This window comes from Streptomyces sp. NPDC018019 (assembly GCF_044327805.1).
Lineage (GTDB): Bacteria > Actinomycetota > Actinomycetes > Streptomycetales > Streptomycetaceae > Streptomyces.
In genome coordinates, this window is record NZ_JBIRGD010000001.1 from 281895 (window position 1) to 338775 (window position 56881).

The following is a 56881-nucleotide window of genomic DNA, read 5'->3' on the forward strand; positions in this document are numbered from 1 at the left end:
CGGAGCGCCTCCTTGGCGGCTTCCCGCACCGCCGGGCCCCCGATGCTGAGGATCTGCATCGTGCGCAGACGGTTGTCCGCGAACCGAACCCGGGGCAGATCCTCCTTCAGGAACCGCTCCCGGTCCTCCGGCGACCCGTCGAGCACCTTGTTGACGGCCCTCTCCATGACCGAACCGGTCTTCTTGTCCGCCAGAATCCGCAGAAGCGCCACGCGATTGTCCTCGTCCCGCGCCACGTACTGCCCCGTCTCCAGGAACCGGCGCACGTCCTCCGCCGTACCGTCGAGCGCTTCCTCGGCCGCCTCGCGGAGACCGCGGCCGGCATTCTTGTCGGAGGCGATCTGCGAGACCTTGATCCGGTCCTCGACCACGGACCGGTCGTCCTGCTTCTTCGCGGCCCCGTCCGGCTTCGCCTCCACGCCCTGGTCCGGCACCGACTTGGCCGCGGCCGGCGCCTCAGCGGCAACCGCCGGAGACGAGAACAACACAGTCGGCGCAACAGCGGCAGCCGCGAGGAAGGCCGTGAGACGGGCCTGCTTCTTCATACGCTCACACTCAATTTCCGATAATGACCAAATAACAACCGCTACAGGGTAGGACGCGTTGATCTGGTCTTTACGTTCGGGGTTTGCTGGGCCCGCCCCTCGAAAATTCCGGGCGGTGGCCGCCCCCGGCCGTAACTAGCGTGACCGTCATGAAAATGCCTCCAACACCACCGCCCCACCCCCGCTCCCAGCTCTCCCTCGGTGGGCGTCGTCTGTCCTTCCTTGACTTCGGGCCTGCTGATGGGCGGCCCCTTCTTGCTCTGCATGGGCATTTCTCCGAAGGGGGCGGGTTCGCCGCGCTGGCTGCCGTGCTTGGCCCGGAGTGGCGGGTGATCGCGCCCGATCAGCGTGGGCACGGTGAGTCCGGGCGCGCCGCGGAGTACTCCCGCGAGGGGTATGTCGCCGATGCCGTGGCGTTGCTCGATCACCTCGGACTGCCGTCCGCCGTCGTCCTCGGGCACTCCATGGGCGGCAAGAACGCGTACCACCTCGCCGCCCGGCACCCCGGCCGGGTGCGTGCGCTCATCAACGTGGATGACCCCGTGGTCATCACGGACACCGGGCCGAGCTCGATCGCCTTCTGTCTCGGCTGGCCGCGGGAGGCGCCGACCCGGGAGGCGCTGCTCGGCCGGGTGGGCGAGGCGGCGCCGCTGCTCGCCGACTGGCTGCGGCAACAGCCGGACGGCAGCTGGCGGTTGCCGTTCGTGCCGGAGGACATCGTCGCCTCCGACCTGGGCGTACGGGGTGATCACTGGGCGGCCTGGCTGGGCAGCGACTGCCCGGCCCTGCTGGTCCACGGCCGGACGAGCTTCCTGTTGTCCCCGGAGCTGGCCCGGGAGATGGCCGAGCGCCGGCCGCGTACCCGGCGGGTCGAGCTGGACGCCGGGCATTTCATCCCGACCGAGGACCCGGAGGGGCTGGCCGCGGCCGTACGGGAATTCCTGGGCACGCTCGGGTGAGCGGGCCTGGCTGCCCCTTCTCCGCAGGAGCATAGTGGACAAGCGAGGGCAATTCTCCATAGGGTAAAGAAATGGCAAACTTCGTTGAATGTATAACCGATCCGTCCGTCGCCGGTGAGCTGTGGAGCGGCGACCGCACCGTCGCCGTCTTCGCCGCACGCCCGCAGGGGGCCGTCGAAGGCTCCGTCGCGCTGCTGGATCTGGGTGCCCCCGATGCCGCCCTGCGCTTCGTCGCCGTCCTCAACTGCGATGCGGAGGAGCTTTTGGTGCCCCTGCTGCGGGAGGCGGCGGACGTGGCCCGCAAGGCAGGTGGCACGGCGCTGCGGTGGATCACGGAGGAGGACACGAGCCCCGGCAAGCCCGCGGTGGAGCTGGGTGCCCTGGAGAGCGGCGAGGTCTACCGCTGGTGGCAGCGCGACATGCCGGCCGGCGTCCCCGTCGGGGACGCGGCGGTGCGGCGGCTTCCCGTCGAGGACGAGGACGTGGCGTTCCGTATCGGTACGGACGAAGCCCGGTACGACGTCGAGCTGGCCGGTGACCAGGCCCACCTGGTCCACGACCGGGAAGACGACAGCACCGCCGACGCGCTCACCGCCCTCACCGCCGCCACGCTGCACGCCCTCGACACCGACCACCCCGGCATCCGTGTCGCCGAGGTCAACGCGGCACCCGATGACGAAGAACTCCACGAAGCGCTGCGTCGGTTGGGCTTCGCGCCGACGTCCTCGCGTGCGGTCGAGTACACCCTGGCGTTCGGGTAGGCGGTCGTCCCCGGCGGTCGTCGGCCTTGCCCTGCTCCCGGCCTAACCTCGGCCCAGCACCAGCGTCCCCGACGAGCAGAACCAGCCCCCCGTCCCCGAGGCCACGGCCAGCTCCGGCAGGTGGCCGTCCGAGCGGTGGACCTGGCGGTCCGGGCCCGCCTCGCCGCGTAGCTGGCGTGCCGCCTCGACCAGGAGGAACAGGCCGCGCATGCCGGGGTGGCAGGCGGCCAGGCCGCCGCCGTCGGTATTGACGGGGAGGGCGCCGTCCCGCAGCAGCCGGCCCTTCTCCACGAAGGCGCCGCCTTCGCCCTTCGCGCAGAAGCCGAGGTCTTCCAGGGTCACGAGGGTCATGTAGGTGAAGGCGTCGTAGATCTGGGCCACGTCGATCTCCGACGGGCGGACCCCGGCCCGTTCGAAGGCGAGGCGGCCGGAGGCGGCGGCGGGGGAGACGGTGAAGTCGTCCCACGCGGACATCGCGGAGTGCGATACGGCGGTGCCCGCGCCCAGCACCCAGACCGGGCGTTTGGCCAGGTCGCGTACGTAGTCCTCGGCGACCAGGAGGACCGCGCAGCCGCCGTCCGAGCGGATGCAGCAGTGCAGCTTGGTGAAGGGATCGGCGATGACCGGGCCGGACAGGACGTCGTCGACCGTGACCGGAGTGCGGTACATGGCATCGGGGTTGGCGGCCGCGTTCGCGCGCGCTTGGACGGCGACCTCCGCCAGCTGTTCCAGGGTGGTGCCGTGCTGGTGCATGTGGCGGCGGGCGGCCATCGCGTACTTGGCGATGAGTGTGTGGCCGTACGGCACCTCGTACTGGAGCGGTCCGCGGGCGCCGAAGGAAAGGTTCGCGGTGCGACGGCCGGCCTTGAGGTCCGCGCGCGCTGTCGATCCGTACGCCAGGAGGACCGCGCGCGCGTGTCCGGCAGCGATGGCGTCCACGGCGTGTGCGGCCATCACCTCCCAGGTGGCGCCGCCCACCGAGGTGGAGTCCACCCAGGCGGGACGTAACCCCAGGTACTCCGCGACCTCCACCGGCGCGAGCGTGCCGAGCCCGGCCGAGGCGAAACCGTCGACCAGCGAGCGGTCCAGGCCGGAGTCGGCCAGTGCGCGGCGGGCGGCCTGGGCGTGCAGGGCGTACGGGGTGGCGTCGTCCACGCGTCCGCAGTCGGAGAGGGCGATACCGGCGATGACGACCTTGCGGGGGGATGTGCGGGAGGGGGTGCTGCGGGTCCCTGTCGGCATAAAACTGACGGTACATCAGGTCGGTGGGTCGTCGGCAGGTGTGGCGGGCGGGTACGTAAAGCTGGTGGCGAGCACGGTGGGCGCGCGAGGCTGGGAAATGACAGCGTCCGTACCTAGTATGACGGGCCGTCAGGTCGGCGTACCGGGTGTGTTCCCGTGGACGCCGCCGTGCCGGGCCACGTTGCCGAACGGTCGGGAGGAGCCCGCCGATGGATGCCGCGTTCACCGAGGAGCAGCACGAGATCCGCCGTACGCTGCGTGAACTGCTCCAGAAGCGCTGCGGCCCCGACGAGGTCAAGGCCGCCGCCCGTACCCCGGCGGGGTACGACGCCGCCCTGTGGCGGCAGCTCGCGCAGCAGCTGGGGCTGCCGGGATTGGCACTGCCCACCGCGTACGGCGGGGTCGGCTGCGGGCCCACCGAATTGGCGCTGGCCTGCGAGGAGACCGGGCGGGCGCTGCTGCCCTCGCCGCTGTTGCCCACCGCCCTCCTCGTGGCGCCGCTGGTGCTGGCGCTGGGGACGGAGCGGCAGCGTACGGAGCTGCTGCCCGCCCTCGCGGCGGGCGAGCTGACCGCCGCCCTCGCCGTGCCGGGCGGACGGCTGGCCACCGCCCTCGCCCTCACCGGCCGCAACGACGGGACCTGGGCGGGCGGCGGCCGGGCAGGCGGCATCCAGGCGCGGCGCTCCGCGGCGGGCCACGCCACGGCGAACGGTGCGGCTGGGGGAGGCGGGCCGGAGGGGGTCTGGCGGTTGTACGGCGAGGCCACGCAGGTGCTCGGCGGGCACAGCGCGGAATTGCTCCTGGTGGCCGCCCGTACGGGCGGCTACGCGCGCGGGCGCACGCTGCTCTTCGTCGTACGGGGCGACGCTCCCGGCCTCGTACGGACCCGGCAGACGGTGATGGACGAGACCCGGCCGCTCGCACGTGTCCAACTGCGCGAGGTGCGCGGAACGTTGTTGGGGGAGGAGGCTTCGGAGCAGGTGGCGCGTGCCCTCGCGCGGGTGGGGGCCGGTGCCGCTGCGGCCCTGGCCGCGGAGGCGGTGGGTGCGGCGGACGCGGCACTTGTGCGGACCGTCGAGTACGTGCGGGCGCGGGAACAGTTCGGGCGGCCCATCGGGTCGTTCCAGGCCGTCCAGCACCGGCTGGCGGACCTGTACGTACAAGTACAGGCGGCCCGGTCCGCCGCCTACTACGCGGCGTGGGCGGCGGATGCCCCGGCTGCGGACGCCGATCCCTGCGCACCGGGCCTCGCGCTCGCGCAAGCGCTGGAAACTCTGCGTGCGGTGGCCGGTGAGGCCATCCAGCTGCACGGCGGCATCGGTTTCACCTGGGAACACGACGCGCACCTCACCTTCAAGCGCGCGGCCTGCGACGAGCTGCTGCTGGGACCCGTGCACCGGCTGCGGGCCCATGCTGCCGAGGTGGCGGGCCTGTTCCGGACCGACGGGCGAACGGCGGTCCCGGCGTGAGGGCGGCCGACGGGGTGAACGGGAAGGGGCTCGGCAGACGGCTGGTGCAGAAGGTGTCCGCCACCCGGACGTTCGCGCGGGTGGCACCATGCGTCGTGCCCGCGCTGGACCGTACGGTGCACCGGCTCACCGGTGGCAAGGTGCTGCCCAGCGCGCGGATGCTGCCCGGAGTGATCCTGACGGCGGCGGGCGCCCGGACGGGGCTGCCGCGGCGAACACCCCTGGCGTGCCTGCCCGAGGACTCCGGCACGTGGCTCCTGATCGGCAGCAACTTCGGCCGCACCGGGCATCCCGCCTGGACGGCCAACCTGCTGAAGAACCCGGAGGCCGAGATCAGTTGGCGCGGCCGGGACATCCCCGTACGGGCGCGATTGCTGACCGGCGACGAGCGGGCGGCGGCCTGGGCGGCGGTGCTGGACTTCTGGCCGCCGTACGCCGCGTACCAGGCGCGGGTCACCCGGCAGATCCGGATCTTCCGGCTGGAATCGCGGCCGTAGCGCGGCGGGGGCCCGGACGCACACAGCGGGTGCCGACCGCCCCGGAAGGGCGGCCAACACCCGCTGGGCCGGACAGCTATGGCAGGACGAGCGCGAGCGGAGAAGGGTGTTCCGTGAGCCGCATTCCGTGAATCCCCCGAGTTTCCTGAATCATCTGGTTCCCCTGGAATACCTGGATTACCTGGGTCGCCCGGCTTCCCTGGGGCGCCTGGTTCCCCTGAACTCCCTGGATTCCCGGAATGGTGCCCGGACGGACCGGGCTATTTCGTGGGCTTCTTCCCGGTGACACCGAGATGGACCAGGAGTGCCAGGTTCGGCTTCAGCTCCTGCTGCTTGACGCCCCAGCTCGTGAAACCCTTCTGATGGGCGGCGACCGCCGCCAGCATGGCGACGATCGAACCGGCCATCGCGGCCGCGCTGACGTCCTTGTCGACCTTTCCCTTGCTCTGGAGCTCCTTGATGGAATCCGTAAGGGAGTTGGTGACGGCGTTCAGAATCTTCATGCGGATCTTGTAGAACCGTTTGTCGCCCTCGGCGGCACCGAGGTCGACGACGCGCAGGATCGCGTCGTTGCGGCGCCAGAAGGAGAGGAATCCCTCGACGAGTTCCTCGGCCGCCTGCCGGCCGGACCGGCCCGCCCAGGAGCGCCCGGCCACCAGCTCGGTCAGGCCGGCGCCCTCCTTGGCCATCTCCTCGGCGATTTCCAGCACCGCGCCCTCGACATCGGGGAAGTACTGGTAGAACGTCGCGGGCGAAGTGCCCGCCTTGCGGGCCACATCGATGACCTTGACGTCTCTGTACGGGGACGAACTGAGCATGTCGCTGAGGCAGTCGAGCAGCTTCTGCCGGGTCGCCTGTCCGCGGCGCCCGGCGACTCTGCCGTCGACGGTTCGAACTTGTCCTGTCATGCCGTCAGCTTACCGAGGGGTGATCGGAGCGCGATTTGGCTGCCTGCAAATGGGGAAGCGGGAGTTCGGCCGCGGCGGCCCCGGCCGATCCCCGGTCTCCGGCCTCGGTAGCGGCCCGGAGCGGGGTCACGGGCGGCTTGGCCCGAACAAGTGAATCATCTTATCAACAGGCTGTGGACAACTTATCCGCACCGGTGGACGAAGACCCCAGGGATGTACGGCGCCCGTACAGATCCGTACGGCGGTCGTATCGCGGGTCATTTACCGGACGATGAGAATTGTCCGGTAATGAGCGTGATCGCAGAGAATTGACTAAATGTTCGATTACTCTGCGGGCGCCATGCTTGATCCAGGGCTACTTTGTCCCCATGACTGCATTCGCGGCAGGCGCCCCCTGCTGGGCCGATGTCATGCTCCCCGATCTGGAAGCGGGCAAGCGATTCTACGGGGAGCTGTTCGGCTGGACCTTCTCCGCGGGCGCCGCCGAGCACGGCAACTACACCGAGGCGTACAAGGACGGCAGGGCCGCCGCCGGACTCATGCCGAAGCAGGACGGCCGGATGCCCACCGCGTGGAACGTGTACTTCGCGACCCCGGACGCGGCCCGGACCAGCGCCCGGGTCCTGGAAGCGGGCGGTGTGATCGTCTCGGAGGCCGCGCCCGTCGGCGACTTGGGCACCATGCTGGTCGCCGCCGACCCCACGGGTGCCGTCTTCAGCGTCTGGCAGGCCGGCAGCCACCCGGGCTTCGAGGTGACGGGCGAACCCGGCACGTACGTCCGGACGCGTCTGAACACCCGCGACCCGGAGCGGGCCGACGCCTTCTACGGCGCGGTCCTCGGCTTCGAGCCGGTGGCCGGCGGCCCGGCGGCGGACGAGCGCTTCCGCCCCTGGCGGCTCGCCGGCCAGGAGACGGAGATCGGCGGCCGGGCCCTGATGGACGACGGCGTCCCCGCCGAGATGCCGTCGCACTTCACCGTCTGCTTCCTCGTCGCCGAGATGGACGAAGCCGTACGGACCACCACCCGGCTGGGCGGCAGGGTCACCGTGGCACCGGCCGCTACTCCAGGCGGGCCCTTTGCGGTGCTCACCGACAACCAGGGAGCCGGCTTCGGCGTCCTGTCCACCGAATAGGCAACCGGCCCGGCGGGGCGGGCGACCGCACAGCACCCGCGGGCCGGTACCGGCACCCGCTGTCGGGCCGCGGACGGCGCGGCCCGGCAGCGGGCCCGCAGGGGACCGCCCGGACGGGCGGGGCGGTGCGGTGACCGGGAGTACGGCACAGTGGTACGACCGCTGCGCGACGGCACGGACCCAGGTGCCGGGGCGCCGGACAGACACGGGGACGGGACAGCATGACCGGAACGGACAGCAGGCTCGGCGGACGGCCGCCGCGGTACGCGCGGTGGCGCGCGGCGGGACCCGCGGGCGGTCCCGGGCACGCCGGTGACGCGGGGAGCCGCACGGGCGGCCGGACGCTGCCGGGCATACCCGCGGGCGCGCGGACCGTGTGACGGCGGGTCCGCGGCACGCCGTACCGATGCCGTTCGTCCGGGCCGTGTTCGAGGCGGCCCCGGAGGTCCGCGCCGGTACGCGGGAACGCCCGTACGCAGGGGACCGTCACGACATGTGACGGCGGCGCTGCGTACCGCACGAGCGCGTCGGGACACGACGGGACCGGCCCCGGGTTCGCAACCGTGGGCCCGGCCAGGAAGAATCAGCACGCGTACGGCCGAATCGGCCAGGCGGTGAGACGCTGCACGGGGCAGTGGCTCTCGGCGGCCACTGGCTTTTGAGAGTCTCTTTTACGCCCCACGGGGAGGTGGCAGGCAAGTGGTGGAGCAGCTGACACAGCTGACGCAGCACGATCCCCGGCGGATCGGCCCGTTCGAGGTGCTCGGCCGGCTCGGAGCCGGCGGCATGGGGCTGGTCTACCTCGCGCGCTCGGCGTCCGGCCGGCGCGTCGCGATCAAGACGGTGCGTACGGAACTCGCCGAGGACCAGCTGTTCCGGGTCCGCTTCACGCGCGAGGTCGAGGCGGCCCGCGCGGTCAGCGGCTTCTACACCGCGGCGGTGGTGGACGCCGACCCCCGGGCGGCGGTGCCGTGGCTGGCGACCGCGTACGTGCCCGCGCCCTCCCTGGAGGAAATAGTCAATGAGTGCGGGCCGTTGCCGGCCCAGGCGGTGCGCTGGCTCGCGGCCGGCATCGCCGAGGCGCTGCAGTCCATCCACGGCGCGGGCCTGGTCCACCGGGACCTGAAGCCGTCCAACGTGCTGGTCGTCGAGGACGGCCCGCGCGTCATCGACTTCGGTATCGCCAGCGGCGTCTCCAACACCCGCCTGACCATGACGAACGTGGCCGTCGGCACCCCGGCGTACATGTCGCCCGAACAGGCCCGCGACTCCCGCAGCGTCACCGGCGCCTCCGATGTCTTCTCGCTCGGCTCCACCCTGGTCTTCGCCGCCACCGGACACGCCCCCTTCCACGGCGCCAACCCGGTCGAGACGGTCTTCATGCTGCTGCGCGAGGGCCCGGACCTGGCCGGGCTGCCGGACGAGCTGCGGCCGCTGATCGAGTCCTGCATGCAGATGGAGGCGTCCGGCCGGCCCACCCCCGCCGACCTCCAGTCCCAGCTCGCGCCGCACCTGTTCGGCTCCGGCAGCGACGACAGCGGCACCGCCTCGGCCTGGCTGCCGGCCGGCGCGGTCGCGCTCATCGAGGGGCGGCGCGGCGGGCGCCAGGCCGCGCCGAAGGCCGCCGCGGCGCGGGGCGGCTCCGGGCAGGCCCGCGCCGCGCGGCAGCCCGTACCGCAGTCGCCGCCGCCCGCCCAGCCACCGCCACCGCGCCCGCGCAACGCCCCGGCCGCCGCCGTGGCGCAGGCCGGCGGCGGCGTGGCCGCGCCCGCGGCGGAGCCCGGCTGGGCCGGGGGCGCGGGCGTCGGGCCCGGTGCCCGCCGGGGTGCCGATCCGCGTGGCGCCGCGCCGCTGCCGCAGTCCGCGCCCGCCGGGCCGGTGGCCGCCGCACCACCGGTCTCCCAGGCCCCGCAGGTGTCTTCCGCCCCGCCGGTCTCCGCGGCCCCGCCCGTACCGGCGCGGCCTGCGGACGCCGACGTTCCGGACGGCTCCGTGCGCCTCGCCGGCACCTCGGCACCGATAGGCCCCGGCCCCCGCGCCGCGGACGGCCGGGAGCCGCAGCCGCACGCCCAGGCCCCCGCGACGGACTGGGTCCGGCCGCCCGCCGGCGCACCGGCCGGCGGCCCCGCCCAGGGCGGCCACGACAGCGATCCGGGCGCGCCCCTCCCGCAGCAGGGCGGCGCACCGGCCCCCGGCCCCGGGCAGCCTCCCGCGGGGGCTCCCGGCGGCGCGGCACCGGCCCGCTGGCGCCCGTGGCGCTTTCGCATGTCCAACGACGTGTGGGGCACCCCCACGGTCGCCGGCGACCTGCTGTACGTGACCTCCTTCGAGGTGCACGCCCTCGATGTGGCCAGCGGGCGGCGGCAGTTCAAGACCCGTGACGTCGCCTGGACCATGGCCGTCGCGGACGGCCGGATCCACGCCTCGGACGGCCCGAGCCTGTACGCGCTCGACGCGGCCGACGGCAGCGAGCGCTGGCGGCTGGGCAGCGACGGCTGGATCTACGCCCTCCAGGCGGACCGGGGCACGGTCGTCACCGGCACCCGGGGCGGCGGTGTCCAGGCGTGGGAGGCCGCCACCGGCGAACGGCTGTGGGAGACCGGCGGCGTCCAGACCGACTTCGAGACCGCGGACCTGGGCCCGGTCGTGCACGAGGGCACGGTCTTCGTCTGGGCCGACGGGCGGCTGAAGGCCCTGGAGGCCCGGACCGGCGCCGAGCGCTGGTCGTACCCGGTCGGCGACGCGGCCTCCTGCGGCGGGGTCCCGGTCCGGCTGCTGCCCGCCCCGGACGGCGCGGTGTACGTCACCGCCGGCCCGCGGGTGCTGGCCATCGACATCGCGCGCGGCGAGGTGCGCTGGCACTTCGAGGCGCCCGCGGCGTTCCTGAGCCGGCCCGCGTACGCGCCCGGCCCCGCGGTCACCGGTGGCGGCATCTACCTGGCCGACTACCTCGGCACGGTCTACGCCCTCGACGCGGCCGACGGCCGGGACCGCTGGCGCATCGCCACCGAGGCGCGGCAGTCCACCGAGCCGGTGCTGGTCGCGGACGGCGCCGTCCACCTCGGCAGCGGCAAGGCGCTCTACACCCTCGATGCCGTCACCGGCACGCCCCGCTGGCGCTTCCAGGCGGGCGGCGAGGTGATCGGCGCGCCCGTCGTGGCGGACGGCCGGGTGCACTTCGGCTCCGCCGACCACTGCCTGTACACCCTCGACGCGATGGGCGGCCAGCTGCGCTGGAAGCTGGCCACCGGCGGTGAGATCACCGGCACGCCGGTGGCCGCCGGGGGCGTCGTCTACGCGTGCAGCAAGGACCGGTGCGTGTACGCGCTGGACGCGGCGAAGGGGACGGGGCTGGCCCGCCGGACGTGACGGGCCCGCCCTCAGATGTCGTCCCTCCTGATGGGCCGCGTCTCGTCGTCGGTCCGGGGCGGGCCGGTCCTTCCGATGGGCCGCGTCTCGTCGTCGGGCCGGGGCGGGCCGGTCCTTCCGATGGGCCGCGTCTCGTCGTCGGGCCGGGCCGTATCGGGCTTCCCGAAAGGCCGCGTCCCGTCGTGCGGCCGGTCCGGGTCGCCCGGCCGGGGCGGCTGTCCCGGGTCGTCCGAGGCGGGCGGCATCCGGACGGCCCTGGTGGGCTGGTCGTCGGCGGACTGCTGCCCGGCCTCCGGAGGTGGGTGTCCGGCGCCCGGCCACCGTACGGGCGGCTGGTGATGGGGCGTCGGGGGCGTCGGGGGCGGCGGCGCACCGTGCGCGGGCACGCCCTGCGGCGGTGTGTCACCCGCCCGGATCGGACCGGGTTCCCACTCGGGGCCGGGCGCCGCGTACGGCTGCGGCTCGCCGTACCGGTCGTCGAAGTCCGCGTCCCGGCGCCGGGCGCGCACACCGCGGCGCCCGCTCATCACCAGCGCCGCCAGCCACAGCACCGCGCCGCCGCCGAGCGCGCTCGCCACCCCGATGCCCAGACCCTGGTCCGCGTTCTCGCCCACCGTCAGGCTGCCCGCGGCCTGGCCCTGGCGGACCATCCACAGGATCGTGAAGCCGAGCACCACCGCGCCCGCCACGAAGACGAGCAGGCGTGAGCGGAGCAGGATGCCGAACAGGGCCACCAGCGCGGCGAAGAGCATCGGCAGCAGCACCGAGCCGAACAGCTCGGCCTTCTCACCGCCGATGCCCTGGAAAAGGTCCTCGATACGGATGTCACGTCCGTGACGGCCGTCGTACCAGGCACGGAAGGGGCTCCAGACGGCGGCCGCCGCTCCGATGAGGGCCAGCACGGATCCGAGTACGTTGCGCACCACAGGCGTCGCCTCTCCGGTCGCTGATTCGTCCCGTTTCCCTCTGTAAACGACGCTACGCCCGACTGCCCGCGGGCGCCAGAGCTGCGCGTTTTACCTGGTCAGGGAGAGATTTTGGGGAAGGCGTGGAGGTTGCTAGTCTGCCGTGCACTCGTCAAGAACACATAAGGACGGGTGGAGCGCCGCGCGTGCGGCGCGGTATTTCCAACGGGGTCAACGGGGGCACAACAACATGAAGTTCCGGCATGTCCGCACGGTCGCCGCGGCCGGGGTGGTGCTGGTCGCGCTGACCGGTGCCCGCCACTCGCACGGCGGCGGGTGCGGCAGCAGTCACAGCGGCTCCAGCGGCGGCAGCAGCACGAGCGGCGGCTACGAGGCGAGCACCGGCGGCAGCGGCAGCACCAGCGGCGGCTACGACGGCGGCACGAGCACCGGCGGCAGCTCCACGAGCGGCAGCACGTCCGGCGGCAGCACCTCCGGCTACACCACCGGCGGCACCGGCAGCAGCCGCAGTGCCATGGGCGACATCAAGATCAACGGATGCCGGTACAACGGGGCCGGCAGCGTCAAGACCACGGTCAGCGCCACCAACAGCTCGTCGAGCACCAAGTACACCTACCTGCTGACGGTGAAGTTCACCGCGCCGGGCGGCAGGGACCTCGGCACCCGCCACCCGAGCATCCCGTACGTGCTGCCGGGCCGCACCGACTCGACCGACGTCATCCAGTACGTGCCGTCCGACGCGGCCACCAGCGGCACGTACCGCTGCTCGGTCACCGACGTCCAGCGCACCCCGCTGTCCTGATGAGCGCCCAGGGACGCCGGATCGGCCGGGCCGCCGTCGCGGCCGGCCTGGTCGCCGCCACCGGACTCGGGGTGGCCGGCTGCGGAGCGCTGCTGCCCGGCGGCCACCGCAGGCTGCCACCGCCGCCGATGCCCAGCGGCTACAGCTACGCGCCGTCGCCGTCGTACTCCCCGCCGTCGTACTCGTACTCGCCGTCACCGACGCCGGAGGAGACCTACGACCCGGACGGCCGCTCGGACGCGCGCGGCAACAACTGCCGCTACGACCAGTCCACCCGCCGCCTCGAATACACGGTCTCGGTGACCAACCCGTCGCTGACCAAGACCTTCAAGTACGAGATGGCGGTCAACTGGATGAAGGCGCGGCCCGCCGACGGCACGGCGTTCGGGCTGCACCAGCGCAGCGTCGTCGTGCGGCCGGGCCAGACCGAGACGTACACCGCCACCTACAGCTACACCAACACCTCGACACGGGAACTGTGGTTCCAGTGCGAGATCCGCAGGGCGCGCAAGTCGGAGCTGTGACCGGCCGCCCGGGGTGCGGGCGGCCCCGGGCGTCACCGGACCCGGAAGTCCCGGGAGCGGGCCGCGAACAGCCCGGCCTGCTCCTCCGGCGGCAGGCTGCCCAGCGCGATCAGCTGCGGGGCGTGGGCCAGCGCCTGCGCCCGCGCGGCCTCCCGCGCCGCCCACAGGGCCCGTACGGTGCCCTGCACCGCCCCGGTCGGCTGCGCGGCGAGCACCGCGGCGGCGCGCCGGGCCGCGGCCACCGCGCCGCCCGGCGGCGTCAGCTCCGAGACCAGGCCCGTCTCGTAGGCGCGGCGGGCGCCCAGCCGTTCCGCCGTGCCCATCAGGGCCAGCCGCGCGGCCTCGCCGTACGGCATGCGCTGTGCCATGAACACCGGCTCGTACGCGCTGACCATCCCGTACGACGTATGCGGGTCGAAGAACGTGGCCTCCTCGGAGGCGACCAGGAACTCGCACTCGCCCAGCAGGTAGAACGCCCCGCCGCAGGCCATCCCCTCGACGGCCGCCACGACCGGCTTCCACAGGTCGTTCGCCTTCGGCCCGATGGTGAGCAGGGGATCGTCGAGCGAGTACGGGGAGGACGGCTGCGGTACGGCGGCGGAACGGTCGATACCGGTGCAGAACGCCTTGTCCCCGGCGCCGGTCAGGACGACGGCACGTACCTCGTCGTCGGAGCGGAACCCGCGCCACACAGACGCGAGCCGGCCGGCCGTCTCCAGGTCGATGGCGTTGTGGCGGCCGGGCCGGTCGAGGGTGACCAGGGCGACGCCGTCCGCCGCCGTCGCCACGCGTACGGAGGGCGCGGTCACGGCCGCTCCAGCAGCCAGCGCGGCACGGTCACACCCGGCGCCTGCTCGTGGAAGGCGGCCTTGACCGGGGCGCCGATCCGGATTCGCGCCGGATCGACGGAGTCCAGTGGCGCGTCCGGGGCGGTGACCAGGTTGCCGACCAGGCGGATGCGCGGGGCGTCGGCCAGCTCCACCACGATGACGTTGTACGGGGCGAGCGCGGCGTAGGCGGGCAGCAGCGGCGGGTGCGGCAGGACGTACGACCAGATCCGGCCGCGGCCGGACATCCGCTGCCAGCGGTCGTCGAAGGACCGGCAGTGCGGGCAGCAGGGGCGGGGCGGGAAGCGCAGCTCGCCGCAGGCGGCGCAGCCCTGGACGCGGAGTTCGCCACGGGCGGCGTACTCCCAGAAGGGGGCGCCGTCGTCGTCGGGGACGGGGAGGAGCAGGGCGCCGTCGTCGGGCGGGAGCGGGCCGGGGGCCGGACGCGGCTCGGGGGCGCTGTCAGTGGTCGCCGTCATGCTGGTGGACATGGAAACTCAACTCCTCAGCAGCAGGGCCGAAGTGGGGACCCCTTCCCCGGCCGTGACCAGGCAGGTGGCGGCGTCCGGGACCTGGGCGGTGCCGGTGCCGCGCAGTTGCCGCACGCCTTCGGTGATGAGGTTGAAGCCGTGGACGTACGCCTCGCTCAGCCCGCCGCCCGCGGTGTTCAGCGGCAGCCGGCCGCCGATCTCCAGGGCGCCGCCCTCGGTGAAGGCCGCGCCCTCACCGCGTGCGCAGAAGCCGTAGCCCTCCAGGGAGAGCGGGACCAGCGGGGTGAACGCGTCGTAGATCTGCGCGACGTCGATGTCCTCGGGGCCGAAGTCGGCCTGCTTCCACAGCTGCCGGGCGGCGGTCCAGGACGGTCCGGAGAGCGGGTCGTCGGTCCAGTAGTTGACCATGCCGTGGTGCTGGGCGGGCAGGCCCTGGGCGGCGGAGTGCACGTACACCGGGCGGTGGCGCAGGTCGCGGGCGCGCTCGGCGGCGACGACCACGCACGCGAGGGCGCCGTCGGTCTCCAGGCAGTTGTCGAAGAGGCACAGCGGCTCGCTGATCCAGCGGGCGGTCATGTACATCTCGCGGGTCAGCGGGCGCTCGTACATGATCGCGGCGGGGTTCTGGTTGGCGCGGTTGCGGCAGGCCAGGGCGACGTTGAAGAAGTGGTCGCGGGTGGCGCCGTATTCGTGCATGTAGCGCCGGGCGAGGATGCCGATCTCGTCGGCGGGGCGCAGCAGGCCGAAGGGACGGGTCCATTGGGCGGGAGTGGGCAGTTGTGCCGTGGTGTTGCGCCACGGGCGGGGCCCGGAACCGCGCTTGCGCGAGCGCCAGGCGACGCCGACGCTCGCCTGGCCGGTGGCGATGGCCGCCGCCAGGTGGGCCACGGTCGCGCACGAACCGCCGCCGCCGTAACCGGACTTGGCGAAGAAGGTGACGTCACCGGCTCCGATGGCCTTGGCGACCTCGACCTCGTCGGTCTCCTCCATGGTGTACGAGGCGAACGCGTCCACCTCGGACGGGGCGATCCCGGCGTCGTCCAGGGCCGCGACGATCGCCCGGCAGGCCAGCGTGCGTTCCGACTCGGGGAGCCGCTTGGCGAACGCCGTCTGGCCGATCCCGGCTATCGCCGCCGCGTCCTTGAGGGTCGCCCCCATTGCCACCTCCGTGGTCGGCCGTCCGTACGGGCCCCCGCGCGGCCGGCGCCGGCATCCGTGCTGACAGCGGAGGAGGCTACCGCTAACCTGACGGGTAGTCAGCTCCTCGGTACGGCCGGCTCTTCCGCGGGAGGTTGGGCGATGCAGCGTGACGACCCGTCCGGGCCCGGTGCCACGGACGCCCGCACCGGCGTGCCCGGCCCCGGCGCCCCGGACCCCGACGCCCCCGGTCCCGGCGCCGCCGACCCGCGCGCCGACCTGGAGTACGGCACCGTCCCGCGCCTGGTGCGGGCTGCCGCCGAGCGGTACGGCCCGGCCGAGGCGGTCGCCGAGGGCCGGACGCGCCTGTCGTACGCGCAGCTGGGGGAGCGGATCGAGCGGGCCGCCGCGGCGTGCGTCGCCGCCGGGGTCGAGCGCGGCGACCGGGTGGCCGTCTGGGGGCCGAACACCACCGACTGGATCACCGCAGCGCTCGGCGCCGTGACGGCGGGCGCCGTACTGGTCCCGGTGAACACCCGCTTCAAGGGCGCCGAGGCGGCCGACGTGCTGCGCCGCACCCGCGCCCGGCTGCTGTTCGTCACCGGCACGTTCCTCGGCACGTCGTACGTGGCCTCGCTGCGGCGCGCGGCCGGGGCGGGCACCGGCAGCGGCCCGCTCCCCGGACTGCCCCACCTCGAACGGGCCGTCGTCCTCTCCGACGACGCCCCCGCGTCCTTCCTCGGCTGGAAGGACTTCCTGGCGGCGGGCGAGGCGGTGGCCACGGCGACCGTACGGGCCCGGGCCGACGCGGTCCGCCCCGCGGACCCCTCGGACATCATCTTCACCTCGGGCACCACCGGGCACCCCAAGGGCGCGGTGATCACCCACGCCCAGACGCTGCGCGCGTACGGCGTCTGGAGCGCCCTCGCCGGACTGGCCCCCGGCGACCGCTACCTGATCGTCAACCCGTTCTTCCACACCTTCGGCTACAAGGCCGGGATTCTCGCCTGCCTGCTGCGCGGGGCGACGATGATCCCGCAGCCGGTGTTCAGCGCCCCCACGGCGCTGGCCAACATCGCCGCCGAGCGCGTCACGGTGCTCCCCGGCCCGCCCGCCCTCCACCAGCAGCTCCTGGACCACCCCGGGCGCGAACGGTACGGCCTCGGCTCGCTGCGCCTGGTCGTGACCGGCGCGGCCGTCGTCCCGCTCGCCCTGGTCGAACGGCTCCGCGCCGAACTGGGCGTGGCCACCGTCCTGACCGCCTACGGCCTCTCGGAGAGCTCCGGCATCGTCACGATGTGCCGCCGCGGCGACCCGCCCGCGGTCGTCGCGGCCACCTCCGGGCGGGCCATCCCCGGCACGGAGGTCCGGATCGTGGACGCCGACGGGCGGGCGGTGGCGGCCGGCACGGCAGGGGAGGTGCTGGTCCGCGGCTATCACGTGATGTCCGGCTACTTCGAGGACCCGGAGGCCACCGCCGACGTGCTGACCCCGGACGGCTGGCTGCGCACCGGCGACGTCGGGGTCCTGGACGACGACGGCAACCTGCGCATCACCGACCGCCTCAAGGACATGTTCATCGTCGGCGGCTTCAACGCCTACCCCGCCGAGATAGAGCAGCTGCTCGCCCGCCACCCGGACGTGGCCGAGGTCGCCGTCGTCGGCATCCCGGACGCGCGGCTGGGCGAGGTCGGCAAGGCGTACGCGGTCCGCCGCCCCAGGTCGGCGCTGACGGCGGACGGACTGATCGCCTGGGCGCGGCGGGAGATGGCCAACTACAAGGTGCCCAGGGAGGTCGTCTTCGTGGCCGCGCTGCCGCGCAACGCGAGCGGGAAGGTGGTGAAGGGCGAGCTGCGCGGGAGCGCCCGGACGGCTCCTTGAAGACGAACTCCCAGGTCAGGGCGGGTGCGGGGAGCGCCAACGGTCGATTACCGGCGTGTTAGCCGACCGTTAGCCGCGCCCGGCACCTTTGTGTACGTACCAACGAACCGGTGTACCGACCTTGGGGGACCCGCATGTCCATCACCACCACCGCCTTCCGCCGTGGCCGCCGCCTCGCCGCCGCCTCGGTCGTGGCCATCGCGGCCTTCTCGCTCACCGCGTGCAGCGGCTCGGGCGCCGACGCTCCGAAGCCGGGCCAGAGCGCCGCGAGCGAAGCCCCTGGCGGCGGCACGTCCGGCGCGTCCGACGGCTCGGGCTCGACCGGCGGCTCCGGCTCCGCCGGGGGCGACACGGGGTCGGCGGGCACGGGCTCCGCGGGGTCGGGTTCCTCGGGATCGCAGGGTTCGGGCGGGTCCACCGGGGGCGGCGGCCAGGGCCACGCCGGTTCCGGCACGTCGGGCGGGTCGGGCACCTCCGGCTCCACCGGGTCGGGCAGCGGGTCGGGGAACGGGTCCGGAAGCGGGACGGGCAAGGGCACCGGCCGCAAGGGCGGTGACGTCACCCTGGCCGGCACGCTCAAGTACCTCGCCCCGGGCAAGTACACCGTGGCCCCCGCGTCCGGCCCGGAGCAGGCGTTCTTCGTGGCCACGGACACCAGGATCCTCGGCGCCACCACCATCTGCGGCGGCCCCGACGGCCGCGTCACCATCGACAAGAACAGCTACGGCACCACCCGCTGCACCGCCGACGACCTCGAAAAGGCGTCCAACCTGAACACGGTCAAGGTCCGGGTCGCCGTCCACCGGGGCGTCGCGACCAAGGTCGAGGAGCGCTACCACCCGTAAGCCCGTAAGCCCGTAAGCCCGTATGTCCGTAAGCCCGTAGGTACTGGGGGAGGGGCCAGGGCGGAGCGGGCGGTGTGACCCGGACGGACCCGTTCGCCTCGTGCCCCCGCGCCTCCTGTGATTGCGTGGCGACCACCCTGTTGTGGGAGGTGTGGGTGGTATGACGAGTCCTTACCCCGGCGGACCCGAGCCCGGCGGCCCCGTACCCGAGCCGCCGGACCCGCCCGGTCCCGACCCCCGGCCGGGACCCGAGCCGGGGCCGCCCTACCCGCCCCACCCCGGTCCGCCCCACCCGGGCCCGCCGCCGCCCGGCCCCAGCGACCCGATGGGCCCGGACCCGATCCCCAGCCCGTCGGACCCGGACGCGGCCCCCGAGCCGGTCCCGCAGCCCGGCCCGCTCAGCTGAGCCCGGCCGGCCCGGCTCCGGCCCTCATCCCACCGTTCCGCACGCGTCGGACCCGCCCCCGTACCGCTCCCGCAACACCGCCTTGAGCACCTTGTCCAGAGGTCCGCCCCGCGGCAGTTCGGGCAGGATCTCCAGCTGTTCCGGCAGTTTCTGCGGCATCAGGCCGGACCGGCGCAGATGGGCGGTCAGTGCTTCGAGCGTCAGCGGCCCGGCCGCCGTACCGGCGAGGGTCACCACCGCGCAGACCCGTTCGCCGCGTTCACGGTCCGGCAGGCCGATCACGGCGGCCTCGTCCACCGCGGGGTGCTCGCGGACCAGGTCCTCGACCTCCTGGGCGGAGATGTTCTCGCCCTTCCTGATGATGATGTCCTTGAGCCGCCCGGTCAGGACGAGATGCCCGTCCGCGCGCAGCAGGCCCACGTCCCCGGTGCGGAAGTACCCGTCCGCGTCGAACGCCCCGGCCGTCAGAGCCGGATCGGTGTAGCCGCGGCAGACCATCGGGCCGTGCACCGTGACCTCGCCGGCCTCGCCGGTCCCCGCCTCGGTTCCGTCCGCCCGCACGATCCGTACGCGCGCCCCGGCCACCGGCTTCCCCACGGTGTGCGCCAGCTGGTCGTCGCTGTCGTACGGCGTGCCCATCGCGATCATCGGGCACTCCGTCATCCCGTACCCGTGCACCACCGCACACCCCAGCTCACGGCCCGCCGCGAAGTACAGGTCCGGTGGCAGCGGCGCACCGCCGCCGGACAGCAGCCGCAGGGAGGGGATGAGCCGGGCCGCCGCCGCTGGCCCGGCGGCCATCCGGCGGCGCCGCGCCTCGTCGAGGAACGCCTGGTAGAAGGCCGTGCTCCCGCCGGCCATCGTCACCCCGTGCCGCCGGTACGCGGCGCTCGCCGCCGCGGGGTCGAACACGTCCAGCACCACCGCCGGGAAGCCGCTGAGCAGCATCGCGATGAGGTAGTCCGGGCCTGCGATGTGCGCGTACGGGAACGCGATCGAGCCGATGTCCGCGGCCGTCACGCCCAGTGCGGTGGCCAGTCCGATGCCGCCCGCGATGAGCGAGCCGTCGGTGTGCCGCACGCCCTTGGGCTCGGCCGTGGTGCCGGAGGTGTAGTAGATCCAGGTCGGGGAGGTGGGGTCCGGCCGTACGTAATCCGGCAGGACGCCCGCGGGCGACGCCTCCGGCAGCCCGTCCGCGACGGAGAGCACCCGTACGCCGCCGTCCGCCGCCTTCCGCACCGTGCCCGCGTAGTCGTGGCCGCGCCACTCGCCCGGCACGATCGCGTACTCCGCCGCCGACTGCCGCAGCGCGAAGCCGACCTCGCGCTCCCGGTGCAGGTGCAGTACCGGTATCTGCACGGCGCCGAGGCGGGCCAGCGCGAGCGAGACCGCGACCGTCAGGGGCCAGGTGGGCAGCTGCCACAGCACACGCGTCCCGGCGCCGATCCCCAGCCCCCGGAACCCGGCCGCCAGCCGCAGGGCCCGGTCCCGCACCTGTCCGAAGGTGACGGACCGGCCGGAGCCCCTGGTGGTCTCGTCGAAGAACATCGGTGCCCGCCGGGACATCCCGGCCCGGTATTCCATCAGTTCCCAGAGCGAGCGCACACGATCGGATTCGAACACGTCGCGCCTCCTAGGGTGCGGGGGCGCGAGACTAGCAGACGATATGACGAGGGGTCAGTTGCTGTGCGCGGCGGAACATCCGTGGCGGCCGGGGCGTTGGGTACGGGTGTCCGCACCGGTTCGTGCACACGAGGAGACGTCATGCCGCTGACCACGGAAGAACGCGAGAGATTTCTGGCCGAACCGCACATCGGGGCGCTCTCGGTGGCGTCGGACGAGGCGGACCGCGCCCCGCTCACCGTGCCCATCTGGTACGCGTACGAGCCGGGCGGCGACCTGTGGATCACGACCGAGCGGGACTCGCGCAAGGCCCGGCTGATCGCGGCGGCGGGCCGGTTCTCGCTGATGGTGGACCGGGTCGAGCCGACGGTCCGCTATGTGTCGGTGGAGGGCGAGGTGGTCTCGGCCGAACCGACGACGGACGAGGAGGTGCGCGCGATGGTCGAGCGCTACCTCGCTCCGGAGGCGGCGGCCGCGTACCTCAAGGACGTGCAGCCGGCGTTCGGGCCCGCGGTGACCATCCGGATGCGGCCGCGGCGCTGGCTGTCGGCGGACATGGGCCGGGTCGGATAGCCGCTCGCGCGATGCCGCGGGGGGCCGCACCCGGTCGTCCGGCCCCCTGCGTACGCCGTCCGGCCCGGACCGGCCGGGCACTACGGGCGGTTGGTGTCCAGGAGCACGACGTTGCCGGCGGTGTCCGGACGGTTGGTGTCGGGGGCCACCGCGTTGTCGCCGGGAGCGGGCCGGTTGGTGTCCGGGGCCACGGAGCGCTCGGCCGCTATCGGCCGGTTGGTGTCCTGGGCACCGGCACTGCCGGCCATGGCGGGCACCGTGGCCGCGCCCGCGACGGCGGCGGCGAAGGCGAGCGTGACGACGGTGCGCTGGATACGGCTCATGCCAACTCCTCTGTGGGGAAATCGCTTGTGCGAAAAGCTAGTTGCTGGTGAGGCGTGTGCTCGATCCCCCCGGCTGGAAACAGCCGTGAAAACGGGGGGAATTCCCATGTTCCCGGGTATGCCGCGGGGACCGGCTTCGATGGCTCCCCCCTCGATGCCATCGAAACCGGCCCCCGCGATCCCCCGGATCCCCCCGGATCCCCCGACCCCCGGGTCCGGCAATCCCCCCGGATCCCCCGATCCCCGGATTGCCGGACCCGCAGTGGGTCTGTGGTGTCCCCGTAAGGGCGGGCCGTCGATTCCCCCGTGGCCCGCCCCTACGGGGCGTCGCGCTACTTCGGGTCGGCGATGGGCCGGTTGCTGTCACCCATCACGACCACGTTGCCGTCCTTGCCCGGCGTGGGCCGGGTGCCGTCCTCGGTGAGCAGCGGACCGTCGATGATCGGACGGTTGCTGTCCACCGGGACGATGGGACGGTTGCTGTCCATGGGCTGGATCGGCCGGTTGCTGTCCACCGGGACGATGGGCCGGTTGCTGTCCATGGGCTGAATGGGCCGGTTGCTGTCCACCGGCTGGATCGGCCGGTTGCTGTCCACCGGCTGAATGGGCCGGTTGCTGTCCATGGGCTGGATCGGCCGGTTGCTGTCCAGCGGCTTGACGATGTCCTTGTCGTCGTCCTTTCGAGCCTGATTCTGAGAGCTCAAGGTGATCAACTCCGTTGTGTGGGCGCAGTTGGCCCACCCGCCCGGCAACTCCCCCGTGGGTCGCCGGACGGGTGGACCAGGGCCGGACACCTTACGGTGGGGCCTGGTCACCGAGCCGCTTGCCCCCCGAGGCGGCGGATCGGTAATTAGAGAGTGGCCCCTCGCGATGAACGATCGATAAACGCCTGAAACCCGAGGTCGGGGCGGCTTTTACGCCACCGCGACAGGGGCGATGAGATTGTGTACCTCACCGTCCACGGGCAGGCCCATCTGTTCGTGGATGGACGCGACCTCCTGCCAGCAGACCTTCGCCCGCCCGGTGTGGCCGATCTGGTTCAGGGCGTGGCCGAGCGTCGTCAGCGCGTCGGCCCGCCAGCGGCCCCCGCCGATCCCCCGCAGCGCGGAAAGCGCCTGCTCGGCGTAGTTGGCCGCACCGGCCGGGCGGCGGGCCGCCAGGTCCACCTCGGCCAGCCGGAGGTACGTCATGCCCTCCCAGAAGCGCTGCCGGCTGTCGCGGAAGATGGCGAGCGCCCCGGTCAGCTGCGCGATGGCCTCGTCGAGTCTGTTGGCCCGCGTCAGGGCCATGCCGAGCGCGTACATGCCATTGCCGAGCCGGCGGGAGGCACCGGCCTCCTGGTAGCAGGCGGTGCCCTGCTCGGCGAGCCGGATGGCGCTCTCGACGCGCCCGGTGTCCAGGTGCAGCCGTGAGAGGTTGCACAGCGCGCTGGCCTCGGACTGCTTGTTGTTGTTCTCGCGGAAGGCGATCAGGGCCTGGTTCAGGTAGCCCTCCGCCTCCTCGTGGCGGTGCTGGATGCTGGCGATGATGCCGCGGTCGTTCGGGCCGTTGGCGGAGGTGAAGGAGTCATTGGTCGCCAGCCCCAGCAGCGTCGCCAGCTTCGCGTGCTCGTCGGCCTCGTTGAGCCGTCCGGACTGGGTGTAGATGGGGGTGAGCGCCCAGTGGACGCGGGCCTCCGCGTGCTGGTCGCCCGCCTGGCGCGCGGCGGCCAGCAGAGTGAGGTTGGCCTGCTCGTACTGCCGGTTGTTGGCGCCGGACTCGGCCATGTCCCGGGTGAGGAGCAGCAGGTCGACGGCGCGCCGCAGCGCCTTCTCGCCGGTGTTCTGCAGCGCGCAGGCGATCAGGCACCGGGTCTCGGTGAACAGCCAGCCCAGCGCCTCGGCGCGGTCGGTGAAGACCAGGCCGGGGTAGTGCGGGGTCTCCGTGTGGTCGGCCAGCCGGTCGCCGGGGCGCTCCAGCGCGTACATGTGGGCGGCGGTGGCCAGGTAGAAGTCCAGCAGCCGGGACAGCGCGGCCTCGCGCTCCTCCGGAGGCTGCTCGTCCCGCTCCGCGCAGGAGCGGGCGTACAGGCGCACCAGGTCGTGGAAGCGGTAGCGGCCGGGGGCCGCGGACTCCAGGAGGGAGGTGTCCACGAGCGATTCCAGCAGTACCTCGGCCGAGTCGGTGTCCATGTCGAACAGCGCGGCCGCGGCGGCGAGCGAGATGTCGGGCCCGTCGGCCAGTCCCAGCAGCCGGAACGCCCGGGCCTGCCGGGGCTCCAGCTGCTTGTAGCCCAGCTCGAAGGTGGAGTTCACGGCGAGGTCGCCGGCCCGCAGCTCGTCCAGCCGGCGGCGCTCGTCGGCCAGCTTGCGGGCGAGGACGGAGACGGTCCACGTACGGCGGGCCGCCAGCCGGGACGCGGCGATGCGGATGGCCAGCGGCAGGAAGCCGCAGGCGCCGACCACGTCCATGGACGCCTCGCGCTCGGCGTTCACCCGCTCCTCGCCCACGATCAGGGTGAAGAGGGTGAACGCTTCCTCGGGGCTCATCACGTCCAGGTCCACCAGGTGGGCGCCGGCCAGGTCGATCATCCGGACCCGGCTGGTGATCAGCGCCGCGCAGCCGTCCGTACCGGGCAGCAGGGGGCGGACCTGGGCCGCGTCGCGGGCGTTGTCGAGGAGGGCGAGCACCCGGCGCCCGGCGAGGGCCGAGCGGTAGAGGGCGGCGCGCTCCTCGACACCGTTCGGGATGGAGGCGTCCGGTGTGCCCAGCGCGCGCAGGAACGCGCCCAGCACCGCTTCCGGGTCGGACGGGGAGTGCCCGGCGCCCTGGAGGTCCACGTACAGCTGGCCGTCCGGGAAGTGCTCATGGGCGGCGTGCGCGACGTGGACGGCCAGGGTGGTCTTGCCGACGCCGCCGATGCCGGTGAGCGCCGAGACGGCCATCACCCGGCCCTCGGCGGTGGCGAGCTGCTCGCTCAGTTCGGTGACGAAGGCGGCGCGTCCGGTGAAGTCGGCGACCGTGGCCGGAAGTTGCTGTGGCCGGACGAAGACGGGCGCGGCCGGATCGCCGGCCTCGGGCGGCATGGTGGGCGCGTCCAGCTCGGTGTCCGCGCGCAGGATGCGCTGCTGGAGGTCGGACAGCGACGCGCAGGGGTCCACCCCCAGCTCATCGGCGAGCAGACGGCGCGTATCGGCGTATACGGCGAGTGCCTCGGCCTGCCGGCCGCTGCGGTACAGCGCCAGCATGAGGAGTTCCCGCAGCCGCTCGCGCAGCGGGTACGCGGCGGTCAGCGCGGTCAGCTCCGAGACGGCCTCGGCGTGGCAGCCCAGCTCCAGATCCAGCTCCAGGCGCGTCTCCATGAGGGACAGGCGCCACTCCACCAGGCGGGTGCGCTGGTTCTCCGCGTACGGCCCGGCGAGGTTGGCGAGCGGCTCGCCGTCCCACAGCGCCAGCGCCGAGTCCAGGAGGTCGCGGGCCCGGCAGCGGTCGCCGGACGCCCTGGCCTTCTCGGCCTCGGCCGCGTACTGCTCGGCGTGGTCCATGTCCAGGTCCAGCGGCTGGTTGTCCACCGGGCGGATGGCATAGCCGCCGGACTCGCTGACCAGGGTGTCCGCGTCGGCGCCGAGGGCCTTGCGGATGCGTGAGGCGTAGGTGCGCAGCGCCGCGAGGGCGGCGTGCGGCGGTTCGTCGCCCCACAGGGCGTCGACGAGTTCGGATGCGGTGGCGGTGCGTCCGCCCCGCAGCAGAAGGGCGGCCAGCAGCGCGCGCTGCTGCGGGGAGCCGGCCGCCAGTGGCGTCGCGCCGCGCCAGGCCCGCACGGGACCGAGCACGGTGAAGCGGAGCCGCTCCTGGCCCTGCCCCGGACCGTCGTCCATGGTGTCCCCCTGCCCTGTGCACTTCGTTCGCATCGGCCAGTCTGCCTTGTCGTAGCCCCTTACGTCAGTAGGGGTCCGGTCTCGGCACGTTCTCTCCACGCCCGGTGTTCGGGCTGGTGTTCGGCTGTGCGGCGGGTGGGATGCCGGGCCGGGAACCGGTGCGGATTCCCGTGCGGATGCGCGTGCAGCTGCCCGTGCGCGGCCCGCGCGGCGGTGCGGCACCGAGCGTCGCTGCTCAGCAGCCTGAACGGCCGCCCGGCCCGGGCGCCGGGCACCGACCCGTGCCATGTGCATCCATTCCCTTGCTTCACAGCATTACTGACGACCCGTCAGTTCGGCGCTACGGTGAAAAACATGGAGAGTTTTCCGAAGATAATCTCGGTGGACGACCACACGGTGGAGCCCCCCGATGTCTGGCGGGACCGCCTCCCCTCGAAATATCACGACATCGGGCCGCGAATCGTCCGGGCGCCGGTGCGCGAGATGACCTTCGCCGGCGGACGGTTCGCGCCGAAAATGGGCCGTCCGGGCGACCCGGGCCCGCTCGCCGACTGGTGGGTCTACGAGGACCTGCACCGCCCGCTGACCCGCCTCGATACGGCCGTCGGGTACGCCCGGGACGACATCAGGCTGGAGGGCATCACCTACGAGCAGATGCGGCCGGGCTCCTTCAGCGTGCCGGACCGGCTGGCCGACATGGACGTCAACCACGTGCAGTCCGCGCTCTGTTTTCCCACGTTCCCGCGCTTTTGCGGCCAGACCTTCACGGAGGCCCGGGACCGCGAACTGGCCCTGCTGGGCGTGCGCGCGTACAACGACTGGATGGTCGAGGAGTGGTGCGGCCCGGCCGCGGGCGGACGTCTCATACCGCTCACGCTCGTCCCGTTGTGGGACCCGGAGCTGGCCGCCGCGGAGGTGCGCCGGAACGCGGAGCGGGGCGTACGGGCGGTCTGCTTCAGCGAGATTCCGCCATATCTGGGGCTGCCCAGTATGCACACCGGGCACTGGGACCCCTTCCTGCGGGCCTGTGACGAGACCGGCACGGTCGTCGCCATGCACATCGGCTCCTCCAGCAGGATGCCGTCCACCTCCGCCGACGCGCCGCCCGCCGTCGGCTCCACGATCACCTTCGCCAACTGCTGCTTCTCCATGGTCGACTGGCTGATGAGCGGCGCGTTCGACCGCTTCCCCGGCCTGAAGGTCATGTACGCGGAGGGGCAGATCGGGTGGATCCCGTACATCCTGGAGCGCGCCGACGTGGTCTGGGAGGAGAACCGCGGCTGGGGCGGCGTCGCCGACAAGGTGCTGCGCCCGCCGTCCGAGCTGTTCGCCGGCCATGTGTACGGCTGCTTCTTCGACGACGCCTTCGGCCTGCGCAACCTGGACGCGATCGGGGCCGCCAACGTGCTGTACGAGACCGACTACCCGCACTCGGACTCCACCTGGCCGCGGTCGCGGGAGGTCGGCGAGGCGCAGATGGGGCACCTGGCGCCCGAGGTGGTCGAGCGGATCGTCCGCGGCAACGCCATCGACCTCCTGGGACTGACGCCGGACGGGCTGTGGGCCGGGGCGTCCTGAGCCACCATGGAACGGGCGGCCGGGACCGGGCCGCCCGCGCGGACCGCGCCCGCCGGGTGCCGTCCGCATCCGGCGGGGCCCAGGAGGTGGCGCACATGACGACGTTCGTGCTGGTGTCGGGCGGCTACACCGGAGGATGGATCTGGCGGGAGGTGGTGGACCACCTGCGCGCGGCGGGGCACCGGGCGGAACCGGTGACGCTCACCGGCATGGGGGACCGCCGTCACCTGTCCGGACCGGGCACCGACCTGAACACCCACATCGAGGACGTGGTGCAGGTCCTGGACCACATCGGCGCGGGCGAGCCCGGTGAGGCGGGGGAGACGGTGCTGGTCGCCCACTGCTACGGCGGCTACCCCGTGCTGGGCGCCGCGGACCGCGAGCCGGGCCGGCTGGCCCGCCTCGTGTACGTGGACGCGGGCCTGCCCGCCGACGGCGTGTCCGTCCTGGACGCGCTGCCCGACCCGGCCGTACGGGACCGGCTGCGGCGCCGCGCCCAGGAGCACGGCGACGGCTGGCGGCTGCCGCCCCCGGCGTTCGAGGAGACGGACATCTGGGGCAGCCTGGACGGCATCTCCGAGGAGGGCCGGGAGCGGCTGGCCCGCTTCGCCGCGCCGCAGCCCCTGGCCACCCTCACCCAGCCGATCCGGCTGTCCGGCGCCACCGCCGCCCTGCCCGCCACCGGCATCTTCTGCACCAAGAACGTCACCAGCACCGCGGCGCTGCGCGCCCTGGTGGCGTCCGGCGATCCGCACTTCGCGGCGCTCGCCGACCCCCGGTACGGCTTCTTCGACCTCGACACCGGGCACTGGCCCATGCTGTCCTGCCCCGGCGACCTGGCCGACCTGCTGATGCGGGCGGCGGCGGACGAGGGGGAACGGCTCGGCGCACCCGCCTGAGGCCGAAGCCCGGCCCGCCATCCGGTCCGGGGCGCCGCCGGCCTGCTCCCGGCGCCCCGGCATGATGGACGCATGAGCAACCGACCCGTACTCGTCTACGACGGGGACTGCGGCTTCTGCACCACCTCCGTGCGGTTCGCCGAGCGCCGTATCCGCCCCCGCTGCACCGTCACCGCGTGGCAGTTCGCCGACCTCGAAGCGCTCGGCGTCACCCAGGAGCGGGCCGAGCACGAGGTCCTGTGGATCACCCCGGCCGGGACGGTGTACGGCGGGGCGCAGGCGGTCGCCAAGCTGCTGATGAGCGCGCGGGGCGCCTGGGCCGTCCCCGGCGCGCTGCTCACCCTGCCGCCGCTGCGCCGGCTCGCGCACGTCGTCTACCGGCTGGTGGCCGACAACCGGCACCGGATGCCCGGCGGCACCGCGGCCTGCTCGCTGCCCTCCCACCTCCGGCCCTGACGCCCGCGTCCCCGCCGCCCCGTACCCCTTGCCTGATGGGCCGTCAGCCCACACCATGACCCACAGCCGTCGAGGACGGGCCGTCGACCGGGCGTGCGGGGGTGGACGCGGACGTGGACAGCGGTGGCGTGGACAGCGGTACGGAGCGCGGCACACGGGACCCCGGCGCCGGTGACGGTGTGCGGGTGCTGCCCGAGGGGCGGCTGTCGTACGGCATGCAGCTCCCGGTGCAGTCGCAGAGCACCCTGTACGCGGAGCCCTGGGAGGCCGGGGCCGGGCCCGCCGACCTCGTCGAGATCGCCCGGGCCGCCGACCGCCACGGCTTCGCGTACCTCGCCTGCTGCGAGCACATCGGCGTCCCGCGCCGGCTGGCCGCGGCCATGAGCACGGTCTGGTACGACCCGGTCGCCACCCTCGCCCACCTGGCGGCGGTCACCACCCGCGTCCGCCTGCTCAGCCACATCGCCCTGGTCGGCCTCAGACACCCGCTGATCAGCGCGAAGCAGTACGCGACGCTGGACCATCTCGCGGGCGGGCGGCTGATCCTCGGGGTCGGTGCCGGGCACGTACGGGAGGAGTTCGACGCCCTCGGGGTGGACTTCGCGCGGCGCGGCGCCCTGCTGGACGAGGCGATCGACGCGCTGAAGGCGGCCCTCGGGCCGGAGGAGTTCCCCTCCTACCGGGGGGAGCGGGTCGCCTTCGAGGGGCTGGGGCAGCGCCCGCGGCCCGCGCAGGTGCCGCGCCCGCCCGTCTGGGTGGGCGGCTCCTCGCCCGCCGCCGTGCGCCGGGCGGCCGTCCGGGGCGACGGCTGGCTGCCGCAGGGCGACCGCCGGGACCGGCTGCCGGGGCAGCTGGCGAAGCTGCGGCGGCTGCGCGAGGCGGCCGGCATCCGTACACCGGCCGAGGCCGGCGCCATCACCGAGCCGCTGTACGTCGGCGAGCCCGCGTGGCAGGTCGGCCGGCGCACCCTCACCGGGCCGCCCGAACGGCTGGCGGACTCGCTGCGCGAGTACCGGGCGATGGGCGTCCAGCAGATCCAGGTCCGGTTCCGCAGCCGGAGCCGTACCGAACTCCTCGACCAGATGGCGGCGTTCGCCGCCGGAGTGGCCCCGCACCTCGACAGCTGAGACGCACGGTGAATCCCGAAGGGACCGGTACGGCATGGGCAAGCTGGACGGCCGGGTCGTCATCATCACGGGCGCGGCGCGCGGCCAGGGGGAACAGGAGGCGCGGCTGTTCGCCGCCGAGGGCGCGCGGGTGCTGCTCGGCGACGTACTGGACGGGCCGGGGAAGGCGCTGGCGGAGGAACTCGGCGACGACCGCGCCCGCTACGTCCACCTGGACGTGGGCCGGGAAGCGGACTGGGCGGCGGCGGTCCGGGCCGCCGGGGAGGCGTTCGGCACGGTCGACGGGCTGGTGAACAACGCCGGCATCCTGCGCTACAACGAGCTGGCCGCCACCCCGCTCGCAGAGTTCCAGCAGGTGGTGCGGGTCAACCAGGTCGGCGCCTTCCTCGGCATGAAGGCGGTGGTCCCGGAGCTGACGGCGGCCGGCGGCGGCACCATCGTCAACACCGCCTCCTACGCCGCGCTGTCCGGCATGGCGTACCTGACCGCGTACGCGGCGTCGAAGGCCGCCGTGGTCGGGATGACGCGGGTGGCGGCGATGGAGCTGGCGGGCCGGGGCATCCGGGTCAACGCGGTGTGCCCTGGGGCCATCGACACCCCGATGACCCGGCCGGAGCGGGTGGCGGCGGACGGCGGCCCGGCGGCCCCGGACGCCGACCTGGAGGCGTTCTACGGCAGGCTCGTCCCGCTGGGGCGGATCGGGCGGCCGGAGGAGGTGGCCCGGCTGGCGCTCTTCCTGTCGTGCGCGGACTCCTCGTACATCACCGGGCAGCCGTTCGTCATCGACGGCGGCTGGCTCTCCGGCACCGGCATCCACTGACGCCCGGCGGTCTCACCTGACGACTCGTCAGGTATTGACGCTCCGTCCGCCCGGTGCCAGAGTCGGCCCGTAACTGACGCCCCGTCAGTTCACTGCGCACGGCGGACGAGGGACGGTGAACCTCCGATGGAATTCGGGCTGTTCGTACAGGGATACGTACCCGCCGCACGGGCGAAGGCGGACCCCGAGGCGGAGCACCACGCACTGCTGGAGGAGACCGAATACGTCATCCAGGCCGACCGGTCCGGGTTCAAGTACGCCTGGGCCTCCGAGCACCACTTCCTGGAGGAGTACTCCCACCTGTCGGCCAACGACGTCTACCTGGGCTACCTCGCCCACGCCACCGAGCGCATCCACCTCGGATCCGGCATCTTCAACCCGCTCGCGCCGGTCAACCACCCGGTCAAGGTCGCCGAGAAGGCGGCCATGCTCGACCACCTCTCCGGGGGCCGCTTCGAGTTCGGCACCGGACGCGGCGCGGGCAGCCACGAGATCCTGGGATTCATGCCGGGCGTCACCGACATGAACCACACCAAGGAGCTGTGGGAGGAGACCATCGCCGAGTTCCCCAGGATGTGGCTCCAGGACGAGTACCAGGGCTTCCGGGGGAAGCACTGGCAGCTGCCGCCGCGCAAGGTGCTGCCGAAGCCGTACGGGCCCGCCCACCCGCCGATGTGGTACGCGGCCGGCTCACCGTCCTCGTACGCCATGGCGGGGAAGAAGGGGCTGGGCGTGCTGGGCTTCAGCGTGCAGAAGGTCGCCGACATGGAGTGGGTCGTCGAGTCGTACAAGACGGCCGTGGCGCAGGCCGAGCCGGTCGGCGCGTACGTCAACGACAACGTGATGGTCACCTCCACCGCGATCTGCGCCGAGACCCACCAGAAGGCGGTCGAGATCGCGGTCGGCGGGGGGCTCAACTACCTCCAGTCGCTGCTGTTCCGCTACCACGACACCTTCCCGCGCCCCGAGGGCATCCCCGAGTGGCCCGAGCTGCTGCCCGAGTACACCGAGGAGATCATCGAGCTGCTGATCGCCGAGGAACTGATGATCTGCGGCGACCCGGACGAGGTCTTCCGGCAGTGCAAGCGCTGGGAGCAGGCCGGTGCCGACCAGCTCTCCTTCGGCCTGCCGATCGGCGTCTCGCCCGAGGACACCCTCACCACCATCCGGCTGATCGGCGAGCACGTCATCCCGAAGATCGACACCGACCCGGTCCACCGCACCGCCCGCTTCCGGCAGGCCGCCGCCTGACCGGCCCGCCACCGCCCGAGGAGCCCGTGCCCGAGCGAAAGGGACCCGGATGCTCGACCACCTGATCAAGGGCGCCACGATCGTCGACGGCACCGGCGCCCCCGCGTACCAGGCCGACCTCGCCGTCCACCAGGGCCGGATCGCCGCGGTCGGCCGGATCACCGAACCCGCCCGGACGGCCGAGGACGCCCACGGCCTCGTCCTCGCCCCCGGCTTCGTCGATCCGCACACCCACTACGACGCCCAGCTCTTCTGGGACCCGTACGCCACCCCGTCCATGCACCACGGCGTCACCACCGTCGCGGGCGGCAACTGCGGCTTCACCCTCGCCCCCCTCAACCCGGACCGGCCCGGCGACGCCGACTACACCCGCCGCATGCTGAGCCGGGTCGAGGGCATGTCGCTGGCGGCGCTGGAGCAGGGCGCGCCCTGGAACTGGTCCGGCTTCGGCGAGTACCTGGACGCGCTGGACGGCCGGACCGCCGTCAACGCGGGCTTCATGGTCGGCCACTGCGCGCTGCGCCGCCACGTCATGGGCCCGGACGCCATCGGCGGTCAGCCCACGGATGCCCAGTTGGACACCATGCTCCGACTCCTCCACGAGGCCATGGACGCGGGCGCCTGGGGCCTGTCCACCACCCAGTCCTCGACCCACGCCGACGGCGACGGCGAGCCGGTCGCCTCCCGGCACGCCCGCCCCGCCGAACTCCTCGCCCTGTCCCGTGCGGTCGCCGACCACGAGGGCACCCAGCTGGAGGCGATCGTCGCCGGGTGCCTCGACCGGTTCGCGGACGAGGAGATCGACCTGCTCGTCGGGATGACGGCCGCCGCCGGGCGCCCGCTGAACTGGAACGTGCTGACCATCGACAGCGCCGTACCGGAACGGGTGCCCCGGCAGCTGGAGGCGAGCGAACGGGCGCGTAGGGCGGGCGGCCGGATCGTCGCCCTGACCATGCCGATCCTCACCCCGATGAACATGTCGCTGCGCACCTTCTGCGCCCTCAACCTCATCCCCGGCTGGGGCGACATCCTCGCCCTGCCCGTACCGGAGCGCATCGCCCGGCTGCGCGACCCGGCCGTACGGGAGGAGATGCTGCGGCACGCGGCCAGTGAGGAGGCGGGCGTCTTCCGGCGGCTGGCGGACTTCGCCCGGTACGTCATCGGCGACACGTACTCCGCCGCCAACGCCGGACTGAGCGGCCGGGTGGTCGGCGACATCGCCGCCGAACGCGGGCTGGACCCCTTCCACTGCCTGGTGGAGATCTGCGCCGAGGACGAGCTGCGCACCGTCCTGTGGCCGATGCCGACCGACAACGACCCGGAGAGCTGGGCCTTGCGGCAGCGCACCTGGCAGCACGAGGACGTTCTGCTGGGCGGCTCCGACGCGGGCGCCCACCTGGACCGGATGTGCGGCGCCCCGTACACGACGCGCTTCCTCGGCGACTGCCTGCGCGGCCGGAAGCTGGTGGGGCTGGAGGCGGCCGTACGGATGCTGACCGACGACCCGGCCCGGCTGTTCGGGCTGCGCGACCGCGGCCGGATCGCGGTGGGCCACCACGCCGACCTGGTGCTCTTCGACCCGGAACGGATCGACGCCGGTCCGGCCACGCTGGTGCACGACCTGCCGGGGGACAGCCCGCGGCTGGACTCGCGGGCGGCCGGGATCGTGAGCGTACGGGTCAACGGCGTCGAGACGGTCCGGGACGGCACGGTCACCGGGGCGGTGCCGGGAACGGTGCTGCGGTCGGGCCGGGACACCGGAACGGTGCGGACGCGGTGAGCACGGAGGGACTGCCCGCGCCCCGGCCCGAGCGGCTGCTGATCGGCGGCGAGTGGACCGCACCCGACCACGGGCACTACGAGGTCATCGACCCGGCCACCGAGGAGACCGTCGGACTGGCGGCGGAGGCGAGCCGCGACCAGGTGCACGCGGCGGCCCGCGCGGCGCGCGAGGCGTTCGAGCCGTGGTCGCGCACGGTGCCCGGGACCCGTGCGCGCGTGCTGGACCGGGCCGCCGAGATCCTGGCGCGCCACATCGGCCCGTACACCAGGCTCGCGCGGGCGGAGACCGGGGCGACGACCGGCACGGCCCGCGCGATGCAGGTCGGCGTCGCCGTCGCCCGCCTGAAGCGGTACGCGCGCGGCGCGCTGGAGCCCGTGGAGACGCCTCTCCCGCCCCAGGTCAACGAGGCGGGCCCGTTCGGGAGGGCGACCGTCCTCGGCGCGCTCGCGGTGCGCCGCCCCGTCGGCGTGGTCACCTGCATCACCTCGTACAACAACCCGTGGGCCAATCCGGCGGGCAAGATCGCGCCCGCGCTGGCCATGGGCAACACGGTCGTGGTCAAACCCGCCCCGCAGGACCCGCTGTCCGTCCACCGCCTGGCCGAGGCCCTCCAGGAGGCCCTGGACGAGGCCGGGGCGCCGCCGGGCGTGGTGAACCTGGTGACCGGCGCGGACCCGGCGGTCGGCGAGGCCGCGGTGGACGCGCCGGACGTGGACATGGTGAGCTTCACCGGCTCCACGGCCGTCGGACAGCGCATCGCCGAGGTGTGCGGGCGCGGCATGAAACGCCGGCTCCTGGAGCTGGGCGGGAAGGGCGCCGCGCTGGTCTTCGACGACGCCGACCTGGACGCGGCCGTCGCGGGCATCGGCACCACGTACTCCTTCTACAGCGGGCAGATCTGTACGGCGCCGACGCGCGTGCTCGCCCAGCGCGGCATCCACGACCGGCTGGTGGAACGGCTGGCCGCGTACGCGGACCGGCTGACGGTCGGTGACCCGGCCGCGGCGGACACGGTCGTCGGCCCGGTGATCTCCGCCGCCCACCGCGACCGCGTCGAGTCGTACGTCGAACTGGGCCGCAAGGAAGGCGCCCGGCTGGTCACCGGCGGCGACCGCCCGTCCCTGCCCCGCGGCTTCTACGTGGCCCCCACGCTCTTCACCGAGTGCACCCCCGCCATGCGGATCGTCCGGGAGGAGATCTTCGGCCCGGTGGTCGTCGTCCTCCCCTTCGGCGACGAGGAGGAGGCCGTCGCGCTCGCCGACGACAGCGACTACGGCCTGCTGGACTACGTGTGGTCCGGGGACGTGGCGCGGGCGTTCCGGGTGGCGGGGCGGCTGCGCGCGGGCGGCGTCGGCGTCAACACGGTCGGCCGCAACATGGAGGCGCCGTTCGGCGGCTTCAAGCGGAGCGGGGTGGGGCGCGACGTCGGCTCGTACGCGCTGCACGCGTACAGCGAGACGCAGGCGGTGGTGTGGCCGGGGTGAGGCCGGCGGGAGGCGGGGACGAGACCGGACGGGAAAATTTTGAACCGGGGCAAAACGGGCAGCGCTGCGGTTCCCGCAGTCCGGAACTCGACGGTCCGGCCTTCAAGTTACCGCCCGTAACGCGCGGCTCCCCTTGAAAACCTCGATCAACGGCCGGGCAGCGCCCGCAGAAGCGAAGGTTTCCCCGTCCTTCGAGGGTGGATCTTCGGCCCCGGGATGCGGAAACAGCAGCACTTAACGTCCTGTTCATGGTTCAGGCAGACCCCCGGCCCCAGGCCGGAGACACGGTAACGAGGGCCGGCGGCGCGGCCGGTGGCGGCACCGGCGAGGCCCGCGGCAAGGGGCTGAGCGGCAACTCCGTCGGCCTGCTCGGCAGCGCCGTCATCGGCGTCTCGACCGTCGCCCCCGTCTACTGCCTGACCTCGACGCTCGGCCCCACCGTCGGCGAAGTCGGCCTCCAGATGCCGGCCGTCTTCCTCGCGGGCTTCCTGCCGATGCTGCTGGTCGCCTTCGCCTACCGCGAGCTGAACAGGGCCGTGCCCGACTGCGGCACCTCCTTCACCTGGTCGGTCAAGGCGTTCGGTCCCCGTATCGGCTGGATGTGCGGCTGGGGCCTGGTGATCGCCACGATCATCGTGCTCTCCAACCTGGCGGGCGTCGCCACCTCCTTCTTCTGGCTCCTGCTCGGTGAACTGACCGGCAGCGACGCCATCGCCGCCCTGGACGGCAACAAGGCCGCCCACGTCCTGACGTGCCTGGCCTTCATCGCCCTCGCCACCGCCGTCAGCTACCGCGGCATGACCGCCACCAAAGGCGTCCAGTACGCCCTGGTCGGCCTCCAACTGGCCGTGCTGGCCGTCTTCGTGGCCATGGCCTTCGCCAAGGCGGGCGACGGCGGCTTCGCCGGCTCCCTCCACTTCTCGATGAGCTGGCTGAACCCCTTCGCCGTCCCGTCCTTCTCGGCCTTCACCGCGGGCCTGTCCCTCTCGATCTTCATGTTCTGGGGCTGGGACGCCTGTCTGACCGTCAACGAGGAGACCGCGGGCAGCGCGAAGACCCCCGGCCGCGCGGCGCTCCTGGCCATGGTCGTCCTGATCGGCTCGTACCTGGTGACCGCCGTCGCCGCCCAGATGTACTCGGGCGTCGGCACCAAGGGGCCCGGCCTGGGCAACCCGGACACCGCCGACAACGTCTTCGCGGCCCTCGCCGGCCCGGTGATGGGCCCGGCCCTCGGCGTACTCCTGTTCGTCGCGGTCCTCGCCTCGGCCGCCGCCAGCCTCCAGACCACCTTCATCCCGGTGGCGCGCACGGTCCTGGCGATGAGCGCGTACGAGGCCCTGCCGCCGTCCTTCGCCCGTGTCCACCCGCGCTTCCGCTCGCCGGGCCGGGCCACCGTCGCGGCGGGCATCGCCACCGGCGTCTTCTACGCCGGGATGACGTTCCTGTCGCAGCACGTCCTCGTCGACACCATCTACGCCCTCGGCCTCATGATCTGCTTCTACTACGCGATCACGGCCTTCGCCTGCGCCTGGTACTTCCGCCGCGAACTGCGCGACTCGGCCCGGAACATGCTCTTCAAGGGCGTCTTCCCCGCCCTCGGCGGCCTGCTCCTGTCCGCCGTCTTCGGCAAGACCCTCACCGACATGTGGAACCCCGCCTACGGCTCCGGCAGCTCCGTCTTCGGGGTCGGCTCGGTCTTCGTCATCGGCGTCGGGCTGCTGCTGCTCGGGTTCGTCCTGATGCTGGTGATGCGGCGGCGCAGCCCGAGGTTCTTCCGGGGCGAGGTGCTGACGCGGTCCACCCCGGCGATGGTGGTGGAGGAGTAGAACCCCTCGCTTCCTAGCTTGCTAGCATGCTAGCCTCCACTCGTGGGTGATGAGGAAGTCAAGCAGTTCAACGTCTATCTGCCGGTCTCGCTGATCAAGCAGGTCAAGTACCGCGCCCTCGACTCGGGCCGGTCCTTGTCGGCGCTGGTGGCGGACGCACTGCGCGCCTACCTGGACGAGTCCGCCGAGCAGGACCGCGATGCGGCCGGAAAGGAGCAGCGAAATGGCGACTGAAGGTATCGAGGCCGTCTTCCTGGAGACGCACAACTGGGGAAAGGCGGCGAGGTTCTTCCAGTCCCTGGGGTACGAACTGGAGTTCTCGACCGGCCACGACTCCGGGCAACTCCGCAACGGCGACGGCCCGTACGTCTTCATCGCGGAGGTGCCCGAGGACCGGAAGCCCGAGGCGCGGGCCGTGCTGAAGGTGCCGGACGAGGACGCGTTCCGCCCCGGCCCGGACGTCGAGGTGGTCACCCCGTTCGAGGACACCCACTTCGGCACCAGGATGGCGACCGTCCGCGACCCCGACGGCCGGCTGTGGAGCCTCCAGGCTCCCGGCAAGGGCTGAGCGGCCGAGGAGGCGGCACCATGACGCACGGGACTGCCGAGGCCCCCGACAACACCGCGGTGCGCTGCGCGCTGTGGCGGGCCATGCACGTACGGGTCGATGCGGCGCCCCACGTCCTGGAGGACGAGGTGGGCCTCCGGCTGGCGGACCCCGGCCCCGACTGGCCGCGCCGCCCGGACATGGACCCCGCGGCCACCAGGACGTTCCGGGCGGCGATGGTGGCCCGCGCCCGGTTCGTCGAGGACCTGGTCGTCCAGCAGGCCGAGCGGGGCGCCACCCAGTACGTCATCCTCGGGGCCGGTCTGGACACCTTCGCCCAGCGCAGGCCCGAGACCGCCGGCCGCCTGCGGCTCTTCGAGGTCGACCAGCCCGCCACCCAGGCGTTCAAGCGCCGCCGCCTCCTCGAACTCGGCTACGGCATCCCCGAGTGGCTGCACCTCGTACCGGTCGACTTCGAGGCGGGCGAGTCGTGGTGGGAACGGCTGACCGCGGCCGGGTTCGAACCGCACCGCCCGGCGGTCGTCGTCTCCACCGGCGTCAGCATGTACCTCACCGAGGACGCGATCACGGCCACGCTGCGCCAGGTCGCCGCGCTCGCGCCGGGGTCGGTCTTCGCCATGACCTTTCTGCTGCCCGCCGACCTCGTCGCCGAAGCCGACCGGCCCGGCCTGCGGACCAGCCAGGAAGGCGCCCATCGGTCCGGCACGCCGTTCCTCAGCTTCTACGCCCCGCAGGACATGCTGGCGCTGGCGCACGAAGCCGGCCTGAAGAACGCGCGGCACGTACCCGGCACGGCACTCGCCGAGCGCTACTTCACCGGCCGCACCGACGGCCTCCGCCCGTCCAGCGGCGAGGACTTCCTGGTGGTCACCGTCTGACCGGGGCGCGCGGCGGGGGCTCGGCGGGGGACCGGCGGGGGACCGGCGGGTGGGAGTCCGCTACGCCGCCTGCCGTTCCCGCACCGCCCGCCGGGTCTCCTCCTCGACCAGATCGAAGTTGATCTCCGCCGCCGCGTGGACGCCCATCGCGGCGGCGCCGCTGACCTTGGCCATCGGGTCGGCGACGTTGCCCGCCACCCACACACCGGGGACGCGTGTCGCGCCTCCGGGCGCGGCGGCCACGTAATTCCCCAGCACGGCTCCGCCCTCCGTGGCCTGCTCGGCCACCACCAGCCCCAGGCTCTCGATCACCTTGGACCGTACGTCGAAGCGCGGCGCGACGACCAGGGCCTGGCACGGCACCACCGACCCGTCGGCCAGCCGCACGCCCGACATCCGGTCGTCCCCGGCGCCCGCCCGTCCGGCGGTCTCCAGCCCGCTCACCTCGCCGTCCACCACGGCGACGCCACGCGCGGCAAGCTGTTCGTACTGCTCGTCGGTGGGCTCGGGCCCCGTGTGCAGGAAAAGCCGTACGTCATCGCTCCACTGCCGCCACAGCAGCGCCTGCCGTACGGCCATCGGCCCGGTGGACAGCACCCCGATCGCCTGGTCGCGCACCTCATAGCCGTGGCAGTAGGGGCAGTGCAGCACGTCCCGCCCCCACCGCTCGGCAAGCCCGGGAACGCCGGGGAGCTCGTCGACCAGCCCGCTCGCCACGAGCAGTCGCCGCGCCGCCACGGTCTTCCCGCTGCCGAGCGTGACGCGGAACCATCCCTCCCCCACCGGTTCGGCGGCCACCGCCTCGTCCGCCACGACCTCGCCCCCGTACCCGGCCACCTCCGCCCGCCCCGCGGCCAGCAACTCGGCAGGCGGCACCCCGTCCCGCGTCAGATAACTGTGCGAGGCCACCGCCGGCGCATTCCGGGGCCGCCCGGCATCCACCACCAGCACCTCCCGCCGAGCCCGCCCCAACACCAGAGCCCCGGCCAGCCCGGCGGCTCCGCCGCCGATCACTACGACGTCGTAGTGGGGTTCGTCGTGATTGGGGGCGGTCTGGGCGCTCCGGATCTCTTCCACAGCCATGTGACTACCTCCTCAGTGTGGAGGAGACAGTGCGCTGGACGGGGGCACTCTGGCAAGCAATGTTGCCGTTATGGCAATCCCCGGCTGGATCGGCCCGTACTCCTGCCGCTCAGGACTTCATCGCCGCCACGTCCCGGACCCGTTCGCTCAGCTCGCGTGCCGCCCCGGTGCGGTGGTGCGGGCGGAGGTGGCTGCGGAGGGTGGCGAAGTGGGTGTCGGCGCGGGTGGAGGAGATTTCGGTGTAGTCGTCGAGGAAGCGGTGCCACGTCGCGCAGGCGGCGTCGAGGTGGCCCAGTTCGAACTGGCGCTGCGCGAGCAGGGCGTGGGAGTGGACGCGGCCCTGGCGTTCCTGGCGGGGCTGGGCCTTCAGGGAGCTGAGCAAGGCTTTGATCGAGCCGGGCAGGTCCTTGGACTCGTACAGCACGTGCGAGACATGGAAGAGGTACGCCGACCGGTCGTAACCGCCGATCGACTCGCGCCGGGAGTCCGCTTTCGACAGCGCGGTCTCCGCCTCCCGCAGCCGGGTGACCGCCGTGTGCCGGTCCCCGGTCATCGAGGCGGCGTGGGCCTGCTGGCCGCGGAGGAAGGCCACCAGGCGCGGCCCGGCCGAAGGCGCGGCGGCCGCTGCCGAGTCGGCCAGATCCAGGGCCTTCCCGCCGTAGCCGAGGCTGGACGCCTGGAGGGACATGCCGCGCAGTGTGCGGCAGTACGTGAGGTGGTCGTCGGCCTCGCCCGCCAGGTGCAGGGCCTTCACGTAGTAGCGCTGCCCGAGGCCATGGGCGCGTTCGTACATCGCCATCCACCCGGTGAGGTACGTCAGGTCAGCGGCGGCGGCGAGCAGGTCCCGGTGCACCCGCTCCGTGGCGGGGGCCGTCAGCCACGGCCCGACCGAGTTCACGAGGAAGGCAGCCGCCATCGGCCGTGCGTGCCCGCCCCCGAACTCGTCGAGGATGTCCGCCACCCGGTCGGTCACCGTACGGACCGTTTCGACCTGGGCGGAGCCGACACGACCGGTCCGGCCGGGCCGCGCCGCCGCTTCGGCCCGCCCCGCGAGGTCCGAGAAGAGCGGTACGGCCAGGGCGGCCGAGTAGAGACCGGCTTGGAGGAGGCCGCGGCGGGATGGGTCCATGTCGTCCCGGCTCATGTCGAGGAGTTCTTCGACGGCCGACCCGTGGGCCGGGCGGGTGCCGCCCGGCGGAGTGGGGAAACCGGCTTCCAGGTGGGTGACCGGACGCCCGAGGCGCCTGGCCAGAGATTCCAGGATGACGGGCCGGACCTGCGACTTCGGCATGGTGCCGGAGAGCCAGTGGGCCACCGCCGACTGCCCGTAGCGGAGCGTGAGCCCCGCTTCCGCTCCGGCGCGGTTCACCGCGTTGGCGAACTGCTGCTCGGTCCACGCGGCCTGCCGCAGCAGGCGGGTGAGGCTGGTGTTCGGTGTGCGCCGATCGCTCGCCATGGTCAACTCCCGCCAGCATTCATGGCTTTCATCTTCACGCCCGTCTTCCACGGTACTCGCGCGGCTGCCACTGAGGGTTACCTCTGTGGACGGACGAGCCACCGCGACCGAGGCGGCTCGGCACTCGGGTAACGAGAGAGCAGCGGTGAGGGAATGGATACGCAGGGACACAGGGAACCGGAGCCGTCGGGTGTCGACTTCGCGGCGGCACGGCGCACCGTGAGCGCGATCAAGGAGCGGATCAAGGTCTGTTCGGCCGACGAGGACACGGAGCACCTGATGGGCGAGGCACGCGTGATCCTGTCGGCGCTGATTCCGCTGGTCGAGGCGTATGTGCGGCGGCTGCCGTGCACGTCGCTGGAACGGGGCCGGGGCTGTGACACGGTCGCACGTGCCCGGACGGCCCTCACCTGGACGCATACGGGGAGCAGCCTGACGTACCTCGGCTACGTCGCCCATGTCGCCGATCACCTCCTGGGGTACTTCCCGGACCGGATTCCGGAGGAGGCCGAGTAGGTCAGCGGCGGCACGGGGCCCGCTTCCGGATCAGTCCCACCCCCGCCCCAAGAAGATCGGATTGGTCATGGCCGCCATGGGGCCCAGGGGGCCGGAGGCGGGGGCCGGGTGGCGGACTTCGGCGCGTGCGTAGGTGGCGTTGGCGGGGGTGGTGGGCCAGGTGGTGGTGGTCTTGGCGGAGGTGGGGAGGGGGGCGGTGAAGCGCTGGCCCTGGTCGGTGAGGAGGCGGACGGTGCTGCCGGGGGGCGCGCCGGTGACGTCGAGGCGGACGGTGACCGGGGCGGAGTCGGGTACGGCGAGGCGACCGCCGATGGTGGCGTGTTCGCCCTTGGGGCCGGTGGCGGTGAAGGCGAGGTCGAGGGCGGCGGATTCGGCGATCCAGACGCGGCCCGCGCGGATGCCGTCGTGGATCGCGTCGCGGGACAGCTCGTCGGCCAGGACGACGGTCTGCGGGAGGCCGATCACGTCCGGGTCGCGGTGGGCGTCGCTGTGGCCGACGGCGGGGAGGAAGGGGCCTCGGCCGCGGGTGTGCACCAGGAGAGCGTTGTCCCACTCGGCGATGGCCACCTCGTCGTCCAGGGTGAACGGGCCGTTCCAGACCTCGACCGCGTCCGCCTCGTCGTAGCCGAACTTCCAGTTGCAGCCGATGCAGGTGGCGTGCGGGTGGGCCGGGACGACCAGGCCGCCCGCGTGGCGGATACGGCGGGCGAAGCGGCCGAAGGCGCCGTCGCGGGCGCGGTAGCGCCAGTCGATGAAGACTCCCGGGTCGGTGCCCATCGCGACCACGTGCCCGTTGCGGGTGGTGACCTCCTCACCCGTGAGGATGAGCAGGTCGTCGCCCCACAGGCCCTCCCAGGCCGGGTGCGAGGCAGTGGTGTTGTGCTCGGTGGTGGTGATGAAGTCCAGGCCGGCGGCACGGGCCAGGGCGGCGATCTGGGCCGGAGTGCGCTTGCCGTCGGAGTAGACGGAGTGGAGGTGGCTGTCGCCCCGGTACCAGGAACGGCCGCGGCCCTTGGCACGTTGGGGCGGGTAGGCGGGGGTGCGAGGGGTGCCCGGGGTGCCGTGGCGGAGGGTGATGGTCACTTCATAGGTGAGGCCCTGCGGGGCGACGGTGTAGGGGCCGAGGGCGATGTGCCAGGTGCCCGCGTTGATGGGGCCCGGGAGATAGCCGGGCGTGGCGTCGTCGGCGCGGAGGAAGAACTCCGTACGCGCGCCTCCCGACCAGCCGCGGAAGCCGCGTCCGCCCAGATCCGTACCGCGTTCGTCGAAGATGCCGATGTCGCAGGCGTTGCCCGCGGTGCCGGGCGGGGTCGCGGGACGGTCGTAGGTGTAGGCGACGGCGATCTCGCGTACGCCGTCGGGGACTTCGACGGGGAGGTAGACGTAGTCGGGCGCGCCGGGGGGCAGCCGGCCGGTGACCTTGCGGGTGTCCTCGCGGAGGCCGTCACGGCGTCCGCCGCCGGGGCCCCCACCGTCCCGCGCCGTCCCGCCGTCGTCGGCCGCCGCGAAGCTCACACCGTTCAACGTAAGCGCCGCGGCGGCTCCCGTCACCAGCAGCGCGCGGCGCCCGAGCGGGCCACTGGTTCTGTCGTCGTCGCACATGGGTCACCGCTCCCGGGGTCGGCGTGGAAGACCGGCGTGGAGAAACCGCGTGGTGGAACTCTCGTATTGAGGCGTGAACGGGCGGACAAGGGAAGGGGGCGGGGCGGAGACGCTCTCGTGTGGCGCACCCTCCGGCGTGATGTGCGCACCCGGAACCGGCGCCTCATGGACGCTGTCCGTCCCCGGCGGTAGGAAGGGAACACTGCCGAACGCGGAGGTACGCCCAGCATGCGGATCTCGACCACCATCTTCCTGACCGACGAGACGATCCGGCCGGACCGGCTGGCCCGGGAACTGGAGCGGCGCGGTTTCGCCGGGCTCTACCTCCCCGAGCACACGCACATCCCGGCCAGCCGCGACACGCCCGCCCCCATGGGCGAGCCGCTGCCCCGGGAGTACGGGCGCACCCTCGACCCGTTCGTGGCGCTGGGCCAGGCCGCCGCCGTCACCGAACGGCTGACGCTCGCCACCGGCATCACCCTCGTCGCCCAGCACGACCCGATCGCGCTGGCCAAGCAGGTCGCCACGCTCGACTTCCTCTCCGGCGGGCGCTTCACGCTCGGTGTCGGCTACGGCTGGAACGTGGAGGAGGCGGCCGACCACGGGGTCGCGTGGCCGACGCGGCGAGCGCTGGTGCGGGACCGGATGCGGGTGATGCGCGCCCTGTGGGCGGACGAGCCGACCGCGTACGAAGGCCGGTTCGCCTCCGTACGGGCGAGCCTGGCGCACCCGAAGCCGGTCAAGGGCGCGCCGCGCACGCTGCTCGGCGGCGCGGCCGGGCCCCGGCTCTTCGCGAGCGTCGCGGAGTTCGCGGACGGCTGGCTGCCGATCGGCGGCGCGGGCCTGGCGGAGTCGCTGCCGGCCCTGCGGCGGGCGTGGGCGGCGGCGGGCCGGGAGGGCGAGCCGGCCGTGGTGCCGTACGCGGTGCGGCCGTCGGCCGGCAAGCTGGCGCGGCTGCGGGACCTGGGGGTGGAGGAGGTCGTGGTGGGGCTGCCGTCCGCCGGGGAGGCGGAGGTGCTGCGGGCGCTGGACGAGTTCGCGCAGTATCTGTGAGCAGTGGGGGTGCTGGACGAGTTCGCTCAGTGTCAGTGAGCAGCGGGGGCGCTGGACGCGTCCGCGCAGGGGGCAGGGGGCCCGGCTTCCGCCCGCCGTCACACTCCGCCCGCCCAGTCTGCCCACCGCACCTCCGGAGGGAACCTCCGTCTGGCGTGATCAGTGGCACACCCTCGGAGGCCGTCCGGTCGGCGGCGCTGTCGGTGGTCGCTCGTATGCTCGTTGGATGACTAGCAGCGCGCAGGTACCCGGGCAGGGGACGGACCGGGTGGCGGTCCCCACCGGCACGCCCTCTTCGGCCACCGCCCCCACCGCCAACGCCATGCGCCGCGCCCTCAAGCGCGCCCGCGACGGCGTCGCGCTCGACGTCGGTGAGGCCGCGGTGCTGCTCCAGGCCCGCGGGGACGACCTGCGCGACCTGTGCGCGTCCGCGGCCCGGGTGCGCGACGCCGGCCTGGAGGCCGCCGGCCGCCCCGGCGTCATCACGTACTCCAAAAGCGTGTTCATCCCGCTCACCCGCCTGTGCCGGGACAAGTGCCACTACTGCACGTTCGTCACCGTCCCCGGCAAGCTGCGCCGCGCCGGACACGGCATGTTCATGTCCCCCGACGAGGTGCTGGACATCGCCCGCCGCGGCGCCGAACTGGGCTGCAAGGAAGCGCTGATCACGCTCGGCGACAAGCCGGAGGAGCGCTGGCCCGAGGCGCGCGAGTGGCTGGAGGCCGAGGGGTACGACTCCACGATCGCCTACGTACGCTCCATCGCCATCCGCATCCTGGAGGAGACGGGGCTGCTGCCCCACCTGAACCCGGGCGTGCTGTCCTGGACGGACTTCCAGACCCTCAAGCCGGTCGCCCCGTCGATGGGCATGATGCTGGAGACCACCGCCGAGCGCCTGTGGAGCGAGCCCGGTGGTCCCCATTACGGCTCCCCTGACAAGGAACCGGCCGTACGGCTGCGCGTCCTGGAGGACGCCGGGCGCTCCAACGTGCCGTTCACCAGCGGCCTGCTCATCGGCATCGGCGAGACCTACGAGGAGCGCGCCGAGTCGCTGTTCGCGCTCCGCAAGGTGCAGCGCGCCTACCACGGCATCCAGGAAGTCATCGTGCAGAACTTCCGGGCCAAGCCGGGCACGGCCATGAGCGGCATGCCGGACGCCGAGCTGGAGGACCTGGCCGCCACCGTCGCCGTCGCCCGGCACATCCTCGGCCCGTCCGGCTGCCTCCAGGCGCCGCCGAACCTGGTCGACTCCGAGTACGCGCTGCTCATCGACGCGGGGATCGACGACTGGGGCGGCGTCTCCCCGGTGACGCCCGATCACGTCAACCCCGAGCGGCCCTGGCCGCAGATCGACGAACTGGCCGAGAAGTCCGCCGCCGCGGGCTTCGTGCTGCGCGAACGGCTCGCCGTCTACCCGGAGTACGTGCAGCGCGGCGAGCCCTGGCTCGACCCGCGCCTGCTGCCGCACGTCCGCGCCCTGGCCGACCCGGAGACCGGCCTGGCCCGGGAGGACGCGGTGGTCGAGGGCCGCCCCTGGCAGGAGCCCGACGAGGGCTTCTCGATGAGCGCCACGGGCCGTACGGATCTGCACCGCACCATCGACACGGACGGCCGCACGGCCGACCGGCGCGACGACTTCGACGAGGTGTACGGCGACTGGGACGCGCTGCGCGAGGCCGCCGCCCCCGGCATGGCGCCCGAGCGCATCGACACGGACGTGCGCGCCGCGCTGGCGCAGGCCGCCGACGATCCCACCAAGCTGACCGACGGCCAGGCGCTGGCCCTGCTGCACGCCGACGGCCCGGCGCTGGACGCGCTGTGCGGCATCGCCGACGATCTGCGCCGCGCCACCGTCGGCGACGACGTCACGTACATCGTCACCCGCAACATCAACTTCACCAACGTCTGCTACACCGGCTGCCGCTTCTGCGCCTTCGCCCAGCGCCGTACGGATGCCGACGCCTACACCCTCTCCCTCTCCCAGGTCGCCGACCGCGCCCAGCAGGCCTGGGACGTGGGCGCGGTCGAGGTGTGCATGCAGGGCGGCATCCACCCCGACCTGCCCGGCACCGCGTACTTCGACATCGCGCGCGCCGTCAAGGAACGCGTCCCCGGCATGCACGTCCACGCCTTCTCGCCGATGGAGGTCGTCAACGGCGCGTCGCGCACCGGCCTGTCGGTCCGGGAGTGGCTGAGCGAGGCCAAGGCCGCCGGGCTGGACAGCATCCCCGGCACGGCCGCCGAGATCCTCGACGACGAGGTCCGCTGGGTGCTGACCAAGGGCAAGCTGCCCACCGCCACCTGGGTCGAGGTCATCAAGACCGCCCACGAGCTGGGCATCCGCTCGTCCTCGACGATGATGTACGGGCACGTGGACCAGCCCCGGCACTGGCTCGGCCACCTGCGGCTGCTCGCGGAGATCCAGCAGGAGACCGGCGGCTTCACCGAGTTCGTGACGCTGCCGTTCATCCACACCAACGCGCCCGTCTACCTGGCCGGCATCGCCCGGCCCGGCCCGACCACCCGCGACAACCGCGCCGTGACGGCCATGGCCCGCGTCCTGCTCCACCCGCACATCACCAACATCCAGACGAGCTGGGTCAAGCTCGGCACCGAAGGCGCCGCCGAGATGCTCCGCTCCGGCGCCAACGACCTGGGCGGCACGCTCATGGAGGAGACCATCTCCCGGATGGCGGGCTCCAGTTACGGCTCGTACCGCTCCATCCAGGACCTGGTCGCCATCGCGGACGCCGCGGGCCGGCCGTCGCGCGCCCGCACGACGACGTACGGACCGGTGTCCGCCGAGCGCGAGGCGGCGGCGCTGGCGTCGGACGGGCATCTGCCGGAGCTGTTGCCGGTGGTGGAGTAGGAGCCGGTGTCCGCAGCCCGGCCGGGCGGACAGAAGCTCTGCCCCCGGCCGGGGCGCCGCGCGGCGGGCCGTGTGGCGCTACGGTTACGCCCCAGAGCCCGCCGGGGGACGCAGGCCGGGAGGTGAGCGGTGGACCGCAGACGGCCCTCGCGCCAGGAGCTGATCCGGGCCCGGCGCGGCGACGGCTTCGTCGGCCGCGCCGGCGAACTCGCCGCGTTCCGCGCCAATCTCGCCCGGGACCCGGCCGACCCGGGCTTCCGGTTCCTGCATCACCTGCACGGCCAGGGCGGCGTCGGAAAGACCTCCCTGGTCCGGCGCTTCGAGCAGATGGCCCGCGAGCTGGGCGCGCTGACCGTGTACGTGGACGAGTCGGTGCACGGCGTCCCGGAGGCGATGGCCGAGATCAGCGCCCGGCTCGGCCGCCAGGGCAGCCCGCTGAAGTCCTTCGACAAGCTGCTGGCCACCTACCGGGAGCGGCGGCACGAGGCCGAGGCGGCACTCGCGGGGCCGGACGAACCGGGCGACGAGGCGCCGCCGTCGCCCGGCAGCCTGATCATCGCCAGGGCGGGCGTGGCGGGCATGGGCCTGATCCCGGGCGTCGGCCCGTTCGCCGGCGCGGTGGACACCACCCAGCTCGCCCGCGGCACCGACCGGCTGCGCAGCCGCATCGGCGCACGCCTGCGCAGCCACGACGACGTACGGCTGGTGCTGTCCCCGGCCGAGGTGCTGACGCCGGTCTTCGTCCGGGAGCTGAGCGACGCCGCCGACGCCGTCCCCGTACTGGCGCTGTTCTTCGACACGTACGAGGCGACCAGCCCGCTGCTGGACACCTGGCTGCGCGACCTGCTGTTCAGCGACCGCTACGGCCCGCTCGCGCCGAACGTCATGGTCACCCTCTCCGGGCGGGACCCGCTGGACCGGCGCTGCTGGGCCGACCACCTCGAACACGTCACGGACATCCCGCTGGACGCCTTCACGGAGGCCGAGGCCCGGCAGTACCTGACGGCCCGGGACGTCACCGACGCGGAGACCGTCGACATGATCCTGCGGCTGTCCGGCCGCCTGCCGGTCCTCGTCTCCACCCTGGCCGAGAGCCGGCCGCACGCGGCGGAGGCGGTGGACGACCCGAGCGACACCGCCGTCGAACGCTTCCTGAAGTGGGAGACCGACCCCGTGCGCAGGGACGCAGCGCTGGCCGCCGCCCTGCCGCGCAGCCTGGACGAGGACGTGTACCGGGAGGCGGTGGACGCCGAGGCCGCCGACCACTTCGGGTGGCTGTGCGCGCTGCCGTTCGTCACCCACCGGGGCGGTCGCTGGCAGTACCACGAGGTGGTCCGTACGGCGATGCTGCGCCTCCAGCGGCACCGCTCGCCGCGCGCCTGGGCGGAGCGGCACGGGCGGTTGGCGGAGGCGGCGCGGAGGGGGCGGGAGGAGTACGCGGGCGACCGGGATGCGGGCAGCGGGGACGCGGGCGCGTGCCGGCGGGACGAGCGGTGGCGGGAGCTGCGGCTGCGGGAGATCTACCACGCGTTGTGCGCCGATCCGCGGGGGTACCTGCCCGAGGCGCTGTCCGAGGTGACGGTCACCGCTCAGTACGAGCCGCCCGCCGTACGGCTGGTGGCGGAGACCGTGCGGCAGGCGGGGGAGGACGGGGACGCGCCGGACGTACGCGACTGGGGCGGGCGGCTGACGGCGGCGCTCGACGGGCCGGACGGCCTGGCAGGGGTGTTGACCACGCTGCTCGCCCGGCCCGGCCTCGGCGTACCGGAACAGGCGCTGATCCACCGCCTCCGCGGCCGTGAACACCGTAAGGCCGAGTCGTGGCATCAGGCGTTCGCCGACTTCGACCGGTGCCTTGAGCTGGCGCCGGACGATGTCCACGCGCTGGTGGGGCGGGGACTCACCTACCGGTACAAGCGCGACTTCGGGCCCGCCGTCCAGGACTTCTCCCGTGCCCTGGACCTCGATCCCGGCTCGGTCTCCGCGGCCTTCCACCTCGGAGAGGTCAACCGTCTGATGGGGCGGTACGAAGAGGCGCTGACGGCGTTCGACCGGCCGCTGGAACTCGATCCGCGCTACCCGCCGGCGCACGGCAGCCGCGCCGTCTGCCTGCGTCACCTGGGGCGCTTCGACGAGGCGCTGGCAGTGTTGGAACATGCCATCGAGCTGCATCCGGGCTACGCCTGGGCGATGGCCGAGCGGGGCATGACGTACCGCGCCATGGGCCGGTACGCGGAGGCGCTGGCGGAGTTCGACCGGGCGCTGGCCGTCAATCCGGCGTACGCGTGGGCCGCCGGGGCCCGGGGCCGGGTCGCGCTCCTCGCGGGGCGGCCCGCGGAGGCGGTGGCGGACTTCGACCGGCTCGTCGCGCTCGGGTCGGCCGATCCCTGGGCCTTCGCCCGCCGCGCCAAGGCGCACCAGCTGAGGGGTGCGGAGGCCGAAGCGCTCGCCGACTACGACAGGGCTCTGGCCGAGGCCGGCCGGGCCGCCGTACCGGGCGACGCCGGCCGGACCGCCGTACCGGACGTGTCCCGGGCCGTCTTCCTGTCCGCGCGGGCCGGGTGCCTGCGCCGTGCGGGGCAGCTCGAAGCGGCACGCGAAGCCGTCGAGGCGGCGTCGGCTCTGGCGCCTGACGAACCGCCGGTCCGGTACGAGGCCGCACTGCTCGCCGTCGCGGTGAGCGGGATACGGGAATCGGCGCCCGCCTGGGAGGCGCTACGGGACGCGCCGGTCCGGCCGCCGGACGGGGACGACCTCACGGGCCCGGCCGTCATCGCCGTCGTCAGCCGTTGCGCCCTCACCGACTGGGCCGGTGCGCGGGCCGCGCTCGCCGACCTGCTCGGCGACGGGGCGCCCTGGGAGCGGCTGGCCGAGACCGAGTTCGGGGTGCGCGACCTGGCGGCACTGTGGCCGGTGCCGGACGCGGCGGTCACCGATCAGCTGGCGGCGGTCCGCCGCGTACTCCTGCAACGGATGGCCGCGGCCGGCCCCAGGACGCCATGAACGGGCGGTACGCCCGCGCCCCACGCCCTCACCCTTCGTCCCCCGACTCCGCCTCCGCCTCGTGCTGAAGGATGCACTGCTGCCACTGCGCCAGCGCTTCCGCGCGGTCGCCGCCGGTGTCCTCGGCGGCGGAGATGAGCGCGTCGGCGGCCATCGCGGCCAGCCGTACGGTGATCTGGCACACGTCGCGCTGGGAGAGCGGCCGGAGGAGTTCCACGGCGCCGTCGCTGTCGCCGGCCAGGGCACAGGCGACGACGGCCATGGCGGTGCGGTCCCACTCGAACTCGGGCATGGACGGAGCATGCCCACGGGGCGCGGATGGCATGGCCTCGGTACGCAGGGGGCACGTCTGTGCTGATCGGGACCGTAGTGATCAAAAGCCGCTGCCGGGGTGACTGTTCGCATAACGTTCCTCGCCCGGTTTTGGCCTTTCTTGGTCGATTACAGTGCTGCGCAGGGGGAGCGTAAGGGCCCCGTAAGGAGTGGGCGGTCCACGGGGAGGGAACGAACGTGAGCGCAGCGGCAGGCGGCGCGGCCATCTGGGGCCGGGCCGAACAGCAGGACTTCCGCAGCCGGGTGCGGGGCTGCCTGCTGGGCGGGGCGATCGGGGACGCGCTCGGCGCGGGCATCGAATTCAGCTCGCTGGACGCGATCCGCGAGGCACACGGCGACGCGGGCGTCACGGACTACGTGCCCGCCTTCGGGCGGCGCGGCACCGTCACCGACGACACCCAGATGACGCTGTTCACCGTCGACGGCCTGATCCGCGCGCAGGTACGGCGCGACACCGGCGCCTGGCACCCGCCCACCGACGTGCACCGCGCGTATCTGCGCTGGGCCGCCACGCAGCGCGACTGGGGCCCCGACGAGCGCAAGAAGGACGACGGGTGGCTGGCGCGCGAGGAGTGGCTGTACGCGCAGCGGGCACCCGGCCGGGCCTGCCTGTCCGGGCTCGGTGACGACACGATGGGGACGCTGGAGCAGCCCAAGAACCCCGGGTCCAAGGGGTGCGGCGCGGTGATGCGGTCGGCGCCGTTCGGGCTGCTGGTCGGCTGGGAGCCGCAGCTGGTCTTCCAGCTGGCCGTCGAGTGCGCGGCCCAGACGCACGGCCACCCGACCGGTTACCTGGCGGCCGGCGCGTTCGCGGTGATCACCCACTCCCTGGCCCGGGGCGAGGACCTGGACGGTGCCGTGCAGAAGTCCCTCGCCCACCTCGCCGCCCGGCCCGGCCACGAGGAGACCGCCGAGGCACTCAGGCAGGCGCTCGGCGCCGTACGGCAGGGGATGCCGACGGCCGCCCGCGTGGAGTCGCTGGGCGAGGGCTGGACCGCCGAAGAGGCCCTGGCCATCGGCGTGTACTGCGCGCTGGTCGCCGAGGACGTCCGGCACGGGCTGCTGCTGGCGGTCAACCACAGCGGCGACAGCGACTCGACCGGCGCGATCTGCGGCAACCTCCTGGGCACGCTGCACGGCGAGACGGCGCTGCCGCCCGTATGGCTGGCCGAGCTGGAGGGCCGGGCGACGATCCTCCAACTCGCCGACGACTTCGCCATGGAGATGACCCAGGGCCCGGCCCTGCACGGACCGGGGAACTCGGCACCGGGGTGGCTGGAGCGGTACCCGCGCGCGTGACGCGGGGTGGCTGGAGCGGTACCCGCGCGCGTGACGCGGGGTGGTACGCGGGTTGGCGGGGGTGGAGGTGCGGGGTGGTACGCGGGTTGGCGGGGGTGGAGGCGCGGGGCGCAGTGACCGGGCGTCCGGCCGTGCGCCGTGTGCGGTGCGCCCGTATCGCGCGTACACCAGGGCGAATCGAACGGTCTCGCTCCCCCACCGGGGGGTTACCCAACGGGCGGCGCGCCGGAACCCGGCCCGCCCCATCACCCGCCCCATCACCCCCACCCCCGCCCCCCAATGCCCCGCTTTGGGGTGGCCTTGGTCGACAAACCGGCCCCGGGCGTGCGAGAACAGCCCAGGGGGGCCGCGGGCGGTCCGTGCCGGAGGCGTGCGAGGGGGAGAGAGACCATGGGCCGCTACCTGCTGCGCAGGCTGGCCAGTTACCTGGTCCTGGTGGTCGTGGCGGCGTCCCTGACGTACTTGCTCGCGGGCCTGAGCCTCAACCCCCGGGCCCGGTTCGAGGGCCGCAACCCGCCGCTGCCCGAGGCCGCCATCACCCGCACCCTCGACGACTACAACATGAATCCGGACACCCCGGTGGCCGTCCGCTTCGCACGCTGGGCCGGCGGTGTCGCCCACGGCGACCTGGGCCGGACCGTCGGCGGCGACTCGGTCAACGAGGACGTCGGCCGCCGGGTCGGTGTCAGCACCCGGCTGCTGTTCCTGGCCACTCTCGCCGGCTCGGCCCTCGGCGTGGCCGTCGGCGCGTACGGCGCGATCCGCCAGTACCGGCTGTTCGACCGGTTCTCGACCCTGGCCTCGTTCTTCGTGCTGGCCATGCCGGTGTTCGTGGTCGGCGTGGCGCTGAAGACGGGAGCCACCGCGCTCAACGACGGTACGCAGACGATCAAGGTGCTCGGTGAGTACGACGCGCAGTACGCCGGCCGGTGGGACCCCGCCGCCCTGCTCAACCGCGCCCAGCACATGCTGCTGCCCGCGCTCACCCTGATCATCGTGCAGGCCGCCCTGTACAGCCGCTACCAGCGCAGCACCATGCTGGACGTGCTCGGCGCCGACTTCCTGCGCACCGCGCGCGCCAAGGGCCTGCGCCGCCGCACCGCGCTGGTACGGCACGGACTGCGCACGGCCGTCCTGCCGGTCGTACCGCTGCTGGTCTACAACATCGTGCTGCTCTTCGCCGGTGCCACCTTCGTGGAGAAGACCTTCGGCTGGCACGGGATGGGCGAGCTGCTCGTCGACTCGGTCGCCGGCCAGGACGTCAACTCGGTCGCTGCGGTCGGCCTGTTCACCGCCGTCCTGGTGCTGGTCGCGGGGCTGCTCGCGGACCTGCTGTACGCGGCCCTGGACCCCCGCGTACGGGTGCGGTGATGCGTACCGCACGCGCGCGCCTCACCGCGCGCCGCTTCGCGCGCAACCGGCTCGCGCTCCTCGGGCTCGCGCTGCTGGTCCTGCTCTTCCTCGCCGCCTACGCGGGCCCGCTGCTGTCCCGGTGGGACCACCGCACCCACGACTTCCTGAACTTCCTGTCCGGGCCGTCCGCCGACCACTGGTTCGGCACCACCCAAAGCGGCCTGGACCTGTACGCGCTCACCCTGCGCGGCCTCCAGAAGTCACTGGTCATCGGCCTGCTGGTGGGCGTCGTTTCCACGGTGGTGTCCGCCGTGGTGGGGGCCTTCGCCGGCTACGTCGGCGGCTGGACCGACCGCGTCCTGATGGGTGCCGTCGATCTGCTGCTGGTGATGCCCGCGTTCCTGATCGTCGCCGTCCTCTCGCCCCTGGTACGCGGCTCCGGCTGGCCGGTCTTCGTCGTGCTGCTGGCCGCGTTCAGCTGGATGATCACCGGGCGGGTGGTCCGCAGCGTCACGCTCACGCTCAAGGAACGGGAGTACGTCAAGGCCGCGAAGTACCTGGGCGTACCGGCGCCGGTGATCGTCTTCCGGCACATCCTGCCGCAGATGGCCTCGCTGCTGATCATCGACGCGGTCATCCAGGCCGGTGCCGCGGTCATCGGGGAGAGCGGGCTGTCGTACTTCGGGTTCGGGGTGCAGCCCCCGGACGTGTCGCTGGGCACGGTCATCGCGGACAACACCAACATGGCGGCCGGTTACCCGTGGCTGTTCTTCCTCCCCGCCGGGTGCCTGGTGCTCATCGGCGTCTCCCTCGCGTTCGTCGGGGACGGGCTGCGGGACGCGCTGGACCCCGACGCGGCGGGTGCGCAGGCCCGCGTGAAGAGGCGCAAGCGGCCTGCCGGACTCCCCAGGCGCAGGAAGCGCGGGCACCGCGCCGTCGCGGAAGGCCGCCGCCGGTGACCGGACAGCGCACCACCGCCCCGGACACGGCGGCCCCCGTGCCCGCCCTCCAGGTGACCGACCTGCACGTCACCTTCCCCGGCGAGACCGGCCCGGTGCACGCCGTACGCGGACTGAGCTACGCCGTACGGCCCGGTGAAGTGCTCGGTATCGTCGGCGAGTCGGGCGCTGGGAAGTCGGCTGCCGCACAGGCCGTCCTCGGGCTGCTGCCGGACGGCGCGGAGGTACGGGGCTCGGTGGAGCTGGACGGCCGGGAACTGCTCGGCCTCGACGACGCGGCCCTTTCCCAGATCCGCGGCAACGGCATCGGCATGGTCTTCCAGGACCCGCTGTCCGCCCTCACGCCCGTCTACAGCATCGGCAGCCAGCTCGTGGAAGCGCTGCGCATCCACCAGGACCTGAGCCGGAAGGCGGCCCGGGCACGCGCCGTCGAACTGCTGGACCTCGTCGGCATTCCGGACCCGCACCGGCGTGCGGACGCCTTCCCGCACGAGTTCTCCGGCGGGATGCGGCAGCGCGTGGTGATCGCGATGGCCATCGCCAACGACCCGCGGGTCATCCTCGCGGACGAGCCGACCACCGCCCTGGACGTCACCATCCAGGCGCAGATCCTCGACGTACTGAAGACCGCGCGGGAGGTGACCGGCGCCGCGATCGTCCTGATCACCCACGACCTGGGAGTGGTCGCGGGGTTCGCGGACCGGGTGCAGGTCATGTACGCGGGGCGGCCGGTGGAGTCCGGGACGGTCGACGAGATCTACTACCGGCCCCGGATGCCGTACACGATCGGACTGCTGGGGGCGACGCCGCGCCTGGACGACCTCTCGGGCGCGCCGCTGGTGCCCGTGGACGGCGCCCCGCCGTCGCTGACGTCCCTGCCACCCGGCTGCCCCTTCGCGCCGCGCTGCCCCGCCGCCGTCGACCGCTGCCGCGCGACCGAACCCGCCCCGGCCCCCGCCACGGCCACCGGCCACACCGCCGCGTGCCACCGCAGCGAGGAGATCGCCGCGGGGACGCTGGCCCGGGCTGAGCTTTTTCCCGTGGTGGGGGGAGGGGGCACGGGGCGGGGGCGTACGAGCGGTACGGAGCGGGAGGGCGCGCGCGAGGCGTTCGGCGTGGGGCCGGAGGGGGCGCGAACCGGGGCGGGGCCCACGGACCCGGGGAGCACCGGGCCGGGGCATGCCGACTGCGCCGCCTCCACCAGGGCGAATCGAACGGACTCGTCCCCCCAGCAGGGGGTTACCCAGGGGGAGCGGACGGGAACCGCGCCCTCTCCGCCCCCACCCCCCGCCGTGCTGGAGGTGGACGGGCTGGTCAAGCACTTTCCGCTGGTCCGTGGCACGTTCGTCAAGCGCACCGTCGGCACCGTACGGGCCGTGGACGGCATCGATCTCACCGTACGGGAAGGGGAGACGCTCGCCCTGGTCGGTGAGTCCGGCTGCGGCAAGACCACCACCCTGCTGGAGATCATGGACCTGGCGGCCGGGCAGGCGGGCACCGTCCGCCTCTTCGGCCAGGACGTACGGGACCTGGACCGCGCCGGACGCAAGCGCCTGCGCCGCGACCTCCAGATCGTCTTCCAGGACCCGGCCGCCGCCCTGGACCCGCGCATGCCGGCCGGCGACATCCTCGCCGAGCCGCTGCGCACCCACCGCGTGCCCAAGGACCGGATCGCCGCCCGCGTCCCCGAACTGCTGGAGACGGTCGGGCTGGCGGCCGGGGACGCCGGACGCTACCCACGGGAGTTCAGCGGCGGCCAGCGCCAGCGCATCGCCATCGCCCGCGCCCTGGCCCTGGAACCGCGGCTGCTGGTGCTGGACGAGCCGGTCTCCGCGCTGGACGTGTCGGTCCAGGCCGGGGTGCTCAATCTGCTGGACGGCCTCAAGGCCCGGCTGGGCCTGAGCTACCTGCTCGTCGCCCACGACCTGTCCGTCGTACGGCACAGCGCCGACCGGATCGCGGTGATGTACCTGGGCCGCATCGTGGAGTCGGGAGACACCGCGGAGGTCTTCGCCGCGCCCGCCCACCCGTACACGCGGGCGCTGCTGTCCGCCGTACCGCTGCCCGATCCGCGCAAGGAACGGGCCCGGCACCGCGTCCTGCTGCGCGGTGACCTGCCGAGCCCGGCGGACGTGCCGTCCGGCTGCCGTTTCCGGGGCCGGTGCCCGCTGTACGCGACGCTCGGCGCACCGGAGCAGCGGCGCTGCCGGGAGGAGGACCCACGGCTTTGGGCCGTCGCCCCCACCGTTCCCGCCCCCATCGGCCCTGTCGTTCCCGAGCCCACCGCCCCCACCCCCCACACCGCCGCCTGCCACTTCGCCACGCCGCCCGGAGGAGGCTGAAGAACCACTCCCGCGCCACGCCCTCCCTGTGTTTTCGTCAGTCCAGTCGAGAAAGGGAACGTCTCCGCAATGAAGCTCTTCAGAGTGCCGCTCTCCAGAGTTCCGCTCTCCCTCGTCGCCACCGTCGCGGTGGCGTCCACGGCGCTGACCGCCTGCGGCGGCCCGGACGACGGGGGCGGCGACGGTGAACCGAGGCAAGCGCCGAAGACCGCCGCGCTGGACATCAACCGGACCGACCCGGCGCAGCTCAGGCAGGGCGGCACGCTGAACTGGGCGATCGACCAGTTCCCGGTGCAGTGGAACGAGATGGAGGTCGACGGCAACCAGGCCGCCACCAACGTCGTCATCGAGGCCCTGATGCCGTCGCTGTGGCACTCCGCCCCGAACGGCGAGCAGGTCCCCAACAAGGCGTACCTGCTGGACGCGGCCAGCCGTACGGAGGGCGGCAAGCAGGTCGTCACCTACCACCTGAATCCCAAGGCGAAGTGGTCCGACGGCACCCCGGTCACCTACCGCGACCTGGAGGCCAACGTACGGGCCATGAGCAGCAAGGACCCGGCGTTCAAGGTCGGCTCCCCGACCGGGTACGAGGACGTGGCGTCGGTCCGCAGGGGCAAGGACGACCACGAGGCCGTGCTCACCTTCGACAAGCCGTACGCGGACTGGCGGGCCCTGTTCGGCGCGCCCAACAACACCCCGCTGTACCCGGCGAAGTACATGGCCGACGCCCAGGGCTTCACCACCGGCTACCTCAACAAGATCCCGCTCACCTCCGGCGCGTACAAGCTCGCCGGCATCGACAAGACCGCGCAGACCGTCACGCTCGTCCCCGACCCCGCCTGGTGGGGCGAGAAGCCCAGGCTCGACAAGATCGTCTTCCATGCCATGACGACCGAGTCGATGCCCACCGCCTACGCCAACGGCGAGATCGACTACTTCGACCTGAACGCCGGTGTCGCCGCCTTCAAGCAGGCGTCGGCGGTCAAGACCGGGGAGATACGGGAAGCCGGCGGGCCCAACTACCGGCACCTGACCTTCAACGGCAGGAGCCCGAAGCTCGGCGACCCCGCGGTGCGCAAGGCGCTGTTCAAGGCCACGGACCGCGAGACGCTGGTCAAGTCCAGCGTCAAGGGCCTCAACTGGGCGGCCGAGCCGCTGAACAACCACTTCCTCATGCCCCACCAGAAGGGCTACCGGAACAACGCCGGTGACCTGGCCGCGTACGACCCGGAGGCGGCGGGCCGG

The 56881-nt window shown here is 73.3% G+C and carries 48 protein-coding genes (2 of these 48 only partly in view); 33 read left to right on the forward strand and 15 right to left on the reverse strand.

Annotation, left to right across the window (positions count from 1 at the left end; genetic code table 11):
* A protein-coding gene (locus ACH4FX_RS01380; protein WP_398474128.1) for an ALF repeat-containing protein crosses the window boundary here: on the reverse strand, window positions 1–545 show its 5' portion. It extends 445 nt beyond the left edge of the window; 545 of the gene's 990 nt are visible here — the first part of the coding sequence; the start codon lies at window positions 543–545; its stop codon lies off the left edge, out of view.
* Between the two features lie 155 nt (window positions 546–700).
* Between ACH4FX_RS01380 and ACH4FX_RS01385 the strand changes: the two genes are divergently transcribed.
* Both ACH4FX_RS01385 and ACH4FX_RS01390 read left to right on the forward strand, forming a co-directional pair.
* Window positions 701–1504 (forward strand): alpha/beta fold hydrolase, encoded by an 804-nt coding sequence (locus ACH4FX_RS01385; RefSeq protein ID WP_398474595.1) that lies wholly within the window; start codon window positions 701–703, stop codon window positions 1502–1504.
* A 71-nt stretch (window positions 1505–1575) separates the two neighbouring features.
* Window positions 1576–2265, forward strand: coding sequence for a hypothetical protein (locus ACH4FX_RS01390; RefSeq protein WP_398474129.1), 690 nt, complete (start codon window positions 1576–1578; stop codon window positions 2263–2265).
* Window positions 2266–2307: 42 nt separating this feature from the next.
* Here the strand turns inward: ACH4FX_RS01390 and ACH4FX_RS01395 are convergent, their stop codons facing one another.
* Complete coding sequence (locus ACH4FX_RS01395; protein WP_398474130.1) at window positions 2308–3507, reverse strand: thiolase C-terminal domain-containing protein; 1200 nt, start codon at window positions 3505–3507, stop codon at window positions 2308–2310.
* Window positions 3508–3716: 209 nt separating this feature from the next.
* On the opposite strand from ACH4FX_RS01395, the gene ACH4FX_RS01400 reads away from it, so the two are divergent.
* Window positions 3717–4976: an acyl-CoA dehydrogenase family protein gene (locus ACH4FX_RS01400; RefSeq protein WP_398474131.1), complete on the forward strand. Its 1260-nt coding sequence runs from the start codon at window positions 3717–3719 to the stop codon at window positions 4974–4976.
* A 14-nt stretch (window positions 4977–4990) separates the two neighbouring features.
* Window positions 4991–5473: a nitroreductase family deazaflavin-dependent oxidoreductase gene (locus ACH4FX_RS01405; RefSeq protein ID WP_398474132.1), complete on the forward strand. Its 483-nt coding sequence runs from the start codon at window positions 4991–4993 to the stop codon at window positions 5471–5473.
* 260 nt (window positions 5474–5733) lie between these two features.
* On the opposite strand, the gene ACH4FX_RS01410 is transcribed toward ACH4FX_RS01405, so the two are convergent.
* Window positions 5734–6381: a TetR family transcriptional regulator gene (locus ACH4FX_RS01410; RefSeq protein WP_398474133.1), complete on the reverse strand. Its 648-nt coding sequence runs from the start codon at window positions 6379–6381 to the stop codon at window positions 5734–5736.
* Window positions 6382–6749: 368 nt separating this feature from the next.
* Here ACH4FX_RS01410 and ACH4FX_RS01415 point away from each other — a divergent pair, with 368 nt between their 5' ends.
* Both ACH4FX_RS01415 and ACH4FX_RS01420 read left to right on the forward strand, forming a co-directional pair.
* On the forward strand, window positions 6750–7514 hold the full coding sequence (locus ACH4FX_RS01415; protein WP_398474134.1) for a VOC family protein: 765 nt from the start codon (window positions 6750–6752) through the stop codon (window positions 7512–7514).
* Window positions 7515–8213: 699 nt separating this feature from the next.
* Entirely contained in the window at window positions 8214–10883 is a 2670-nt protein-coding gene (locus ACH4FX_RS01420; protein WP_398474135.1) for a serine/threonine-protein kinase, read from the forward strand.
* A gap of 11 nt (window positions 10884–10894) precedes the next feature.
* On the opposite strand, the gene ACH4FX_RS01425 is transcribed toward ACH4FX_RS01420, so the two are convergent.
* Window positions 10895–11809 carry a hypothetical protein gene (locus ACH4FX_RS01425; RefSeq protein WP_398474136.1) on the reverse strand — a complete coding sequence of 305 codons (915 nt, stop codon included), beginning with the start codon at window positions 11807–11809 and terminating at the stop codon, window positions 10895–10897.
* 229 nt (window positions 11810–12038) lie between these two features.
* Between ACH4FX_RS01425 and ACH4FX_RS01430 the strand changes: the two genes are divergently transcribed.
* The gene (locus ACH4FX_RS01430; protein ID WP_398474137.1) at window positions 12039–12611 is read left to right on the forward strand and encodes a hypothetical protein; all 573 of its coding nucleotides are present in this window, start codon (window positions 12039–12041) and stop codon (window positions 12609–12611) included.
* Window positions 12611–13135 carry a hypothetical protein gene (locus ACH4FX_RS01435; protein WP_398474138.1) on the forward strand — a complete coding sequence of 175 codons (525 nt, stop codon included), beginning with the start codon at window positions 12611–12613 and terminating at the stop codon, window positions 13133–13135. The genes ACH4FX_RS01430 and ACH4FX_RS01435 overlap by 1 nt, the downstream gene beginning before the upstream one ends.
* Window positions 13136–13167: 32 nt before the next feature.
* On the opposite strand, the gene ACH4FX_RS01440 is transcribed toward ACH4FX_RS01435, so the two are convergent.
* Genes ACH4FX_RS01440 through ACH4FX_RS01450 form a run of 3 tightly spaced genes read right to left on the reverse strand, consistent with a single transcriptional unit; the run spans window position 13168 to window position 15611 of the window.
* Window positions 13168–13944, reverse strand: coding sequence for an enoyl-CoA hydratase/isomerase family protein (locus tag ACH4FX_RS01440; RefSeq protein ID WP_398474139.1), 777 nt, complete (start codon window positions 13942–13944; stop codon window positions 13168–13170).
* The gene (locus tag ACH4FX_RS01445; RefSeq protein WP_398474140.1) at window positions 13941–14453 is read right to left on the reverse strand and encodes a Zn-ribbon domain-containing OB-fold protein; all 513 of its coding nucleotides are present in this window, start codon (window positions 14451–14453) and stop codon (window positions 13941–13943) included. The genes ACH4FX_RS01440 and ACH4FX_RS01445 overlap by 4 nt, the downstream gene beginning before the upstream one ends.
* A 6-nt stretch (window positions 14454–14459) precedes the next feature.
* Window positions 14460–15611 (reverse strand): lipid-transfer protein, encoded by a 1152-nt coding sequence (locus tag ACH4FX_RS01450; protein WP_398474141.1) that lies wholly within the window; start codon window positions 15609–15611, stop codon window positions 14460–14462.
* 141 nt (window positions 15612–15752) lie between these two features.
* On the opposite strand from ACH4FX_RS01450, the gene ACH4FX_RS01455 reads away from it, so the two are divergent.
* The 3 genes from ACH4FX_RS01455 to ACH4FX_RS01465 all read left to right on the forward strand — a co-directional run bounded on the left by ACH4FX_RS01455 (window position 15753) and on the right by ACH4FX_RS01465 (window position 18722).
* Window positions 15753–17471 (forward strand): FadD3 family acyl-CoA ligase, encoded by a 1719-nt coding sequence (locus tag ACH4FX_RS01455; protein WP_398474142.1) that lies wholly within the window; start codon window positions 15753–15755, stop codon window positions 17469–17471.
* Window positions 17472–17605: 134 nt separating this feature from the next.
* Window positions 17606–18316, forward strand: a complete 711-nt coding sequence (locus tag ACH4FX_RS01460) for a hypothetical protein (RefSeq protein ID WP_398474143.1) — start codon at window positions 17606–17608, stop codon at window positions 18314–18316.
* A 160-nt stretch (window positions 18317–18476) separates the two neighbouring features.
* Complete coding sequence (locus ACH4FX_RS01465; RefSeq protein ID WP_398474144.1) at window positions 18477–18722, forward strand: hypothetical protein; 246 nt, start codon at window positions 18477–18479, stop codon at window positions 18720–18722.
* A gap of 24 nt (window positions 18723–18746) precedes the next feature.
* Here the strand turns inward: ACH4FX_RS01465 and ACH4FX_RS01470 are convergent, their stop codons facing one another.
* A complete protein-coding gene (locus ACH4FX_RS01470; RefSeq protein ID WP_398474145.1) occupies window positions 18747–20345 on the reverse strand; it encodes a class I adenylate-forming enzyme family protein in 1599 nt (532 codons plus the stop codon).
* A 141-nt stretch (window positions 20346–20486) separates the two neighbouring features.
* Between ACH4FX_RS01470 and ACH4FX_RS01475 the strand changes: the two genes are divergently transcribed.
* Window positions 20487–20918 (forward strand): pyridoxamine 5'-phosphate oxidase family protein, encoded by a 432-nt coding sequence (locus ACH4FX_RS01475; RefSeq protein ID WP_398474146.1) that lies wholly within the window; start codon window positions 20487–20489, stop codon window positions 20916–20918.
* Window positions 20919–20998: 80 nt separating this feature from the next.
* On the opposite strand, the gene ACH4FX_RS01480 is transcribed toward ACH4FX_RS01475, so the two are convergent.
* From ACH4FX_RS01480 to ACH4FX_RS01490, 3 genes are all read right to left on the reverse strand, one after another.
* Window positions 20999–21241 (reverse strand): hypothetical protein, encoded by a 243-nt coding sequence (locus ACH4FX_RS01480; protein ID WP_398474147.1) that lies wholly within the window; start codon window positions 21239–21241, stop codon window positions 20999–21001.
* A gap of 332 nt (window positions 21242–21573) precedes the next feature.
* A complete protein-coding gene (locus ACH4FX_RS01485) occupies window positions 21574–21945 on the reverse strand; it encodes a laminin G (protein WP_398474148.1) in 372 nt (123 codons plus the stop codon).
* A 210-nt stretch (window positions 21946–22155) separates the two neighbouring features.
* Window positions 22156–25098, reverse strand: a complete 2943-nt coding sequence (locus ACH4FX_RS01490) for a BTAD domain-containing putative transcriptional regulator (protein ID WP_398474149.1) — start codon at window positions 25096–25098, stop codon at window positions 22156–22158.
* A gap of 354 nt (window positions 25099–25452) precedes the next feature.
* On the opposite strand from ACH4FX_RS01490, the gene ACH4FX_RS01495 reads away from it, so the two are divergent.
* The 12 genes from ACH4FX_RS01495 to ACH4FX_RS01550 all read left to right on the forward strand — a co-directional run bounded on the left by ACH4FX_RS01495 (window position 25453) and on the right by ACH4FX_RS01550 (window position 37768).
* Window positions 25453–26676 carry an amidohydrolase family protein gene (locus ACH4FX_RS01495; RefSeq protein WP_398474150.1) on the forward strand — a complete coding sequence of 408 codons (1224 nt, stop codon included), beginning with the start codon at window positions 25453–25455 and terminating at the stop codon, window positions 26674–26676.
* 95 nt (window positions 26677–26771) lie between these two features.
* Complete coding sequence (locus tag ACH4FX_RS01500; RefSeq protein WP_398474151.1) at window positions 26772–27575, forward strand: alpha/beta fold hydrolase; 804 nt, start codon at window positions 26772–26774, stop codon at window positions 27573–27575.
* 72 nt (window positions 27576–27647) lie between these two features.
* Complete coding sequence (locus tag ACH4FX_RS01505; protein WP_398474152.1) at window positions 27648–28031, forward strand: thiol-disulfide oxidoreductase DCC family protein; 384 nt, start codon at window positions 27648–27650, stop codon at window positions 28029–28031.
* 215 nt (window positions 28032–28246) lie between these two features.
* Complete coding sequence (locus ACH4FX_RS01510) at window positions 28247–29158, forward strand: TIGR03619 family F420-dependent LLM class oxidoreductase (protein ID WP_398474596.1); 912 nt, start codon at window positions 28247–28249, stop codon at window positions 29156–29158.
* Window positions 29159–29192: 34 nt separating this feature from the next.
* Window positions 29193–29978, forward strand: coding sequence for an SDR family NAD(P)-dependent oxidoreductase (locus ACH4FX_RS01515; protein ID WP_398474153.1), 786 nt, complete (start codon window positions 29193–29195; stop codon window positions 29976–29978).
* A 126-nt stretch (window positions 29979–30104) separates the two neighbouring features.
* The gene (locus ACH4FX_RS01520; protein WP_398474154.1) at window positions 30105–31229 is read left to right on the forward strand and encodes an LLM class flavin-dependent oxidoreductase; all 1125 of its coding nucleotides are present in this window, start codon (window positions 30105–30107) and stop codon (window positions 31227–31229) included.
* A 49-nt stretch (window positions 31230–31278) separates the two neighbouring features.
* Window positions 31279–33009: an amidohydrolase family protein gene (locus ACH4FX_RS01525; RefSeq protein ID WP_398474155.1), complete on the forward strand. Its 1731-nt coding sequence runs from the start codon at window positions 31279–31281 to the stop codon at window positions 33007–33009.
* On the forward strand, window positions 33006–34496 hold the full coding sequence (locus tag ACH4FX_RS01530) for an aldehyde dehydrogenase family protein (RefSeq protein WP_398474156.1): 1491 nt from the start codon (window positions 33006–33008) through the stop codon (window positions 34494–34496). The genes ACH4FX_RS01525 and ACH4FX_RS01530 overlap by 4 nt, the downstream gene beginning before the upstream one ends.
* A 248-nt stretch (window positions 34497–34744) precedes the next feature.
* A complete protein-coding gene (locus tag ACH4FX_RS01535) occupies window positions 34745–36322 on the forward strand; it encodes an APC family permease (RefSeq protein ID WP_398474157.1) in 1578 nt (525 codons plus the stop codon).
* Between the two features lie 42 nt (window positions 36323–36364).
* A complete protein-coding gene (locus ACH4FX_RS01540) occupies window positions 36365–36556 on the forward strand; it encodes a ribbon-helix-helix protein, CopG family (RefSeq protein ID WP_398474158.1) in 192 nt (63 codons plus the stop codon).
* The gene (locus tag ACH4FX_RS01545; RefSeq protein ID WP_398474159.1) at window positions 36546–36890 is read left to right on the forward strand and encodes a VOC family protein; all 345 of its coding nucleotides are present in this window, start codon (window positions 36546–36548) and stop codon (window positions 36888–36890) included. Before ACH4FX_RS01540 ends, ACH4FX_RS01545 begins: the two co-directional genes overlap by 11 nt.
* 20 nt (window positions 36891–36910) lie before the next feature.
* Window positions 36911–37768: a class I SAM-dependent methyltransferase gene (locus tag ACH4FX_RS01550; RefSeq protein WP_398474160.1), complete on the forward strand. Its 858-nt coding sequence runs from the start codon at window positions 36911–36913 to the stop codon at window positions 37766–37768.
* Window positions 37769–37828: 60 nt separating this feature from the next.
* Here ACH4FX_RS01550 and ACH4FX_RS01555 read toward each other — a convergent pair whose 3' ends face one another.
* On the reverse strand, window positions 37829–38851 hold the full coding sequence (locus ACH4FX_RS01555; RefSeq protein WP_398474161.1) for an NAD(P)/FAD-dependent oxidoreductase: 1023 nt from the start codon (window positions 38849–38851) through the stop codon (window positions 37829–37831).
* Window positions 38852–38960: 109 nt separating this feature from the next.
* Window positions 38961–40307, reverse strand: a complete 1347-nt coding sequence (locus ACH4FX_RS01560; protein WP_398474162.1) for a hypothetical protein — start codon at window positions 40305–40307, stop codon at window positions 38961–38963.
* A gap of 153 nt (window positions 40308–40460) precedes the next feature.
* On the opposite strand from ACH4FX_RS01560, the gene ACH4FX_RS01565 reads away from it, so the two are divergent.
* Window positions 40461–40823 carry a hypothetical protein gene (locus ACH4FX_RS01565; RefSeq protein WP_398474163.1) on the forward strand — a complete coding sequence of 121 codons (363 nt, stop codon included), beginning with the start codon at window positions 40461–40463 and terminating at the stop codon, window positions 40821–40823.
* A gap of 30 nt (window positions 40824–40853) precedes the next feature.
* Here the strand turns inward: ACH4FX_RS01565 and ACH4FX_RS01570 are convergent, their stop codons facing one another.
* Window positions 40854–42425, reverse strand: coding sequence for a CehA/McbA family metallohydrolase (locus ACH4FX_RS01570; protein WP_398474164.1), 1572 nt, complete (start codon window positions 42423–42425; stop codon window positions 40854–40856).
* A 228-nt stretch (window positions 42426–42653) separates the two neighbouring features.
* Here ACH4FX_RS01570 and ACH4FX_RS01575 point away from each other — a divergent pair, with 228 nt between their 5' ends.
* From ACH4FX_RS01575 to ACH4FX_RS01585, 3 genes are all read left to right on the forward strand, one after another.
* Window positions 42654–43478, forward strand: a complete 825-nt coding sequence (locus ACH4FX_RS01575; protein ID WP_398474165.1) for a TIGR03619 family F420-dependent LLM class oxidoreductase — start codon at window positions 42654–42656, stop codon at window positions 43476–43478.
* 226 nt (window positions 43479–43704) lie between these two features.
* Window positions 43705–46347: a bifunctional FO biosynthesis protein CofGH gene (locus ACH4FX_RS01580; protein ID WP_398474166.1), complete on the forward strand. Its 2643-nt coding sequence runs from the start codon at window positions 43705–43707 to the stop codon at window positions 46345–46347.
* A 129-nt stretch (window positions 46348–46476) separates the two neighbouring features.
* A complete protein-coding gene (locus tag ACH4FX_RS01585) occupies window positions 46477–49350 on the forward strand; it encodes a tetratricopeptide repeat protein (protein WP_398474167.1) in 2874 nt (957 codons plus the stop codon).
* Between the two features lie 28 nt (window positions 49351–49378).
* Here the strand turns inward: ACH4FX_RS01585 and ACH4FX_RS01590 are convergent, their stop codons facing one another.
* Window positions 49379–49642: a hypothetical protein gene (locus tag ACH4FX_RS01590; protein ID WP_398474168.1), complete on the reverse strand. Its 264-nt coding sequence runs from the start codon at window positions 49640–49642 to the stop codon at window positions 49379–49381.
* Between the two features lie 218 nt (window positions 49643–49860).
* On the opposite strand from ACH4FX_RS01590, the gene ACH4FX_RS01595 reads away from it, so the two are divergent.
* The 5 genes from ACH4FX_RS01595 to ACH4FX_RS01615 form a co-directional block, all read left to right on the forward strand.
* Entirely contained in the window at window positions 49861–50982 is a 1122-nt protein-coding gene (locus ACH4FX_RS01595) for an ADP-ribosylglycohydrolase family protein (protein ID WP_398474169.1), read from the forward strand.
* A gap of 390 nt (window positions 50983–51372) precedes the next feature.
* Window positions 51373–52353, forward strand: a complete 981-nt coding sequence (locus ACH4FX_RS01600) for an ABC transporter permease (protein WP_398474170.1) — start codon at window positions 51373–51375, stop codon at window positions 52351–52353.
* Entirely contained in the window at window positions 52353–53294 is a 942-nt protein-coding gene (locus ACH4FX_RS01605) for an ABC transporter permease (protein WP_398474171.1), read from the forward strand. Before ACH4FX_RS01600 ends, ACH4FX_RS01605 begins: the two co-directional genes overlap by 1 nt.
* Window positions 53291–55636, forward strand: a complete 2346-nt coding sequence (locus tag ACH4FX_RS01610) for a dipeptide ABC transporter ATP-binding protein (protein ID WP_398474172.1) — start codon at window positions 53291–53293, stop codon at window positions 55634–55636. Before ACH4FX_RS01605 ends, ACH4FX_RS01610 begins: the two co-directional genes overlap by 4 nt.
* Window positions 55637–55705: 69 nt before the next feature.
* A protein-coding gene (locus ACH4FX_RS01615; protein WP_398474173.1) for an ABC transporter family substrate-binding protein crosses the window boundary here: on the forward strand, window positions 55706–56881 show its 5' portion. It continues 537 nt past the right edge of the window; 1176 of the gene's 1713 nt are visible here — the first part of the coding sequence; its start codon is at window positions 55706–55708; the stop codon falls past the right edge of the window.

Bases quoted from the DNA above. Each gene is read 5' to 3' on its own strand.
- ACH4FX_RS01385 (WP_398474595.1), top strand. From the start codon at position 701: ATGCCTCCAACACCACCGCCCCACCCCCGCTCCCAGCTCTCCCTCGGT.
- ACH4FX_RS01390 (WP_398474129.1), top strand. From the start codon at position 1,576: ATGGCAAACTTCGTTGAATGTATAACCGATCCGTCCGTCGCCGGTGAG.
- ACH4FX_RS01395 (WP_398474130.1), bottom strand. From the start codon at position 3,507: ATGCCGACAGGGACCCGCAGCACCCCCTCCCGCACATCCCCCCGCAAG.
- ACH4FX_RS01400 (WP_398474131.1), top strand. From the start codon at position 3,717: ATGGATGCCGCGTTCACCGAGGAGCAGCACGAGATCCGCCGTACGCTG.
- ACH4FX_RS01410 (WP_398474133.1), bottom strand. From the start codon at position 6,381: ATGACAGGACAAGTTCGAACCGTCGACGGCAGAGTCGCCGGGCGCCGC.
- ACH4FX_RS01415 (WP_398474134.1), top strand. From the start codon at position 6,750: ATGACTGCATTCGCGGCAGGCGCCCCCTGCTGGGCCGATGTCATGCTC.
- ACH4FX_RS01430 (WP_398474137.1), top strand. From the start codon at position 12,039: ATGAAGTTCCGGCATGTCCGCACGGTCGCCGCGGCCGGGGTGGTGCTG.
- ACH4FX_RS01435 (WP_398474138.1), top strand. From the start codon at position 12,611: ATGAGCGCCCAGGGACGCCGGATCGGCCGGGCCGCCGTCGCGGCCGGC.
- ACH4FX_RS01445 (WP_398474140.1), bottom strand. From the start codon at position 14,453: ATGTCCACCAGCATGACGGCGACCACTGACAGCGCCCCCGAGCCGCGT.
- ACH4FX_RS01450 (WP_398474141.1), bottom strand. From the start codon at position 15,611: ATGGGGGCGACCCTCAAGGACGCGGCGGCGATAGCCGGGATCGGCCAG.
- ACH4FX_RS01455 (WP_398474142.1), top strand. From the start codon at position 15,753: ATGCAGCGTGACGACCCGTCCGGGCCCGGTGCCACGGACGCCCGCACC.
- ACH4FX_RS01460 (WP_398474143.1), top strand. From the start codon at position 17,606: ATGTCCATCACCACCACCGCCTTCCGCCGTGGCCGCCGCCTCGCCGCC.
- ACH4FX_RS01465 (WP_398474144.1), top strand. From the start codon at position 18,477: ATGACGAGTCCTTACCCCGGCGGACCCGAGCCCGGCGGCCCCGTACCC.
- ACH4FX_RS01475 (WP_398474146.1), top strand. From the start codon at position 20,487: ATGCCGCTGACCACGGAAGAACGCGAGAGATTTCTGGCCGAACCGCAC.
- ACH4FX_RS01480 (WP_398474147.1), bottom strand. From the start codon at position 21,241: ATGAGCCGTATCCAGCGCACCGTCGTCACGCTCGCCTTCGCCGCCGCC.
- ACH4FX_RS01490 (WP_398474149.1), bottom strand. From the start codon at position 25,098: ATGGACGACGGTCCGGGGCAGGGCCAGGAGCGGCTCCGCTTCACCGTG.
- ACH4FX_RS01495 (WP_398474150.1), top strand. From the start codon at position 25,453: ATGGAGAGTTTTCCGAAGATAATCTCGGTGGACGACCACACGGTGGAG.
- ACH4FX_RS01500 (WP_398474151.1), top strand. From the start codon at position 26,772: ATGACGACGTTCGTGCTGGTGTCGGGCGGCTACACCGGAGGATGGATC.
- ACH4FX_RS01505 (WP_398474152.1), top strand. From the start codon at position 27,648: ATGAGCAACCGACCCGTACTCGTCTACGACGGGGACTGCGGCTTCTGC.
- ACH4FX_RS01510 (WP_398474596.1), top strand. From the start codon at position 28,247: ATGCAGCTCCCGGTGCAGTCGCAGAGCACCCTGTACGCGGAGCCCTGG.
- ACH4FX_RS01515 (WP_398474153.1), top strand. From the start codon at position 29,193: ATGGGCAAGCTGGACGGCCGGGTCGTCATCATCACGGGCGCGGCGCGC.
- ACH4FX_RS01520 (WP_398474154.1), top strand. From the start codon at position 30,105: ATGGAATTCGGGCTGTTCGTACAGGGATACGTACCCGCCGCACGGGCG.
- ACH4FX_RS01525 (WP_398474155.1), top strand. From the start codon at position 31,279: ATGCTCGACCACCTGATCAAGGGCGCCACGATCGTCGACGGCACCGGC.
- ACH4FX_RS01535 (WP_398474157.1), top strand. From the start codon at position 34,745: ATGGTTCAGGCAGACCCCCGGCCCCAGGCCGGAGACACGGTAACGAGG.
- ACH4FX_RS01545 (WP_398474159.1), top strand. From the start codon at position 36,546: ATGGCGACTGAAGGTATCGAGGCCGTCTTCCTGGAGACGCACAACTGG.
- ACH4FX_RS01550 (WP_398474160.1), top strand. From the start codon at position 36,911: ATGACGCACGGGACTGCCGAGGCCCCCGACAACACCGCGGTGCGCTGC.
- ACH4FX_RS01555 (WP_398474161.1), bottom strand. From the start codon at position 38,851: ATGGCTGTGGAAGAGATCCGGAGCGCCCAGACCGCCCCCAATCACGAC.
- ACH4FX_RS01560 (WP_398474162.1), bottom strand. From the start codon at position 40,307: ATGGCGAGCGATCGGCGCACACCGAACACCAGCCTCACCCGCCTGCTG.
- ACH4FX_RS01565 (WP_398474163.1), top strand. From the start codon at position 40,461: ATGGATACGCAGGGACACAGGGAACCGGAGCCGTCGGGTGTCGACTTC.
- ACH4FX_RS01570 (WP_398474164.1), bottom strand. From the start codon at position 42,425: ATGTGCGACGACGACAGAACCAGTGGCCCGCTCGGGCGCCGCGCGCTG.
- ACH4FX_RS01575 (WP_398474165.1), top strand. From the start codon at position 42,654: ATGCGGATCTCGACCACCATCTTCCTGACCGACGAGACGATCCGGCCG.
- ACH4FX_RS01580 (WP_398474166.1), top strand. From the start codon at position 43,705: ATGACTAGCAGCGCGCAGGTACCCGGGCAGGGGACGGACCGGGTGGCG.
- ACH4FX_RS01590 (WP_398474168.1), bottom strand. From the start codon at position 49,642: ATGCCCGAGTTCGAGTGGGACCGCACCGCCATGGCCGTCGTCGCCTGT.
- ACH4FX_RS01600 (WP_398474170.1), top strand. From the start codon at position 51,373: ATGGGCCGCTACCTGCTGCGCAGGCTGGCCAGTTACCTGGTCCTGGTG.
- ACH4FX_RS01605 (WP_398474171.1), top strand. From the start codon at position 52,353: ATGCGTACCGCACGCGCGCGCCTCACCGCGCGCCGCTTCGCGCGCAAC.